The following is a 52,782-nucleotide window of genomic DNA, read 5'->3' as shown; positions in this document are numbered from 1 at the left end:
GCGTGCTGGGCGGCACGGTCCAGCGGTTCCCGGTGGGCAGGCTGCCTGCCCTGCCCTTCGACCACGCGCAGATCATCGCCGGCGTGGTGGCGCGCGTGCGCAACAAGGCGGCTTACTCGTCGCTGCCGGCGTTCCTCTGCGGCGATCAATTCACCGTGCCCGAACTTCATGCGGTGTACGAGGCGGTGCTGGCGCAGCCCTTGAACCTGCCCAACTTCCGGCGCAAGCTCGATGACTTGGGTATCCTGGAAGAAGTGCCCGGCGCGACCAGGCTCGGCGGCCGCAACCGCCCGGCCCAGCTGTACCGCCTCAAGAAACAATTCCGTTCCGCGCTGAGCGTGCGCGAGCGCGGCCTCTGACACCTACAAGCCACCACCCCATGACCCCAAGTCCCCTGCACCTGCGACTCGCCACCCGCCACAACGGCACCCGAGACGGTGAACTCATGCTAGTCAGCCCGTCCGGCCAACAATGGGTGCCCGCCGGCCGCGACCTGCCCACGCTGCAGGCCCTGCTGGACGTCTGGGATGCCCAGGCCCCGGGCCTGGAGCAGCGCCGCCTCGCCCTGCAAGCCCAGGGCTGGCGCGGTGCCGAGCGCATCGACCCGGCCCATTGCATGGCGCCATTGCCCCGGGCCTACCAGTGGGCCGACGCCTCCGTCTACCGCAACCACGCGCGCCTGATCTACCAATGGCGCAAGGAGCCCATCCCGCCGCGCTACGAACTCGAGCCCCTGGTGTACCAGGGCGGTTCGGACGTGATGCTCGGCCCCGTGGAGCCCATCGTGGCCACCGACGTGGCCCACCTGGTGGACCTGGAGGCCGAGGTCGCGGTGATCACGAAGGATGTGCCCATGGGCACCACCGCCGAACAGGCCGCCGATCGCATCGCGCTGGTGGTGCTGCTCAACGACGTGTCGCTGCGCGGCCTGATCCCGGGCGAACTCGCGAAGGGCTTCGGCTTCTACCAGAGCAAGCCGGCCACCAGCTTCGCCCCCATCGCGGTCACTCCTGCCGCGCTGGGCGAGGCCTGGAAGGACCACATGTTCGACGGGCGCGTGCGCATCGAGCTCAATGGCGAACGCTTCGGCGAACCCCACGCCAACAGCGAGGTGGTGTTCAACTTCGCGCAGATCATCGCCCACCTGGCGCGCACCCGCAGCCTGGTGGCAGGCAGCATCGTGGGCGCAGGCACGGTCAGCAACGCCGACCCCGCTTCGGGCAGCGCCTGCATTACCGAAGCCCGCGTGCGCGCGCAGCTGCAAGGGGAGCCCGAGGACCGGCTGCCGCCCTACCTTCAGCACGGGGACCGCGTGCGCATCCTGGCCGGCGGCCCGGATGGCGAAGCCGTGTTCGGGGCGATTGACCAACGGGTGGAGATCCGTTCGGCCTGAAGGCCCGGCCCTTTCGCGCTCAGGTGGACCCAGGCTTGTTCGCCCTCGCGCCCGCCTTGCCGGGCGCTGCGGGACGAATGCCATGCGCCAGCAGCCCGATGAAGATGTCGGCGACCTCATCGCCTCGCAAGCGGCCTTCGGCGTGGAACCATTGGGAAATCCCGCCGACGGCCCCCATGAACCAGAACACCGCCAGCTTGGCATCGCACGGCGCGATGGAGCCGTCCCGGACACCTTCCTCGAACACCTGGCGCAACTCCAGGTCGAACTTTCGGCGCCTCGCGGTGATCTTCCTCTGGTCCGCCGCCGTCATCGCCGAGAAGTCGTGGAGGATGGCGGGCGCCCCCATCTCGTCGGTCAGCAGTGAGATGTAGTTCTTGATGAAGGTCGTGATGCGGTCATACCCGGTGGTTTCCGAGGCAATGGCATCTTTCAGCACCTGATCGCCGAGCCTCATCGACAGCTCGTGGCACTCGTAGATCAGCTCCTGCTTGTTCTTGAAGTAGTAGTAGAGCGCGGGTTTCGTGACATTGAGCGAAGCGGCAATCTCGTCCAGAGACACATTCTTGTAGCCGTGGCGACCGAAGGTGCGAGAAGCCTCAGCAATGACCGCCTGCTTCTTGAGCTGGTACTGCTCGTCCGCGCCGCCGACCGCGTTGTTCCACTTCACACCCTTGCTGGGGCGTTTGGCGGGGCCACGGGGTCTCGGCTTGGGCTTGGCGTCGATTTGCGTGCTCATTCTTGCAGTGTCCTCCGCGCGTTGGCCCAGATACAGGCTGGGTTTCGATGATATCGGACAGGCCCACCGCAGCGCCAGGCGGCGTCCGACCTGTGTCAACCCGCCAGGATCTGGCGCGCGATGATCAGTCTTTGAATGTGGCTGGTGCCCTCGTAGATCTTCGTCACCCGCACATCGCGGTAGTAACGCTCGACGGGGAAATCGTTCACGTAGCCATAGCCACCATGCACCTGCAGCGCGGCCGAACAGACCTTCTCCGCCATTTCGCTGGCAAACAGCTTGGCCATCGCGGCCTCCTTGATGGACGGCAGCTTCGCATCCGTCAAACGCGCGGCGTACAACATGAACTGGCGGGCCACGTCCACCTGTGTGGCCATCTCCGCCAGGTCAAAGCTCACGGCCTGCAATTCGGCAATCGGTTTTCCGTAGGCCTCCCGCTCCTTCGCGTAGCGGATCGCGGCCTCCAGCGCCGCGCGGGCAATGCCGATGGACAGCGCGGCGATCGCGATGCGGCCGTCCGACAGCAGGGAGAGTGCCTTGCCATAACCCCGCCCTTCCTCGCCGATCATGTTCTTCGCCGGCACGCGCAGGTTGTCCAGCTGGATCTGGGCGGTGTGCGCCGTGTGCTGGCCCAGCTTGTTTTCGATGCGAAGGCATTGGTAGCCCGGCTCCTTCGGGTCCGCGATGAACAGACTGAAGCGGTCGCGCGAGCCCGGCGCGCCCGTGGCGGCAACCACCAGGGCAAAGCCGGCTTCGCTGCCGTTGGAGATCCACTGCTTGCTGCCGTTGAGCACATAGCTGTCGCCCTCGCGCCGGGCCGTGGTGCGGATGGCGGCGGTGTCGGAGCCGGCATGGGGCTCGGACAGCAGGAAGGCCCCGATGCGCTGCGCACTGGCCAGCTCGGGCAGGAAGGAGCGCATCTGCTCCTCGGTGCCGAACGACCGCAGCACGTGCGCAGACGAGTTGTGCACGTGCATCAGGGTGGCAAAGCCCCCATCGGCGGCGGCGAACTCCTCGATCGCCAGGCAGTACTCCACGAACGACAACGCGGATCCACCGTAGGCCTGGGGCGCCAGCATCCCCATGAAACCCAGCTCGGCCACCGCGCGGATTTCATCGTGGGGCCAGGCGCTGCTGCGATCGCGCTCGGCCGCGGTGCTGGCCACCACTTCACTGGCCACGCGACGGGCCGACTCGCGGATCATCACTTCCTGCTCGCTCAAAAATGCATTGGAAACGCTGCTCATTGCTCGTCCTTGAATGTTGTCGATACCGCTGTTGGGCACAGGCCCATCAGCCCAACCACCGCTTGCGGCGGCGGTAATGTTTCATGTCCCTGAAGCTCTTGCGCTCGCCTTCCACCGTCAGGCCCAGGTAGAACTCGCGCACGTCCTCGTTGCTCCTGAGGCTGGCAGAGGGGCCTTCGAGCACGACCCGACCGCCTTCCATCACGTAGCCGTAGTCGGCCAGCTCCAGCGCGACGCGCGTGTTCTGCTCGACGATCAGCAGCGTCAGGCCACTGGCCTTGAGATCGGCGAGCAAACCGTAGACCTCTTCCACCATGAGCGGTGCCAGGCCCAGCGAGGGCTCATCGATCATGACCAGCTTGGGTCTGGCCATGAGGGCCCGCCCGATCACCAGCAACTGCTGCTCCCCCCCGGACAGGTAGCCCGCCGTGCGGTGGCGCAAGGCGGCAAGCCGCTGGATGCGGCCATACACCTCGTCCAGCAGTTCACGGGCGTCTCGCCCAGGGCCCATGTGCCCGCCGACCACCAGGTTCTGCTCCACCGTCATGTGCCGCAGCACCTTGCGGCCTTCCATGACATGCACCAGCCCCCTGCGCACCTGCTCGGCCGGGTTGCCCCCCGTGATGTCGGCCCCATCGAAGCGGATGGTGCCTGCCGTCACGCGGCCATCTTCGGTCTTGATCAGGTTCGAGATGGCCTTCAGGGTGGTGCTCTTGCCCGCCCCATTGGCGCCCAGCAAGGTCACGCACTGCCCGGTGGGCACCTGGGCGGAAATGCCTTTGACAGCGAGGATGACATCGCTGTACAGGACCTCGACGTTGTTCAGTTCAAGCACGGGTGACTCCGTTGGAGTGGGCGTGGACCGCGATCGATCCGGATCCACGCCGGGGTTCATTTACCACTTGTTCAACACGGGCATGGGAACGTTCTGTTCCAGCAGCTTGTACTTGCCCTTTTCCACCGTGCCGATGTTGACGGCCAGGCCTTCGGTGGGAAATGGCGCGTCCTTGCCGTACTGCAGGTTGGGCAGCACGCCAAAGCTGCGCTCGCTCGGCATCGGTGTGGACAGCAGCGCCGCGCGGACGTCCTCCCCCTTGACGCCCTTGACCCCCTTGGTCTTGATCGCCTGCTCGACGGCACGGGCCACGATGAGGCCCTGGCTCATGCCCATGATGCAGGCCGAGGTGTAGCTGACCTGTGCCTTGTACTTGCTGCGCAGCTGGTCGAAGAAGGCCCGCGCCGTGGTCGGATCGTCCGTGGGCATGGCCATGCCGTAGACCTCGTAGTTGCCCTCCATCTGCTCCAGTCCACCCAGGGCCTTGCCCGATGAAATCAAGCCGTTGTGGGCCGACATGACGATGGGGATGTTGGTCTTGCCCAGGCTTTGCAGGGCACGGCGCGTCGCCACCACGGAGGCCGTGTTGTTGAAGACCTGGAGCACCGTCGCGCCTTTGCGAATCAGGCGGTTCACTTGCTGCGTCAGGTCGGTGGGCTGGGCTTCGGTGTAGACCGTCTCCACGACTTCCAGGATCTTGGGGTTGTCTTTCGCGAACTTCTCGGTTCCCTTGTGGATGTCCACGTAAGCCGGGGACACTTCGGAGGAAATCACACCGACCTTGATGGGCGCGGCGGAACCGGATTTCTTCTGCAACCAGGTGTAGAAGGCCGCCACCTCGTGCGGGTAGGTGGCTCGGGCGTTGAACACCCAGCTGTCGCTCTTCCAGGCAAAGCCATAGCCGGCCGTGGCCAGGACCTGGGGCACCTTGTCGTTGGGCAGGCGCTGCTGCAGGGCCGCCGCGTCCGACCCGCCGATGCCCAGAATGGCCACGGGGTCCAGCTCCGACCGGATGCCGGGCCACAGGCTGGCGACCTGCGCGACGTCGTAGCGCGTGTCGTACTCCTTGACGCGAAGCGCCACACCCTGGGGCTTGCCCACCTCCTCACTCCACCAGTCGAGCACGCCCTTGCGGCAACCGGTCATGTCCTTCATGACGTCGGCATAAGGCCCGGTGAAGTCGGCCAGTCCAGCGATGTTGTAGGTGGTCTGTGCCTGGGCCGTGCCCGCCAGACCGAACACACCGGCGGCCAAGGCACCGCATCGCGCCACGCGGGCAAAGGCCGACAGACATCCATTGTTTGTATTCACGCAAGTCTCCTGGTTTTGATCACGCTGTCCAACACGAATCAACCGTCCTCCAGCGCAGCGGACGGCCGCGAAAGTCCGGTATCAGTAGGGGTAGGGCCACATCCGGTAGGACCGCTTGAGAATGTTCCAGCGGTGCATCAGTCCACGCGGCTCGAAGATCAGGAAGCCGGCGATGATGCCGCCCAGAAAGATGTTCATCGCGGCGAAGACCACGTCGCCGCTCAGGAACGAGAAGCTCTCGACCAGGGAAGGGCCCATGCTGGTGAAGGACTCCTGCGCAAGGCGGATGACGAACACACCAATCAGTGCGCCTGTCACCGAGCCCATGCCACCCACGATGATCATGGCGATGAACCAGATGGAGTGGATCAGGGTGAACTGATCGATCGAGACGAAGCGCACGTAGTACGCCCACAGCCCGCCTCCGATGCCCGCATAGAAGGCGCCCAGCAGGAAGGCCAGTGCCTTGGTGCGCACCACGTTGATGCCCATCATGCCGGAGGCGACGTCGTCATCGCGCACGGCGGCGAAGATCCGGCCATGCCGGCTGCGGGCCACGCCATAGGCGCCCGCGATCATGATGCAGGCCACCACCAGACACAGGTAGTAGACGCCGGCATCGGTGTCGAGCACCACGCCGAACAGCCGTGCCGCATCGACCGTGATGCCGTTGGACCCACCCAGCCAGGCAGCGGGCAGGTTCAGCACCATGAAATGGAACAGGATCTGCGCCGCGATCGTGGTGAGGGCCAGGTAAAAGCCCTTGATGCGGACAGCGGCCAGGCCAAACACCAGGCCGAACAGGGCCGCGCACACGCCACCGACCGGCAACGCGATCCAGAACGGCAGGCCGCCCTTGGTCGCGAGCAGCGCGGTGGCGTAGGCGCCCACGCCCATGAAGGCTGCCTGCCCCATGTTGATCTGCCCGGCCAAGCCGGTGTTGATCTGCAAACCGATCACCACCACGGCGGTGATCAGCATCGAGGTCATCACCGCCACCGAGCGGGCGTCGGCGATCAAGGGCAGCGCAAACATGGCCAAGACGAACAAGGCCAGCGTCACGGCCTGGCTGCGCGTGCGCACCAGCGCCTGGTCCTGGGCAAACGAGGTCGCGAAAACACCTGCGGGATCCATGCTCATACCCTCTCAATGGTTTTCCAGCCGAACATGCCGGTGGGACGGATCAACAACATCAACAACATGATGATGAAAGGGAAGACCGAGCCGAGCGCCCCGCCCACCAGGGGATCGAGGTAGGCCGACGCCAGCCCCTGGATGACCCCGACCAGAATGCCGGCCAGCAGCAGCCCGGCCAGCGACTCCAGGCCCGCGAGCAGCGCCACGGGCAGCGCGGCCAGGCCGATGTCGGAACTCATCATGTTGATGGACCGGCCACTCAGGTGGACCATCGCGCCCAGCGTCGAAAGCACGGCACCCAGCATCCAGGCAAACGCGATCGAGCGTTGCACCGAGATGCCCATCGACATCGCGACCTGGTGGTCTTCGGCCACGGCCGTCATCGTCAGACCCATGCGGGTCCGATTGAAGAACCAAGAAAGGCCAAAGCCGATGGCCACGGTCAGGATGCCGCCGTAGAGGAGCGAGCGGGAGATCACCACATCACCCAGGATGATGGGTTCGATCGGAAAGATGATCGGGAAGGCGCGCACCTGGGGACCAAAGAACACCAGCACAATCCCGCGGATCAGGATCAGCAGTCCGATCGTCACCATCACCATCGAGAACACGGATTCGCCCACGAGGCGCGCGAAAAAGATGCGCTCGATCATCAGGCCGAAGATCGCCGCGCTGGCGAAGGCCACGGGCAAGCCCAGCCACACCGGCATGCCCATCTGGATGATGGTCCACCACACCATGTAGCCGCCGAAGACGACCAGCTCCCCCTGTGCAAAGTTGAACACTTTGGACGCGCGGTAGATCACCACGAAGCCCATCGCCATGAGGGCGTAGAGCAGACCGGTCAATGCCCCGTTGACGAGGTAGTTCAGAAAATCGCTCATGCGGGCCTCCTTCGCTGGGGTTCGGTCAAGGTGTTCGAACCGGATCCGTCGGCATCGTGAACGAACACCTTCGCGTTGAAGTTGCTTCGGCGTCCGTCCTGGTAGGTCACGGGGATGTCGATCCGCACCTCACGGGAGCCGTCGTAGAGGCCCTGAATCAGGGCGCTGTAGCGCTCCTCCAGGAACTCGCGCCGCAGCTTGCGCGAACGCGTCAGCTCCCCCTCATCGGGATCGAGTTCCTTGGGAAAGTTGGCGAACCGCTTTACCCGCGCATGCACCGGCAGAAACTGGTTGACGCGCGCGATTTCCTGGCCGATCAGGACCGCGATCTCGGGGCGCTGCGAAAGATCGGTGAAGGTCGAGAAACCGATGCGCTTGTCTTCGGCCCAGCGCGACAGCACCGCCATGTCGATGTTGATGAGAGCGGCCACGAAGTCACGTCCTTCATCGCCCACGGTCATGATGTCCTTGATGAACGGGCTGAACCGCAAACGCGTCTCGACGAACTGGGGCGGAAAGGTGTCGCCGCTGCGCAGCCGTTTCAAGTCGGACAGCCGCTCCAGAAAGACCAGCTCTCCGCGGTCGGTCCGGGTCACGGCATCGCCGGTGTGGAACCAGCCGTCCTTGACCTTGGACTCGACCGACCCCTCCCGCCGGTAGTAGCCCAGGAAAGGACTGCCACCCCGGATCTGAAGTTCGCCGTCCGGGCTCACCCGCCATTCGAGGGGAGGGCCGGCCTCCGGGTGTGCCCGCATCCAGTGGCCCACGGTTTCCAGGTCGAAGCGGTCACTCTGGTGGCAGGTGAGCAGGCCGGTTTCGGTGGAGCCGTAGATGTTGCGCAGGGGTACGCCCATGGCATGGAACATGCGGAACACGTCGGGCGCCATGGTGGCCCCGCCACAGCTGGCAATGCGCAACCGGGTCAGCCCGAGCTGGTCCCGCAAAGGCCGCAGGACCAAGGCTTCGGCCAGAGGGAACTGCAGGCGGTCCAGCAAGCCGATCGGTTGACCATCCAGGCGGCCCACGTTGAAGGCGCGCCCCACCTTCAAGCCCCACTCGTAGACGGCGCGCCGCACGGGCCCGGCGTCCAGCATGTGGGCCTGCACCGAGGAGGCCATGCTCTCCCATTGGCGCGGGGCAAAGGTCATGGCCTCGACGGCCAGCTCGCGGATGTTGGCCAGCACCTGCTCGGGGTTTTCCGGGAAGTTGACCACCATGGGCAGCCCCAGGCCCACCGAGATGCCGTTGATCTGCTCGGTCGCCCAGGCCGGCGCGATGTAGCTCAGGTACTCCATGCCCGGCTGGGCGTCGGTGGCCTGGATCAGGCGCTGCGCGTTGTCGATCAGGAAACGGTGCGTGAGCACCACCCCCTTGGGTTTGCCGGTGGTCCCCGAGGTGTAGGACAACACGGCCACGTCGTCGGGCGAGCCTTTTGCCAGCAGCGAACGGTACAGCCCGGGGTCCTGCGCCTCCAGCGCCCGCCCCTGCTGCTGCACCGAGCTGAAGGTGCCGAGGATCGGGTCGTTGTAGGACCACATGCCGGTGTCGTCCCAGTACACGATGTGGCGAAGCAGCCTCAGCTTGTCCTTGACCTCCAGGCCCTTGTCCACCTGCTCCTGGTCCTGGGCGAAAAGGCAGACCGTCTCGCTGTCCTCCAGCAGGTACTGGACTTCGTCCGCCGTCAGATCCGGGTACAGCGAGACCACTTTGCAGCCCAGCGCGTGCGCTGCAAATTCGGCCCAGTAGTGCTGCGGCTCGTTCTCCCCCATGATGGCCACCGTGGCACCGCGCTGCACGCCCATGTGGTGCAGCCCCAGGGCCAGCTCCAGCACCTGGCGTTCCACCGCCGCAAAGCTGTATTCGCGCCAGATGCCACGTTGCTTGTGGCGCTGGGACAACCGCTCGGGTGTGGCCTGCGCATGGCGCTGCAACAGCTGTGGCAGGGTTTCGATCTTGAGCATCATGGCCCGCCCTCCCCGAGATAGGCTTTCATGACAGCGGGATCGGCCTGAATTTCGCGAGGGGTGCCCTCGGCGATCTTGCGACCGAAGTCGAGCACCGCGATGCGGTCTGCGAGATCCATCACCACGCCCATGTCGTGCTCCACCAGCACGACCGGAATCCGCTTGGCCTCGCGCACGTCCAGGATGAAGCGCGCCAGGTCTTCCTTCTCTTCGGCGTTCATGCCGGCCATGGGCTCGTCCATCAACAGGATGCGAGGGTCCTGGGCCAGCGCCCGCCCCAGGTCCACGCGCTTGCGAAGGCCGTAGCCCAGGCTGCCCACCGGGGCGTGGCGAATCGCCTCGATCTCCAGGAACTCGATGATTTCCTCCACCACCTCCCGGTGGATCACCTCTTCGCGCCGGGCCGCGCCAAAGTAGAGGAACGACTGCGCCAGGTTCGTGCGCATGTGCATGTGGCGCCCCACCATCAGGTTCTCGACCACCGTCATGCCCGAGAAGATGTGCGTGCCCTGAAAGGTCCTGGCCAGGCCCTGGCCCGCGACCTCGTGCACCGCCATGTGGCGCACGCTTCGGCCCCCGAGCGTGATATCGCCCTTCCTGGGGCGGTAGAAGCCACTCAAGCAATTCATGAGCGAGGACTTCCCCGCGCCGTTCGGACCGATGATGGCCAGCAGCTCGTCCTTGCGCACATCGATGGACACATCGTTGAGCGCGACGATGCCACCGAACTGCAGCAACAGGTTCCGGGCCGAGAGCACCACATCGTGCGAATGGGCACTGGTGGTGGCCGTCATGAGGGCCGCCTCTTGCCGGGTGGGATCATGTCCATCGAGTCTCCTTGTTCAGACCATTGGGGGGTCTTGCGGTGGGGTTCTTTTCGGGCTGGCGCATCCGCCCCGGTCAGAGCCGGGCGCCACCATCGATGCTCAGCGTGGTGGCGTTCAGGTAGGCGTTCTCCACCACATGGCGGACCAGGGCAGAGAACTCCGGCGCCTGCCCCATGCGGTTCGGGAACAGGATGACTTTCTCGATGATGTTTTGCGCCACCTTGGTCGGCATGCCGGCCGACATGCCTGTCTCGAACAGCCCCGGCGCGAGCGCGACGACCCGCACTCCGTGCTGCGCCAGGTCTCGCGCCACGGGCAGGGTCAGGCCCATGACGGCCGCCTTGCTGGCGCTGTAGGCGGCCTGCCCCATCTGCCCTTGCCAGGCCGCCCCCGACGATGTGTTGACGATCACGCCGCGCTCGCCGTCCACATTGGGTTCGTTTTGAGCCATGGCCCGGGCAGCGTGCCGGATGACGTTGAAGGTGCCGGTGAGGTTGACACCGATCACGCGGTTCCAGAGATCCAGCGGAAACAGCTCGCCCTTGGACAAGGTCTTGCACGGGCCCAGAATGCCCGCGCAGTTCACGGCCACCTGCAAGGACCCGAACGTGCGGACCGCGAACGCCACGGCAGCCTCCACACTGGCGTCGTCGGCCACATCCACTTTCAGTGCGCGCACGTTGTCGCCCAAAGGCGCCATCTCGCGCACCAGGCGGTCTTCGTCCAGGTCGACCGCCACCACCTTGGCCCCCGCATCGACCAGGGCCTTGCAGGTCGCCAGACCCAGGCCCGAACCCGCGCCAGTCACCAGCGCCACCGTGTTCTTGATGTCCATGTTGCTTGCTTCTTTCGGTAGGGCGCTCAGCGCGCCAGGATGGTGATGCAGGCCACGGCTTCCTCGATGCCTTCGAGACCACCGCCGTTTTCGGCCAATGCGATGCGCGCGCCTTCCACTTGCCGCGCGCCGGCTTCGGCGCGCAGCTGGGTCACCAGCTCATGCACCTGCGCCAGGCCTGTCGCACCCACCGGGTGCCCCTTCGACTCCAGCCCACCCGATGGGTTGATGGGAATGCGCCCACCGATGCGGGTGTCGCCCCGTTCGGCGATCACGCCACCCTGGCCGAACTCGCAGAAGCCCAGGTTTTCGGACTGGATGATTTCGCCCATGGCGGTGGCGTCGTGGACTTCGGCCACGGAGATGTCGTCAGGCCCCACACCGGCCAGCTCGTAGGCCCGGCGCGCGGCCAGCGCCGTGCAATGGTTGGCGTGGTCGTCCTCGCTGCGGGGCGAGCCGCTTTGCACGAGGGTGGCCAGCACCCGGATCGCCCGGCGCGCGTCGAGGCCCAGCCGCTGGAGCGCGGACCGGTTGCACACGATGACCGCAGCCGCACCGTCCGACACCGGCGAACACATCGGCAAGGTCAGTGGGTAGGTGATGGGCGGCGCGGCCAGCACGTCGTCGATGCTGTAAGCCACCTGGTACTGCGACAGCGGGTTGTGCACCGAGTGCACGTGGTTCTTGGCAGAGACGGCCGCCAGCTGCCGCTGCGTGGTGCCGAACGTGCGCATGTGGGAACGCGCGAACGCCGCGTACACGTCCATGAACACGCTGTAGGGCCGGGGTGAAGTGGACCCCTCGGGCACCACCACATCGCGCCCGAGCTTCATCAGGTCGTCGCGAATCTCGGCCGCCCGCGAGAGATCCCAGGCGCTGTCAAAGACCGAGAACATCTTCTGCTTGTCCGTGGTGAACATCTTCTCCGCGCCAATGGCCAGCGCCACATCACTTGCACCTGACCGGACGTGGTTGCACGCCAGCACAAACGCGGAAGATCCGCTGGCGCAGGCGTTCTCGATGTTCACCACCGGGATGCGCCCGATTCCCATGGCGCGCAAGGCGATCTGCCCGCGGATCATGTGCTGGCCTTCCATATGACCTTGGGAGGTGTTGCTAAAGAAGGCGGCTTGCAGGTCCTCCTGCCGCATCCCCGCATCCACCAGTGCCGCCTCGGTCGCCTCGCGCGTCAGCTGCTTGATGTCTTTGTCCAGATGTCGGCCAAACGGGGTCATCCCCACACCAACGACATAGATGTCTTCCAACACATTTCTCCTTTAAGCGGGTCGAATGGAGGCGCCGCTTCGACGCCGATCTACTGTTTATAAAGTTGTTTTACTGTAAAGTAGAATTTTGACGAAAGGACTAGGGAAATCCCGATGCCTGATCAGGCGGCGGTGGCCCGATCCGTCAGCGCCAGAAAGCGCAATCCCCTCACGGTCTCGACATCGCCTTCCGGCGTGACGCGGTACAGGCCACGCGCCACGTTGTGAGGGTGTTTGGCCGCCTCGGTCATGTTCAGCACCGGTGCGTAGCAGGCGTCCGTCCCCTCCAGAAGCTGTGTCCAGTGGGCACTGGGCAGCGATGCGAACAGCGCCGTCATCCGCGCCTTCAGCGCCGGCCACGCCGATCGGTTCATCTGATCGGACAACACCACATCAGTCAGCCCGAGCCGCTGCAGCAGCAGTGCGTAGAACGGTGGCTCGATGGCCCCCACGGTGATGTAGCGGCCATCCGAGCAGAGGTACCGGTCGTAAAAGGGCGAGTCGTGGAACACACTGGGCACCCCCGGATCAAAACCACCTGCGGCGCTGATGATCTGCACCAGCGGAGACAGCATGGCCAACACATCCACGATGGCGCCATCCACCACACAGCCCTGCCCGCTCGACCTGGCCGCCAGCAAGCCGGAGACCATGCCCAACGCGAAACCCAGCGCGCCCGCCGCATCGCCCAGCACCGTGGGGGGCAGCATGGGCGGGTGACCAGGGCGCTGCGTCAACGCCATGAGGCCGGTGAGCGCCACATAGTTCATGTCGTGGCCGGCGGCCTGCGCCAGTGGCCCGTCCTGGCCCCAACCGGTCATGCGCCCGTACACCAGGCGCGGGTTCAGCGGCGCACAGGCGTCCGGCCCAAGACCCAGGCGCTCCATGACGCCGGGCCGGTTGCCCTCGATCAGCCCGTCACTCGCCGCAACGATCTCCAGCGCGTGGGCGCGGCCGTGGTCCTCTTTCAGGTTCAAGACCACGCGGCGCTTGCCGCGAGACAACAAACCATCCTCACGCGGCGTCATGTCCTTGGGCAATGCGCCCGGTCCCGGGCGCGCCACCAGCGTGACCTCCGCCCCGAGTTGCATGAGCAGCAAGCCGGCCAGAGGCCCCGGTCCGATGCCCTCGAACTCCACTACTTTAATCCCCTTCAACGGAGACCCCTGCAATGCCGCCTGCTGGTTCATTCTGCTCTTTCGGTTGTGTGATTTTTACTGTAAAGTAAAATTAACAACCCTGCAGTAATGGAAATCACCAAGGGCCGGAATGCCGGTTGAATCGCAGAATCCGATCATGAAAAAACAAGCCATGGAGAGAGAAACAATGCCACCACCCGCCGTTGTCGTGGAAGTCCGCCAAGGGGCGATGTGGATCCGCCTGAATCGGCCGGAGGCCATGAACGCCCTCACACCGGAACTGCTCAGCGGCATTGATCAGGCCTTGAACGAGGCCGAGAAAACCCCCGAGGTGCGGGCGGTCGTTCTCACCGGCGCGGGCCGGGCCTTCTGCGCCGGGGCCGATCTCAAGTACGTTCGCGCACAATCGGACCCGGACGGCCCGCGTCGGTTTCTCGACTGTGTCCTGACCACGATGAATCGGCTGGACCGCTTTCCCAAGCCGGTGATCGCCGCGCTCAATGGGCTGGCCTTGGCGGGCGGCCTGGAGCTGGTCCTGTGCTGTGACCTGGTGCTGGCCGCTCGCGGCGCCAAGATCGGCGACGCCCACGCCAACTACGGTTTGCTGCCGGGCGGCGGAGGCTCGGTCCGCCTGCCTCGGGTCATCGGGCCCACGCGCGCCAAGTACCTGCTTTTCACCGGTGACTTTCTCACGGCCGAAGAGCTGGTGGAGGCCGGTCTGGTGAACCAGGTGGTGGAAGCCGGCGACCTGGAGGCTGCGACCCAGGTCCTGGTGGACAAGATCGCGACCAAGAGCCCGCTGGGCTTGAGGCGCATGAAGGCGCTGGTCGATGATGGCCTTCAACAGCCCATCGAGACGGCCTTGCGCCTGGAGCTGCTCACCTCGGAAGTGCACTCGCACAGCGCCGATCAGCGCGAAGGGCTGCTGGCATTCGAAGAGAAGCGCCCTCCCCGATTCACCGGCCAGTAGGCACAGGCCAGCCATGGAACACCCCATGCCACGGGATCGGCTCGCTGCACTGCGCGCGGCGCAGCAGCACGCCCACGACCGCGCACCCGCCATCCGCGACATCTACGAGCGTGCGCGCATGACGCCCCAGGACATCCGCAGCGCGGCCGACCTGGCGCGCCTGCCCGTCACGAGCAAGGATGCGCTGCTGGAGCGTCAACGCAAGGCGCCGCCCTTTGGCGGCTTCCTGGCCGCCGACGAAGCAGCGATCCGGCGCATCTTCGTGTCACCAGGCCCCATCTACGAACCGCAGCTGAACGACGACCAGGACGGTCACGGGTTTGCCCATTGTTTCCGGCAGGCAGGCATCGGTCCCCAGGACCGGGTACTGAACACCTGGTCGTACCACCTGGTGCCTGCGGGCATCCTGCTCGACCAGGGCATCGCGGCCACAGGCGCCACCGTGATCCCCTGTGGCCCGGGCGGCGCCGAGCAACAGGCCCAACTGATCCTGGAACTGGGCATCACCTGCATCTGCGCCTCCACCGCCTTCTTCGTCACACTGGTCCACACACTGGAGCAGCTGGGCCACGCGCTGCCGGCGGCCTGGAAACTCAAGTCGGCACTGCTCGGTGGGGAAATGGGTGACTGGATGGGCAAGCGGCGCGCGCTCGAGAGCCGCTACGGCATCAAGACCTTCTCGGCGTACGCCACCGGCGACTTCGGCCTCATCGGCCACGAAGAAGCCGGGCTGGAAGGCTACACCGTGCAACCGCACAGGCTGGTCCAGATCTGCGACCCGCAAACGGGCGTCCCATTGCCCTTGGGCGAGACCGGTGAGATCGTGGTCACCACCCTGGACCGCGGTTGGCCCCTTGTGCGCTTTGGCACGGGCGATGTGGCGAGTGGCTTGAGCACCACCGCCGATGGCTTCGTGGGCCGCATCGGCCTTCTCCAAGGCCGGGTCGGGCAGGCGGTGAAGATGCGGGAGATCTTCGTCTATCCGCGCAACGTGGACGAGGTGCTGATGCAGGTGCCACAGATCCAGCGTGCACAGTTGGTGGTCACGGCGCAAGCGCACCGCGAAACGATCACCCTGCGCGGCGTGCTGCACCCGGGCGTTGCGGCGCCTGCGGTCGAAATGCAGTTGCGGGAGGTCTTCAAGCAGCGCACGCGCCTCCGGCTGGACACCGTCGAATGGCTGGGCGTCGACGATCTGGCCACCGATGCCCCGGTGCTGGTCGATCGGAAGCACGCCTGAGCAAGGCCCGGCGGCGGCATCGGGCCGACGCAGGGTGTTCGCTCAAAGCGCTTCCAGGCGCTTCGCGGTGTCCCGCATGTGGACCAGGTACCGGTCCTTCATCTCCCGCACCGTCGTGAAACGCGGATTGACCGTGACGCTCAGGGCCAGCGGCTGGTGGAAGCCGGGTACGCTCACCGGAATGGCGATTCCCACCAGGTCCAGCTCGACCTCCTGGTTGACGGCGGCGAAACCGTCCTTGCGCACGGCCTTGAGGATCTCGCGCAGCTTCCTTTCGTCGGTCACGGTGTACGAGGTCAGCGGGCGGCGTTTGGTGGATCGGAAGTAGGCGTCCAGATCGGCAGCGGGCAGGCCGGCCAGCAGCACACGGCCCAGCGACGTGCAATAGGCGGGCAGCCGGCTGCCCATGCCAAGCGAGCGCTGCGTCAGGCGCCGGCTTTGCGAGCGCACGAGGTACACGACGTCGTGGTTGTTCAGGATCGCCAGGGCCGCGTTGGTGTGCACTGTGTCGCTCAAGGCATCCATCAGGGGCTGCGCCCGGTGGACCAGGTCGCTGGACGAGAAGAAGGCGTGCCCCAGGCTCAGCACGTCGGCGTCCAGCACGTAGCGCCGGCTCTCCCCCCGGACCATGCCCATCTGCTCCAGGGTGAAGATGCAGCGCCGCACCACCGCGCGGTCCAGCGCGGTCTTGGCCGCGATGTCCGACACGGACAATGGCGCATGTCGCTCGGAGAACGCCAGAAGCACCTGCATGCCACGCGCCAGCGAGAGCATGAAATCGGGGTCGCCCTTGCACAGCTCGGCGGCCTGCTGCACGCGGCCGAGGGCTGTGGTTCCGGGGTCGCTGGGGCGGGTGGGCATGGCGGGCGATATTCGCACAAAAGCTGAACCAGCGGTCGGCCACGCGCCCGGGACGCGCAGAAGAATCGGGCCTCCACAACAAAGGAACGAGACATGAACGAGACATTGACCTCCTCCGGCGGCCCTCGGCGGCGCGTGCTTCAGGCCGCAGTGGCCACCTGCGCCGCAGGCGCGCTGGCCTGGCCGCTGGGCGCCCTGGCGCAAGGCGCCGATGCGGCCGCCACGGCCTGGCCCGAGCGGCCGGTCACCTTCGTGCTGGGTTATGCCGCGGGCGGCATCAACGACGTGATCGCCCGCAAGCTCGCGGCCGAGCTCTCGCCGGTGCTGGGCGTGCCGGTGGTCGTCGAGAACCGCGCCGGCGCCAACGGCTCGATCGCCGCCGGCCAGGTGGCGCGGTCACGCGCCGATGGCTACACGGTGATGTTCGGGGCCATCGGCCAGGTCAGCGTCAACCCCTTCCTGTTGAAGAAAATGCCCTACGCGCCGGGTGACCTGATTCCCGTGGCCAAAGTGGCCGATGGCGCCAACGTGCTGGTGATCAACGCGGAGAAGGTCAAGGCCTATCCCAACGTGGCGCGCCTGGTGGAAGAGGCCAAGCTGCGCCCCGGCCGGCTCAACTACGGGTCTTTCGGCCCGGGCTCGTCCTCGCACCTGTCGGCCGAGCTGTTCGCCAAGGCGGCCGGCATCAAGGTGACGCACGTGCCTTACAAAGGCAGCGCGCCGGCCATGATCGATCTGCTGGCCGGCAACCTGGACTTCATGTTCGACAGCATCAACACCGCCCTGCCGCACATCAAGGCCGGCAAGATCATTCCGCTGGCGGTGACCAAAGCCGAGCGCTCCATCGCGCTGCCCAAGGTCCCGACCCTGGTGGAGAGCGGCCTGCCCGACGTCACCGTGGCCTCGTGGTTCGGCGTGCACGTGCCCAAGGGCACGCCGCCGGAGATCGTGAACAAGCTGAACGCCGCCATCCGCACGGTGCAGGCCAAGCCGGACTTCATCGAGCACTTCAGGCAGCAGAACATCGACATCACGCCGAGCACGCCCAAGGAGTACGGCGACTTCGTCGCCGCCGAGGACCGCCGCTGGGGCGGCCTGATCAAGGAACTGGGCATCCAGATCGACTGAGCGCCATGTTCCATACCGTAGACAGAATCCTGGTGGCGGTCCGCTCGCTCGACGAGGCCGAACAGAACTACACCGATGTGCTCGGCGCCTGCGTGGCCGGGGCGTTCGAGAGCGACTTCCTCAACGCGCGGGTCCGCCGCATGGCGATCGGCGGCTCCGAGGTGGAGCTGTGCGAACCCCGGGGCGATGGGCCCGTGCGGACGCACCTCGACCGTTTCGGCGAGGGCCTGCTGCGGGGCGGGGTGACGGCCGTCGACCTCGCCGCCTGCGAACAGCATCTGAAGGCGAACGCGGTGCGCTTCACGCGCGCCGACGACCGCCTGTACCTCGACAGCGCCGACCTGCACGGACTGCCGCTGACGGTGTCCGCCCACGCCCAGCCCGCCCGGCCGCGCGCGCCCGGGCCGATCGAGTTCCTGTACGAACTCACCATGGTGCTGCGCTCGCCGTGGCAGGCCGTGGCGGCGCGCTACACCGCCGCGCTGGGGCTGCAGGCCGATCGCATGGTGGGCATCAGCTTTCCGCGCTTCGGCTACGACGGCACGCTGATGCTGTTCGATCCCGACCGGCTGGATCGCATCGAACTCTCCGAGGCGCACGACCCCGCTTTCGCCATGGGCCGGTTCTCGGCCAAGCGCGGAGACGACCTGTACATGTGCTACGTGCAGACCGACGACCTTCAGGCCGTGATCGACCGCCTGGATCGGCGCGGCTGCCGCTGGACGCGGCGCACCCAGACGCCGCAGGAACGCGATGGCCTGTGGATCCACCCCAGCGCGCTCAACGGCGTGCTGATGGGCGTGTCCCGGCACTCGCTGGCCTGGCAGTGGTCGGGCCGACCCGAGCGGGTGCAGCCGCTGGCGGAGGTGTCGGCATGACGACGCACGTCTACGACCGCCAGTACATCGACGGCGCCTGGAGCGCGAGCCAGGGCACGGACTTCATCGACGTGCATGCACCGAACTCGGGGCAGCTGGCCGCGCGCGTGAACGGCGGCCACGAAGGTGACGTGGAGCGCGCCGTCCAGGCGGCCCGGCGCGCCTTCGACGGCTGGAGCGAACGGCCGCTGGCGCAGCGGGTGCAGGGGCTGCAGCGCTGGCAGGCCGCGCTGACCGAGCGCCAAAGCGCGCTGGCCCAGGCCATCGCGCAGGAGGTGGGCACGCCGCTCAAGATCTCGCAGATCGTGCAGGTGGACGCGCCGATCCGCAACATCACGAACTTCATCGACTGCGCCCTGGCCTTGCGCTGGTCCTCGCCGCTGGCGCACTCCGAACTGGTGCGCGAACCGTACGGCGTGGTGGCCTGCATCACGCCGTGGAACTTCCCGCTGCACCAGATCGTGCTCAAGCTCGTGCCCGCCCTGCTCGCGGGCAACACGGTGGTGCTCAAGCCCAGCGAACTCACGCCCCAGACCACGCAGCTGGTCTGCGAGGCCCTGCACGACGCCGGCCTGCCCGACGGCGTGGTCAACGTGGTGAACGGCCTGGGCACGGTGGTGGGCGCGCCCCTGGCCGCCAGTGCGTTCGTGGACATGGTCAGCTTCACCGGCTCCACCGCGGCCGGCCGCGCGGTCACCGCACTGGCGGCCCAGACCATCAAGAAGGTGGCGACCGAGCTGGGCGGGAAATCGCCCACGGTGGTGCTGCCCGGCGCCGACCTGCCGCGTGCCATCAAGGCCTCGGTGGCCTCGTGCATGTTGAACAACGGCCAGACCTGCAGCGCCCTGACCCGCTTGCTGGTGCCCCAGGCCCAGCGCGACGAGGTGCAGGCGCTGATCCAGCAGGAGCTCGCCAGGCTGACCGTGGGCGCGAGCATGGACGCGGCTTCGCGCATCGGACCGCTGATTTCGCGGCGGCAGATGCAGGGCGTGAACGCGCTGGTGGACGAGGGGGTGGCCCAGGGCGCACAGGCCATCCACACGCCCGCGACCCTGCCGTCGGACGGCTTTTTCGTGGCACCGCAGGCCTACTGGGTCACGCCGGCCAACCCGCTGTTCCGCCAGGAGGTGTTCGGCCCGGTGCTCAGCGTGAGCACCTACGGGGACGAAGCCGAGGCCGTGCGGCTGGCCAACGACACGGTGTACGGCCTGGCCGCCGCCGTCTGGGGCGAGCCGGCTGCGGCCCGCGAAGTGGCCGGCCGCATCCGCGCCGGACAGGTCGACATCAACGGCGCGCGCTTCAACCCGCTCGCGCCCTTCGGTGGCTACAAACAAAGCGGCGTGGGCCGCGAGGCGGGCCTGTTCGGCCTGGAGGAATTCATGCAGATCAAGTCCATTCAGATGAACCCGCCCGTGGCGCAGGGGGCGGCATGAGCGCCACACAGGCCGAAGGCACGCCAGTGAACGCGCAAGCCCTGGGCAACGTGCGCGTGCTCGACCTCACCCGCATCCTCGCCGGGCCCTGGTGCACGCAGACCCTGGCGGACATGGGGGCCGACGTCATCAAGATCGAGCACCCCACGCGCGGCGACGACACGCGCCAATGGGGCCCGCCCTACTTCCGCACCACCGACGGCCGCGAGGCGCACGACGCCACCTACTTCGCCTCGACCAACCGCAACAAGCGCTCGGTGGGCATCGACATCGCGTCGCCCGAGGGCGCCGAGCTCGTGCGCTCGATGGCGGCGCGGTGCGACGTGTTCATCGAGAACTTCAAGGTGGGTGACCTGGCCCGGTACGGCCTGGACTACGAGAGCATCCGCCGCGTCAACCCCGGCATCGTCTACTGCTCCATCACGGGCTACGGCCAGACCGGCCCCTACGCCGACCGCCCTGGCTACGACTTCGTCTTCCAGGCCGAAGGCGGGCTGATGAGCATCACCGGCGAGCGCGACGACCTGCCCGGCGGCGGGCCGCAGAAGGTGGGCATCGCGATGGCCGACCTCACCACCGGGCTGTACGCGTCCATCGCGGTGCTGGCCGCGCTCAACCACCGCCACGCGACCGGCGAAGGGCAGTACATCGACCTCGCCCTGCTGGACTGCGTGACCGCGCTGGCCTCCAACCAGGGTGCGTTCCACCTGGTCAACGACCTGGACCCGCGCCGCTGGGGCAACGCGCACCCGGCGCTGGTGCCCTACCAGGTGTTCGACACGGCCGACGGCCAGATCGTCGTGGCGGTGGGCAACGACGCCCAATGGGGCCGGTTCTGCCAGGCCGTGGACAGCACCACCCTGGCGGCCGACCCGAGGTTCGCCCGCATGTCCGGCCGCATCCGGCACCGCGAGACCCTGCTGCCCGAGCTGCAGGCGCTGATCGGACGGCAACCGTGCGCGCACTGGCTGGAGGCGTTCGCGCGCTGCGACATTCCGCATGGGCGCATCAACAGCTACCGCGAGACCTTCCAGCATCCCCAGATCGTCCACCGCCAGATGGCCGTGGAGGTGGGCAGCGACGACGGCGAAGGTTTCGTGCGCGGCATCGCCAACCCCATCAAGTTCAGCGCCACGCCCATCCGGTACCCGCGCGCCCCGAGCGCGCTGGGTCGCCACACGGCCGAGGTGCTCACGGACGTCATGGGCCTGGACGCGGCAGCGATCGACGGCCTGCGGCAGCGTGGCATCGTCACCTGCCACGAAGCCGACCCGGTGGGGGCGCCATGATCCGCTCGCACAACCACCAGGGCGTGCTGGAGATCTGCCTGGACCGGCCGGACAAGCGCAACGCCCTCAGCCACGCGATGTACGACCGGCTGGGTGAGCTGATCGAGCAGGCCAGTGCCGATGGCGCGTGCGCGGTCGTCATCCTGCACGGCGCGGGCGGCATGTTCACGGCGGGCGCGGACATCCAGGACTTCCAGACCCGGCGCGGCCACGAAGACTCGCCCGCCGTGCGCTTTCTGCGCAAGCTCGCCCGCACCGACGTGCCGGTGATCGCCGCCGTCGAAGGTTTCGCCATCGGCATCGGGGCCACCTTGCTGCAGCACGTGGACTTTGTCTACGCCACGCCGCAGACGCGCTTTCGCATGCCGTTCGTGGCCCTGGGCCTGTGCCCGGAAGCCGGCTCCAGCCTTCTGCTCGAACGGCTCGTGGGCGCGCGGCGGGCGCGCGAATGGCTGTTGCAGTGCAAGCCCTTCACCGGGCAGGAAGCGCATGCCGCAGGCTTCGTCACCGCGCTGGCCGAACCCGGCCAGGTGCTGGCCACCGCCCGGGCCACCGCAGCGGACCTGGCCCAGCTGCCCAGGGCCTCGCTGCGCACCGGCAAGGCGCTGCTGCGCCGAAGCCACGAGGCCGAATTGATGGGCGCGCTCGATGCCGAGGTCCGCGCGTTCGCCGACCTGCTCAACACGGAAGACACGCAGCGCATCTTCAAGGCTTTTCTCGAGAAGACCCGATGACGCCACCCGACGCGCTGATCGACGTGCGCTCCGTGGGCCGGGTCCGGGTCATCACCTTGAATCGGTCCCACAAGCGCAACGCGATGAACGCGGCCATGGTGGACCAGCTGCACGCCGCGTGGAAGGCCTTCTCGGCCTCGCGTGACCGCGTCGCGGTGCTGCGCGCCGAGGGGCCGGTGTTCACCGCCGGCCTCGACACCTCGGACGCCCCGGCGGACTTCTGGCGCGCGATCCCCGACCTGCCCTTTCCACTGGGCAAACCCGTGATCGCCGCGGTCCAGGGACCGGTGATCGCGGCGGGCGTGTCGATGGTGGCGTTCTGCGACCTGTGCGTGGCGTCCAGCGAGGCCAGCTTCATCTACCCCGAAGCGCAACTGGGCACGGCGGCGGGCCTGATCACCTCGCTGCTGCCGCGCCTGCCGCACAAGGTGGCGATGGAGCTGATGCTGCTGGGCCGACCCGTGGGCGCGCTGCGCGCGCACGAGGTCGGCCTGGTCAACCGCCTGTGCGCCCCCGGCGAAGAGACCATGGTGGCAATGGAGATGGCGCACCACCTGGCCGATGCCTCGCCGAGCGTGTTGCGCTTTCTCAAGCAGACCGCGCGCGAGGCGCTGGCCAAGGCACCAGTGGAAGCGATGGTCATGACCCAGTACCAGGCCCGTCTGGTGGCCGACAGCGCGGACGCGGCGGAAGGGGTGGCCGCGCGGCGCGCGCGGCGCGCGCCGCGCTTCACCGGGGCGTGAGAGGCCCCGCGCCCGATCCGGCCGCGTTGTCGAGCATGCGGCTGAGGAAGGACTGGAGCTGCTGCCACTCTTCCCTGGAGAAACCTGCCAAGCGCGCATTGAGCACCTCGCACAGGACGAACGGGATCCCGGCCGCCGCGGCGCGGCCTTGTGGCGTGAGCGCCAGATCGACCACCCGCCGGTCCTGGGCGGAGCGGGTGCGGCGCACCAGCCCTTTGCGTTCGAGCCGGTCCAGCGTGCGGGTCATGGCGCCCGCATCCATCAGGCACGCGGCCGCCAGTTCGGCCACGGTGCGACCCTGGCCCAGGTGCAGCTTGTAGATCGGCATCCACTGCGCGTGCGTCAGGCCCTGGGACGCCAGCAAGGCATCGATGTCGTGACCGAGGCCGTTGACGATGCGCTTCATCAGATAGCCCACGTTCTGGTCCGCGGGAAGCGCATCGGGCCGGTAGAAAGCGGCGGGTGGGGGCATGGGTGCGGCCTAGCGGTTCATGACAAGGGGCATGTGCACCTCGACGAAATCGCCCCGGAAGATGCCCAGCGATTCGTAGACCAGCACACCATCGATGTCGGTCGCGGACCGGGCCACCGTCAGCACCGGCGCCCCCGGCTCCAGCACCAGGCACTCCGCGGTCCGCAGGTCCGCGACCGCCGCGCGCACGGTCTGCTGCGCCGAGGCGATCCCGCCGGCCAGGTGCTCGTTCAGCACGACCATGGGCAGGGGTTTGGCGAACCGCAGGTGCCCGATGGATTCATAGGCTCGGGCTTCGATGTAGGTCGTTCCGATGCCGTATGGCACCTTGTGCCGCAGCATGCGGCGGCGCAGGAAGCGGTAGGCGGGTGCCACGGCGCCGATGGGGTGGGCCGGTGAAGGGGGGCGGTCGGCCATGCCGTCCTCGAGCACGTCGAATTCGATGTCGGGCACGGTGGACAGCAGCTCGTCCCAGGTAGGCGGCACCCGGTAGAACACCTTGGAGGCTGGCTTCTCCACCACGAAGGTGCCCCGGCCCTGCTGCCGCTGGATGAGGCCCTCGGCCTCCAGCAGGCCCAGCGCGTGCCGCAGGGTCACGCGCGCCACGTGGAACTCCGCCATGAGTTCCTCGAGCGCGGGAATGCGCTCGTGCACGGTCCACTCGCCGCTTTCGATGCGTTGGCGGAACAGCGCGTACAGCTGCGCGTACATCGGCGGGCCGCCGGTGCGGGGCGCGAAGGACCGCAGATCGAGCATCAGCGCGCCAGGGCGATCACGTCCAGCGCGAACAGCGCGCCGCCGCCGGGCGAGGCATTCGGGTCGGCCACGCCCACGGCGGTGCGCGCCGGGGGGTCGGCCGGGAAGGCCTCCACCCAGGCCTGGTGGAAGGCGTCGCGGTGGCGCAGGTCGCCCAGGTAAAGCGTGACCTTCACCACGTCGGCCAGCGTGCCGCCCGAGGCCTTGAGCACCTCCGACAGGTTTTTCAGCGCCAGGCGCGCCTGCTCCAGAGGATCGGCGGGAAACCGGCCCGTGCCGGGTTCCCGGCCACGGACCACCGACAGGAACAGGAAACCGCCGGCGCGCACGCCGGGCACCATGCCCGCCATGCGCTCGGGCGCGGCATCGGATTGGGGCATGGTGGTCCTATCCATGCAGAAAGTCCCTGATGAGCCGGGCCGAGGCATCGGGCGCGTCGGTCTGCACCTGGTGGCCGGCGCCCTCCACCCATTCGATGCGCGCGGCGGGCAGCAGGTCCGCCAGGGCCTGGCCCGTCTCGGGCAGCGCGAAGGTGTCGGCCTTGCCCCAGAGGATCAGGGTCGGGATGCGCTCGGTGAGGATGGGCAGGGCGCGCTGCCATTGGGTCTGCAGCGACAGCACCGGGTCGTTGCGCACGTGCTCGATGCCCGCGGCCATGCGACGGAAGGCGTCCAGCGCGCCCGGCCGGGTGGCGGCGGCCTGGCGGTCATCGATCAGCTTGTCCGTGATGCGCGACGTGTCGATGATGAGCGCCTCCAGCAGCGCCTTCATGCCTTCGCGCGTGCCGTCGTAGCCCATGAGGGCTTTCATCGCGGCGTTGGGCGCCTGCTTGATGCCCATGGACCCGGCGATGGTGAGTGAGGAGACGATGACCAGTTTCTTCACGCGGTCGGGGTGCAGCATCGCGTAATAGACCCCGGCCCAGGCCCCCTGCGAATTGCCGATGAGGCTGCAGCGGTCGATCGCCAGCGCGTCGATGAAGTCGGCGGTGTGCCGGGCCCGGCTGATCAGGCCATAGGGCGTGGGCGCGTGCACGTCGGTCAGGCCGAAGCCGCCGATCGAGTCGGGCGCCAGCACATGGAAATCGTTGCCAAGCAGGGGCAGCACCGGGCCCATGCCGGAGGCGCCGGAAGAGCCGGCTCCGCCGCCGTGCAGGGCGAGCACCTTGTGCTCGCCGTCGCCGGCTTCGGCGTAATGGGTTCGCACGCCCTGGGCGACGACCCAACGGGAACGCACTGGGTTGGAGTTCATGAAGGGATTCCTTTCTATGGGTTTACGGTTTCAGCCCACGCCTGGCGTACTCGGCCACGTAGCGCACGCCCACGGTGCCAGCGAAGTTGCGGACCAGCAGTGGGTGGACGCCCCACTGGTAGAGGGTGGCGACGTCCTTGGCGAAGATCGCGGCCTTTTCTTCCGCCGTGAGTTCGTAGCCCTGGAACGTGGCTTCGGGGTTGTCGCGCAGCGCGCTCTGCAGCGCGGCGCTCTTGTCGAAATCGAACAGGAAGCGTTCGAGCGCGTGCCGGTTCATGCCTGCATCTCCAGCACGCCGATGCCCGTGCTCCAGGCCCGGACCGGTTCGTAGGCCAAGGACCTTGCCGCGCGCGCGCCGAAGGCCCCGGCCGCGACCAGCCAGTTGCGGATCTCCGCCGCGCCGTTGCCGGCCGTGCGGATGACCTCGTCCGAGTCCCAGCGCGCGATGGCCTCGAAACGCCCCTGCGTGAAGTCGTCGAGGAACTGCCGGTCGAAGGCCTCGTTGATCGTGCCGGTCTGCGGCGTGCCCACCCAGTGGCTGATGCCGCCCGTGCCCACGATCGCGACGCGCTCCACCACGCGCTGCGCGCGCAGGGCCTGGCCAAGCGCCTTGCCCAGTTCAAGGCATCGCTGGTGGGTGGGCAGCGGTGACACGGTGCAGTTCACGTAGAGGGGGAGCACCGGCATCGAAAGGCGCTTGAACATCAGCTGCAGGGGGCAGGCGAAGGCGTGGTCCAGCGGCATGCCCCGGGCGCTGGCCACATCGAAGCCGCCCTGCACCAGCGAGGCGTGAACGGCCTCGCCCAGCCCGTCGATGCCATCGAAGTCCCGCTGCGGCACACCGAACTCCCCGTGGCCGCGGAACTTCGTGCCGGTGCCGAGGGAGAACACCGGCAGGTTGGCGTAGTCGAAGGTGAGGAAGTGGTCGGTCGCGACCGTCACCAGCACCTGGGCGCCGGAGCGGTGCAGCGACTCGGCCAGTTCGTCGAAGGCCGCGAACACGCGTCCGACGCGCTCGCCCTCGCCATCGCCCGCCTTGGGCGCGCGCATCATCGCCCCGGTGTGCGAGCAGACGCCGCCCCACACGATGGAGGCGGTCATTTCGGTGCCTCCAGATGTCCCCGGAAGAAGGCGACCATGCGCCCGTAGGTCAGCTTCGCCGCTTCGGGTGAGTAACGGTCCAGCGTGTCGTCCATGTAGGCGTGGCGCGCGCCCGGGTACAGGTGGAAGTCAACAGGCACCGGGGCCTGGGCTTCCAGCGCGGCCTTCAAGGCCTGCGCCTGGTCCAGCGGGATCGCCTCGTCCGCCTCGCCGAAGTGCAGCTGCATGGGCGCGGCGATCTTGGGTGCCAGCCCGATGCGCGAACGGGCCTGGCCATCCGGCGTGTACGCGGCCGGGATGACCGGCAGCGCGTAGAGCACGACCGAACAGGCCAGGTCCCGGGTCTGGGCCGCCCAGGCGAGCACCGTGCCCCCGCCCAGGCAGTAGCCGACGGCACCGATCGCCTTCGGGTCCACCCGGGGCTGGGTTCGCAGCCACGCGAGCGCGGCCTGGCAATCGGGCACCACCGTCTCGTCCCTGGCCGCGATGAAGGCCTTGCTGCGGCGCTCTTCCGCTGTGGTGTGGTCCTGCGGCGGGCGGCCGCCGATGCGGCTGTACGGGTCCACCGTCAGCACGATGAAGCCCTCGGCGGCCAGGCGCCGCGTCTCGGCCTGCCGGTGCTCGGTCACGCCCAGGTTTTCGGGCGCGCAGACGATGGCCCCCACGACCTCGGTGCCCGGGGGCTCGGCGAGGTAGGCGCGGACCTGGTCCGCGCCGCTCGGGAACGTGATCCAGCGCGCGTTCATGCGGCCACCTCGATGTCGAACAGGCAGGCTTCCCCTTTGCGGCGCACTTCCACGTCGAGCAGTTGCGCGCAATGCGGGCAGGCGTGCTCCACCACTTCGAGGTCCTGGTGCACCTTCACGCGCGGGCCCAGGTCGGCGGGCTGCGCCACGTGCTGGCGCGCGTAGTCCTTCCAGTTCTCGCCCGCCGGCGCGACCGCCGTGTCGCAGGCTTCGCAGACGAAGTAGGCACCGTCGGCCCCGCGCTGCAAACGGGCCACGTCGCCGACGATGGCTTTGACGCCGTCGCGCTTGTCGAAGCGGAGTTTGCCGGGCAGCGCGCGCGCCGCCGTCCACTGCAGACGCGACGCGCGGATGTGGCGACGTCGCTCTTCGGTCGCCGCCGCGTCGAGGCGCCCGTCCGTCACCACCACGCCGAAGATGGTCTTGGCCACCGCCTCGGAGAACACGCCCTGGGCCACATCGTCGGCCACCCGCGCCGGCTCGCGGCGCAGCGGGTCGCCCCAGCCTCCACCAGCGGTGGGGTTGCACTCGTAGACGTCGTTGCGCTCGAAAGGGAACTCCGGTGGCTTGGCGGTGAACACGGTCTCGTCGCCCTCGATGCCGTCCAGGCGGTCCGGGAAGATGCCGTCCTGCATCAGCGCGCGGATGTTCGAATGCCGCAGCAGCCGGCGGTGGTTGCAGCCGCTGGGATAACCACCGAAGAGGCCGCGCGAGGTGGGCGACTCGTAGCCATGGCAGGCCACCAGCGACTCGACCTCGTCGACCCCGTGCAGCACGAAGGCCGCGCCGGCCGCCTGGCCGCCGACCGAGGCGCCCGCGCCGGAACTGTCGGTGATGATGCGGCGGTACAGGTAGAGCACCGGCAGCTTCAGCTCGGTGGCCTCCACGTTGGGGGCCTTGCCGGCCGTGATGTTGCGTTGCCCCGAGACGCTGATGCCGTCGCGGTGCGCATAGGCGCCGCCGCCGGAGAGCATCACTTCGAGGATGGGCGCCGTCGCGGGCTCGCCGTACTGGTTCTGCCCGTGGATGTGGAACAGGTCCGGGCCGCTGGCCGGTGCGGCCTGGGCTTCGCGAAGGTAATCCGGGTGGCTGGCCATCAGCTTGGACATCACTTCAGTGGTCGTGACCTCGATCAGCCACATCGCGCCCAGCGGGCCCTGGCTGCAGGGCGCCGGGAACTTGCAGGAGACGATGGAGCCCTCGGTGGACAGCACCTCCAGCGGGCGCAGCAGGCCGTCGTTCCAGGGCAGGTCGTAGGCGATGATGGGCAGGATGCCCGCGTAGATGCCGGCCAGCAGGCCGGTGCGCGTGGCGTTCACGAAACCGGGCGCCTGGGCGTCCGAGCCGGTGTAGTCGAAGACGATCTTCTCGCCCTGCTTGCGCAGTTCGACGTGGATCTTGTAGATCTTGTTCTCGAAGCCGTCGTGGTCCAGGAAGGCCTGCGCGCGGAAGACCCCATCGGGCAACTCGAGCAGGCGCTTGCGCATCTTCGATTCGGAGAGGTCCATCATGCCGTCCATCACGGTAAGCACGGTTTCCACGCCGTACTTGCGCACGGTGTCGAGCAGGCTCTTGATGCCGATGTGGTTGGCTGCCATCAGGCCTTTGAGGTCCAGGCTGATGTTGGTCGGCAGGCGCGACATGCCGGTGATGAAGTTCAGCACATCGCTGCGCAGCTCGCCCCGGTCCACCAGTTTCACCGGCGGGATCAGCATGCCTTCCTGGCGAATGTCCTTGGCCATGGAGGCGAAGCTGCCGGGCACCATGCCGCCCACGTCCAGCTGGTGGGCGCAAGCCCCGGTCCAGCCGATGCGGCGGCCCTCCACGAAGATCGGGGCCAGGATCCCGATGTCCGGGCAGTGCAGCGCGCCCTTGTGCGGGTGGTTCACGATGAACATGTCGCCCTCGTGGATGCCCACGGTCTGTTCGCAGTCTTCGATGACGTGCTTGACCATCAGCGAGAGCGAGGCGGCGTGGAAGGTCACCGTCTTGCCCATGGTGACGACCTCGCCAAACGCGCGGTAGAGGCCGGTGTTGAAGTCGGTTGCCTCGTTCACGAGGGCTGAGCCCGACACGGAGGCCAGCGTGCTCGCCTGTTCGTCGGTGATCGACAGGAGTCGGTGGCGGATCACCTCGAAGGTGACGGCGTCGACGTCTTTCTTTTGGTACTCGAATACGTTGCTCATGGTGCCTCTCGCTTCAGTGGCTGGGTTGAATGCGGATCAGGAAATTGCCGTAGGGCTCCATCTCGGCGACCTGGCCCGGGCCGACGACGATGGTGGTGTCCGGCCGCTCGACGATGGCGGGGCCAGCGATCGCGTGGCCGGGGCCCACGTCCTCGCTGCGGTAGATGTCGGCGTCCACGAAGTCGGTGCCGAAGAAGTACACCTGGCGCCGGCCACAGGGCTTGTTGGAGCGGCCCGTCCCGTCCACGTGGCGCGGCGTCGGGCGGATGACCGGCGAGGTGGCTTCGACGCGCACCACGGTGAATTCCACGCCCGAGATGCGCAGCGCGGTGTTCTTGCCGTAGATGCGCTCGTACTCGGCCTCGAAGGTGTCGACCAGCGCGTCGACGTCCTTGGCCTGCAGCACGCCGGCCGGGGCCGGGATGCCGATCTCGTGCACCTGCTGGCGAAAGCGCATGCCGATGTAGCGGTGGATGGACACACCTTCGCCGAGCGCGTCTCTCGCGCGGGTTTCGATCTGGTCGAAGCCCCGGTTGAGCACGGCAGGGTCCACGTGGTCTGAGGCCTTCTTGAAGCGCGCCGGCGCGTGTTGCCCGATGGCCAGGGAGAAGGAGCGGTGGCGGTCGCCCGTGACAGTGCCGAAGGCGGAGTGCGCCGGGCCCGTGCTCGGAACCACCACCGTGCCGATACCGGCGACCTCGGCGTACTGGTGCGCGTGCGTGGCGCCCGCGCCGCCATAGGCCATGAGCACGAAATCGCGCGGGTCGTAGCCGGCGCGCAGGGTCACGCGGCGCAGCAGGTCGGCCATCTGGTTGTTGGCCACTTCGCGGATGCCGGCCGCGGCCTGCGCCACCGTCAGCCCCAGCGGCTCGGCGACGTGCTTGCGCACCGCCTCATGCGCGGCAGCCACGTCCAGCTTCATGCGGCCACCCAGGAAGTACTTCGCGTCGATGATGCCCAGCACCACGTCCGCGTCGGTGATGGTGGGCTCCACGCCGCCGCGGCCGTAGCAGGCCGGCCCCGGGGTCGAGCCCGCGCTCTCGGGGCCGACATGCAGGTGGCCGTCGACCACCCGCGCGATCGAGCCGCCGCCAGCGCCGATGGCCGTGACCTTGATCGAAGGCAGCGCCACGTGGAAGCGCCCGACCTCGCGCACGGTTTCCAGCAGCGGCTGCCCGTTCACGATCAGGCCCACGTCGAAGCTGGTGCCGCCCATGTCGGCCGTCAGCACGTTGGGGTAGCCCAGCAGTTCGCCGAGCTTCTGCGACGCGAGCACGCCACCGGCCGGGCCCGAGGTCATGAGGTTGGCGGCTTGGAACGCGGCCTCCGAGGCGGGCAGCACGCCGCCGCCGGACTCCATGATGGAGATCGGGCCGTTGAAGCCGAACTTGCGGATCGAGGCTTCGAGGCCGTTGATGTAGCGGTGGATCACCGGGCCCAGGTAGGCGTTGATCGCCGTCGTCGAGGTGCGCTCGTACTCGCCGATGATGGGCACCAGGCTGGAGGACGCGGTGACGAACATGCCCGGGGCCTCTTCTTCCACCAGGGCCACCAGGCGCTGCTCGTGCGCGGGATTGCGGAAGGACCAGAGCAAGCTGATCGCGATCGCCTCCACGCCCTTGGCGATCAGCGCGCGGATCGACTGGCGGGCCGCCGCCTCGTCGAGCGCCACGATCACGCCGCCCTTGTAGTCGACGCGCTCCACGATGCCCTCGATGAGGTCGCTCGGGATGATGGGCGTGGGGACGTGGCGCTTGGAGAAGTGGGAGATCTCGTGCGAAGGCAGGCCGATCCAGCCGCCCATCGCGCGCTGGATGCGCAGGGTGTCCTCGAAGCCCCGGGTGGCCAGCAGGCCGGTGCGCGCGCCCTTGCGCTCGATGAAGGCGTTGGTCGCGGCCGTCGTCCCATGGGCGAAGTAGCCGAGCTGCTCGATCAGCTGGTCCAGGCTGATGCCGTCGGCCTCGGCCGCGAGCCGCATGGCGTCGATGACGCCTTGCGTGCGGTCGTCCGGGGTGGTCAGCGCCTTGAAGATGCGCACGTCGCCTTCGTCAGAAAGGTAGACAAGGTCGGTGAAGGTGCCGCCGATGTCGGTCCCGATGTAGTTCACGGAATGGTTTCTCCAGATGGGCCGCGGGGTGGCGCGGCAGGGGTCAGTGAATGAATTCGCGATGCGTATTTGAACAGATCAAAAGGATAGACAATAGAACGTTTAGATGTTTATCTGTCAGGGTTTTCCCGAGGCCTTGGGCGTGGGCGAAAAAAAGGGGGCCTGACGGCCCCCTCGATGCGCGCCCCTCTGGGATCAGGCGGCTGCCGCCTGCCCTTGTTTCAGCAGGTCCAGCGCCACGTCGACGATCATGTCTTCCTGCCCCCCGACCATGCGGCGACGGCCGAGCTCGACCAGGATGTCCACCGTCTTCAGGCCGTACTTCGCGGCCGCCGTTTCCGAGTGCCGCAGGAAGCTGCTGTACACGCCGGCGTAGCCCAGCGCGAGCGTTTCGCGGTCCACCCGCACCGGGCGGTCCTGCAGCGGGCGCACGATGTCGTCGGCCGCGTCCATCAGCTTGTACAGGTCGGTGCCGTGGTGCCAGCCCAGGCGCTCTGCGGCGGCGACGAACACCTCCAGCGGCGCGTTGCCCGCGCCCGCCCCCATGCCGGCCAGGCTGGCATCGACACGGTCGCAGCCCTCCTCCACCGCCACGATGCTGTTGGCCACGCCCAGGCTCAGGTTGTGGTGCGCGTGCATGCCGGTCTGGGTTTCGGGCTTCAAGGTGTCCTTGAACGCGCGGAAGCGGTCGCGCACGTCGTTCATGCCCAAGGCGCCACCGGAGTCCACCACGTAGCAGCAGGTCGCGCCGTAGCTCTCCATCAGCCTGGCCTGCTGCGCCAAGCCCTGCGGCGTCTGCATGTGGCTCATCATCAGAAAGCCGACCGCTTCCATACCGAGGTGGCGGGCATATTCGATGTGCTGCCTGCTGACGTCGGCCTCGGTGCAGTGCGTGGCCACTCGCACGATGCGCGCGCCCGCGTCGTAGGCCGCCTTCAGGTCGTGCACGGTGCCGATGCCGGGCAGCAGCAAGGTGGCGATCTTCGCGTGCTTGACCACACTGGCCACGGCCTCGATCCACTCCAGGTCGGTGTGCGCGCCGAAGCCGTAGTTGAAGCTGCCGCCCTGCAGGCCGTCGCCGTGCGCGACTTCGATCGAATCCACTTGGGCCTCGTCCAGCGCCTGGGCGATTTGCCGGGCCTGCGCCACGCTGTATTGGTGGCGGATGGCGTGGCTGCCGTCGCGCAGCGTCACGTCGGAGATGTAGATCTTTTGGCTGGGGTTCATGCGAGCACCTTGCGGGCCAGGGTTTCGGCGGTGCGCAGCGCGGCGCTGGTCATGATGTCGAGGTTGCCGGCGTAGGCCGGCAGGTAGTGCGCGGCGCCCTCCACCTCCAGGAAGATGGAGGTCTTCAGGCCTTCGAGCCCCTCGCCCACGCCGGGAATGCGCAGGCCCTTCACGCGGTCGAACTGCACCTTCTGCTTCAGGCGGTAGCCCGGCACGTAGGCCTGCACGGCCGCGGCCATGCGCTCGACGGACTCGGTGATGGCCGCCTCGTCGGCCTGTTCGCTGAGCGTGTAGACCGTGTCGCGCATGATCAGCGGTGGCTCGGCCGGGTTGAGCACGATGATGGCCTTGCCCTTGGCCGCGCCACCGACCACCTCGATCGCCTTGGAGGTGGTCTCGGTGAACTCGTCGATGTTGGCGCGCGTGCCGGGGCCGGCGCTCTTGCTGGAGATGCTGGCAACGATCTCGGCGTAGTGCACCCGGGCCACGCGCGCGACGGCCGCCACCATCGGAATGGTGGCCTGGCCGCCACAGGTGACCATGTTGACATTGAGCGCATCGAGGTGGGCGTCACCGTTGACGACCGGAATGCAATACGGGCCGATGGCCGCAGGCGTAAGGTCGATCACGCGAATGCCCGGCTTGATCCCGCGCAGGAAGGCATCGTTCTTCACATGGGCCGAGGCGCTGGTGGCGTCGAAGACGACGTCGATGTCGGCGAACTCGGGCATGCGGGTCAGGCCTTCGACGCCGTCGTGCGTGGTCGCCACGCCCATGCGGGCGGCACGCGACAGACCGTCGGAGGCAGGATCGATGCCGACCATGGCGCCCATCTCGATCGCCTCGCCGTGGCGCAGGATCTTGATCATCAGGTCGGTGCCGATGTTGCCGCTGCCGATGATGGCCGCCTTCATCTTGCGCGTCATCGCCGGGCCTCCGCTGCAAACTGGCAGGACACCGACCCCAGGGCGCCCAGGTCCGCATGCACCAGATCGCCCGAGCCGACCGGCACCATGGGACCCAAGGCGCCGGACAGGATGATGGAACCTTCGGCCAGCGTCTCGCCCCGTTCGGCCATGGTGCAGGCGAGCCAGTAGGCCGCGCGCAGCGGATGCCCCAGGCAGGCCGCGCCCGTGCCGATGGACGCGACCTGGCCGTTCTTCGACAGTTGCATGCCGATGTCGCGCAGGGAGATGCCACCCAAGGCCACGGGTTGGTCCCCGAGCACGAACACCCCGCACGAGGCGTTGTCCGCCACCGTGTCCACCAGGGAAATCTTCCAGTCGGCGATCGCGCTGTCGACGACCTCCAGCGCCGGCAGCGCGTAGGCCAGGGACGCCAGGAATTCGCCCCAGGAAGGGCGCTCGCCGCGCAGCTCCCGCCCCACCACGAAGGCCACTTCGGCCTCCACCTTGGGCTGCATTAACCGGCCCGCCGGCAGGGTGTCGCCGTTCAGGTAGGCCATGTCGTCCAGCAGCACGCCGAAGTCCGGCTGGCTCACGCCCAGTTGCTGCTGCACAGCCTTCGAAGTGAGGCCAACCTTCAGGCCGACCACGCGCGCGCCCGCCGCCAGGCAGCGCTGCGTGTTCAGTGACGCGACGGCATAAGCGTCTTCGGCACTGACCACGCCGAACGTCGTCGAGATCGGGGCGATGGGCGCGCGCTCGGTGCGTGCCCGGTGCAGCGCTTCGGCTGCGGCAAGGATGTTCTGTGTTGTCATGGTGTTGCTTTCAAGCCTGTTCGTTGAGGCCGCATTCACGCAGCCAGAGTTGCCATGGCCGCTCGACGGTGCCGGCATTCGCCTCGTCCGCCAGCGCGGCCTCGGCTTCGGTGAGGTAGGTGACGTCCCCGCCCAGCGAGATCGCGTCACGCTGCAGGCGTGCGTTCCATTCCGTGTAGACCGCGCGGTACACGGCGGCCTGCACGGTACCGCCCACCACCACGAAGCCGTGGCCCCGCATCAGCGCGGCGGCGTGGCTGCCGAGCGAACGCGCCAACTCTGCGCCCTGCTCGGCATCGCGCACCAGCATGTCGGTGCAGCCGAAGCGGTGCCCAATGTCGAACACCGGCGCGCCGCCACCGAGGAAGCCGCCCATGTGACATACCGGGCGCAGCCGCACGCTGGAGACCGAGAAGGGAATCACCGAGGGCGAGTGGCTGTGCACGATCGCCTGCACATCGGGCCGGGCGCGGTAGATCGCGCCGTGGATGAAGCGCTCCAGGTAGGGCTTGCGCACATCGCCCCCCACCGGCTCACCCTCCAGATCGAGCTCCATCAGGTCGGCCTCCGTCACCAGCGCGGGCGCCAGCGAGCGGGAGATCAGGAAGCGGTCCGCCCGGTCCGGCAGGCGCGCACTGACGTGGCCGTAGGCATCGAGGATGCCCAGGTGCGCCAGGATGCGGTTCGCCTGCGCGAGCTCGTCCCGTGCAAGCGCCGTCATTCGATGGAGATGCCGAGCCGCTTGACCACCTCGGCGTAGGTGGCGTTGTCACTGGCCGTGCGCGCGCGCATGGCCGCCGGCGAAGACGACTCGGGCTCGATGCCGAGCCGCGCGAACTGCTCCACCACCTCGGGGTCGCGCAGCACCTCGGCCACGTCGTCGGCCATCTTCTGGATGGCGTGCTGCGGAGAACCGCTGCGCGCCACCAGGCCGACCCAGGTGTTCACGTCGTAGCCCATGGGCCCGCCGGCTTCGCCGACCGTGGGCACATCGGGTTGCCGCGCCAGCCGTTTCGGAGCCGCGATGGCGATCAGCTTGAGCTTGCCCGCCTGCACCAGCGGCAGCGTCGAGCCGATCGTCGCCAGCGAGAGGTCCACATCGCCCCCGGCGATGGCCGTGTAGATCTGCTGGCCGTCGCGGAAAGGAATCACGGTCATCTTGATGCCCGTGGCTTTCTCCAGCATGGACACGGCCAGGTGCGGCGGGCTGCCGAGGTAGGGCACGCCCACGTTCAGCTTGCCCGGTGCCGCCTGCGCCGCCGCGATCAGGCTCTTCATGGACTGCAGGGGCCCGGTGGCGGAGGTGACGATGAAGAACGGCGTGTGGAAGACGAAGGAGATGGGAGCGAAGTCCTTCTCCACCGAGTAGTTCACATTGCGCAGCAGATGCGGATTGACCGCCAGGTGCGAGCTGCTGGCCAGCAGCAGGTCGTGGCCGGTGGGCGGCGACGACTTGAGGGCCGCGATCGCGATGACGCCATTGCCGCCCGGCCGGGGCTCGACGATGACCTGCTGGCCCCACTTGGGCGACAGCTTCGAGGCCAGGATGCGCGCCACCACATCGGGGGTGCTGCCACTGGCGAAGGGAACGATGATGCGCACCGGGCGCTCGGGAAAGGCCTGCGCGCGAGCCAGGGGGACCATGGCGGTGGCGCATGCCGCGCCCATGGCGCCAAGCGCCGTTCTGCGATCCATCTGTCTGTCTCCTGTTGTGGGTTTTTGATCGTGTGCCGCATCTTAATGGGTGAATTCATAAACGTCTAGTAGTTTATCCCTATGTACGTTTGATGAGGCAAACGCAGACACTCTCGTTGCCCGCCACCCGGCCGGCTTCACAACATATGGTCCGGAACATCCGTGGCCCCCATTGGAGACTTGAATGCACAGAAAAAATCTTTGGCGCGAACTGCCGCGGCTCGCCGCTGGCGCCGCCCTCGTCGCAGGTGTTTCCGGCGCCTGGGCGCAGGACGGCGTGCAGATCTACGGCCGCGGCAACGTGGGCCTGGACCGCTACGACGCCACCGGCGCCACCGCGGGCCCGGCGATCCACCGCACCCGCCTGTACGACGCGATCTCGCGCCTGGGCTTTCGCGGCACGGAAGACCTGGGCGGCGGCTACAAGGCCGTGTTCCAGATGGAGGCCGGCGTGAACTTCGACACCGGGACCGACCGCGCGCAGGACGGCACGGCCAACACCAACGTGGGTGCTTTCCTGCGCGACACTTTCGTGGGCCTGGACACGCCCGCGGGCCGCGTCACGGCCGGCCGGCAGTCGGTCTACTGGCAGAACGGCGCCATCATTCCCGCGAGCAACTTCTACATCAATGCAGATGTGCCGTTCTTCACTGGCGTGAGCACCGGCCGCCTGCCGCTGCTGATCTCGCGCGTGAACAACTCGATCATGTACACCACGCCCACGCTGGGCGGCGCGAACGCGAGCTTCTCGGTGTCGCCCACCACCAGCCCCGGCCCCGGTTTCGTCGACAGCGAGACCGTCGCGCCCGGCGCGGCGCACGACGCGCGGCTGCATGGCCTGACCGTGCGCTGGCAGGGCGCGCCCTACGCGGCGCAGCTGGACGTCGCGCACAAGCGCACCTCGTCCGACGCGGTGGCCGGCCTGCGCCCGAGTGGCACAGGCCTGAAGGTGATGGCGGGCTGGCGCTACATGCCGGGTGCACAGATCTCGGTCATCGGCGTGCGCGTCGCGCTCAAGGATCTCGCGGTGCCGATGGCGGGTTTCGCGGCGCGGGGCGACGACCTCAGCCAGTTTGGCTGGGGCTTCGCGTGGGAGCACATGATCACGCCCAAGATCCAGCTGCTGGCGTCGGCGGGCGTGCTGCGCGACGCGAAGGGATGCACCTCGGTGGTGGCGGGCGCGGCGGGCCGCGGCTGCAAGGACACGGGGGCCACCTCGTACATGGTCGCGGCCCGGTACCTGTTCTCCAAGCGCACCGCCGTGTACGCCTCACTGAACCAGGTGAAGAACCGCGCGAACGGCACGCTGGACTACACGGGGATGGCGCTCAACGCGGTGCCCAACCTCAGTCCGGGCGCGGACCCGCGCATCATCGCGCTGGGGATCATTCACAACTTCTGATCGTTCATCCGACCAGACCATTCTGCCGTTACCATCCGGGATCCCCTGGCAGGAGCAGCCCTGCAGAACCGCGAAGGACCCTGATGAAGCCACTGAACGACTCACCCCAGGTGAGTTCAAGACCCTTGACGAGCGCCCTGGACATCGGCACGGCCACCTACGTGAAGCTGCTCATGCGCTTTCGCCGAAGGATCGAGTCCGGGGAATGGCCGGTCGACGGGCAGATCCCTTCGCTGGAAGCCTTGGTTGAGGAGACCGGGGTGGCCCGCGCCACGGTGCGGCACGCGCTGAGCTTCCTGGAGAGCGAAGGTCTGATCGGCCGCTACCGGGGCCGCGGCACCTTCGTGCTGCGGCGCCCGGTCAGCGAGGTGTTCTACGACATCCCCACCGACTGGCACACCCTGGTCGACCAGACACCGCAGATCGACATCGAATGGCTCGCCACCGCGACGGTGAACGACGCCATCCCGGTGTCCCACCCGGGTGGCACGCTGGCCCCGGGTGGTTACCAGTACTTCCGGCGGCTGCAGCGTCACAACCAGATCCCCTACTTCCTCGGCATCTCCTACCTGGAGCAGGGCCTCTTCAAGAAGACCGGCAAGAAGCCCTTCAACACGCCGGCGCCGATGCGCGTGCTCCAGAAGCACGCCGGTGACCGGCTCGGACGGGCGGAGCAGACGATCACGGCGACCACCGCCGACCCGGAGATCTCCACGCTGCTGCAGCTGGCCATCCACGCGCCCGTGATGGTGGTCTCGCGCACGGTGTTCGACGTGGACCAGGTGGTGATCTACGAGTCCACGGGCATCTTCAGGGCCGACTTCGTGCGCGTGCGCAACGTGCTTCGGGAGGGGCCGGGCTGAGTCTTCCCGACCCTCAACCGGCCGCATAAGGGGTTTCGGGCACCGGGGTGTGAAAGCTGGCGTTGAGCATGTTCCACGCCCGGATGGCGCCGACGGCGAACGTCAGCTCCGCCACCGCGCCGTCGCTGAAGTGCCGCCGCAGGTCTTCGAAGTCGGCATCGCTCGGTGCCCGTTGTGGCAAGGCATTCACCGCCTCGGCCCACTGGAGCGCGGCGCGCTCGGCGTCGCTGAAGAAGCGCGGCGCCTCGCGCCAACCCGCCACGGCGTTGATGTGCCGTGGGTCCATGCCCTGCTTCACCAGGTCGGCCCAGTGCATGTCGATGCAGAACGCACAGCCATTGATCTGGCTGATGCGAAGGTTCACCAGCTCCTTCAGCCGTTTGTCCAGCGTGGCGCCGGCCACGTGTGAAAGCTGGGCGAGCGCCTTGGCGGCCTTGGGTGCCAGCGTGAAGTAGTCAAGTCGGGGAGAGGACATCGTGAGCTCCTGGGTTGAAAAGGGGATCCTTGTCTTGCTAGACGGGCTTCGGCACCGCTTTGTGACAGACGGTCCAGGCCATGGCCAGTGCCGCGGCCAGCACCCAGACCGCGGCGGCCGGCCAGCCGTGGCGGTCCACCGCGCTGCCGACCAGCACCGGCCCGAGCGCCTGGCCCAGGTTGCTGCCCTGCATCAGCAGCCCCACCGCGAGGGCCGCCTGCGCGGGCGTGGAGGTGACCCGAGGTACCGCGGACAGCAGGCTGGCCGGGATCAGGCCGCCCACGGCCGAGAACACCAGGCACAGGGCAAACGCCATCCCCGGACCCAGCACCGGCAGAAAGATGCCCAGGCCACAGAGGCCCATCGTGATCGCCGCGCAGATGCCCAGCGCCTCACGGCGCACCTTGCGAAGCAGGACGACCGCGCACAGGTTGCCCACGATGTTGGCCGCGCAGGCCACCGCAGCGAGCAGCCCGACGGCACCGGCGCCCACCTGCAGGCGCTGGTACAGCAGCACGGGCAGAAAGCTGAAGAGCGCGAAGAACATCAGGCTGTAGAGCAGGAACGTGGCGGCCATCGCCAGGGGTTCGGAGCGCCAGACCTCGGCGAGTCGGGCCGGGTCGCCCGCGCGGGCAGGCCGTGGACCACGCGGCACCACACCCACCACCAGGACCACGAGCAGACCGGCCGCCAGCGCGGCGGCCCCCCACAGGCTGCGCCAGTCGCCGAACCACGGCCCGGTGAGCATCGCCAGCGCCATGCCGGCTGGCATGAAGCAACTCCACAAGACCAAGGCGGTGCCCTGATCGTCCGCACGCACCCGGCGCGCCAGCACCGTGGGCCCGGCCACCGTGATCAGCAGGAATCCCAGCCCCTCCACCACGCGCGACGCCAGCAGCACACCGAAGCGGTCGGTCGGCACCGCCATCGCCGCACCCAGTGCCGTGGCCAACAGCCCGAGGACCAGCATGCGGTGGTCGCCGGCACGGGCCACCACGGAGCCCGCCACCACGCCGCCCAGTGCGCCCAGCACGGCGAAGGTGGCACCGAGGGCGCCCAGCATGCCCAGGCTGAGGCCCAGATCGGCCTGCAGCTGGGGGGCCGCGATGGCGACCTTGCCCAGGTGAAAGGCCGAGACCACCCCGGCGGCCACCACCACCCACACGGCCCGCCAGTCGGTGCGTGCCGGGTTTGAAGAGGCCCCGCTCACGCCACCGCCATCGGCTGCGACAGCGCCAGCGCCCGGGCCACCCGCGCCACATGGGCCCCCTGGTAGCGGGCCGCTTCGATTTCATTCAGGCTGGGCTGGCGGTCGCCGCCCAACCCGTCATCGGCCAACGTGGCCGCGCCATAAGGCGAGCCACCGGTGACCTCGTCCATGCGCATCTGGCCCTTGAAGCTGTAGGGCAGGCCCACCACCACCAGTCCCAGGTGCATCAGCACGATGTGCGTCGAGAGGATGGTCGACTCCTGCCCGCCGTGCTGGCTGCCCGTGGAGGTGAACACGCTGCCCACCTTGCCCACCAGCGCGTCCCGGGCCCACAGGCCACCGGCCTGATCGAGAAAGTTCTTCATCTGCGCGGCCATGTTGCCAAAGCGGGTGGGCGTGCCCAGCACGATGGCGTCGTACGCGGCGAGCTCCTCCACGGTGGCCACCGGCACGTCGTGCGCCAGCTGGTAGCCGGCCTTGCGCGCCACGGCGTCCGGTACCAGTTCGGGCACGCGCTTGATCACGGCCTGCGCGCCCGCCGTGCGCGCGCCCTCGGCCACGGCGCTGGCCATGGTCGCGATGTGGCCATAGGAAGAGTAATAGAGCACCAGCACTTGGGTCATGACGTGAACACCTCTCATGTGGAAATGGGAGAAGTATGGGTAGCCACATTGATCTGCGGAAGGCCTAAAATTCTGCGCTTCCTGATCTACGGAATCGATCAATGCTGGACGCGCTCACCCTCGATCAGATTCGCATGTTCGTGACCGTGGCCGAGGCCGGCAGCTTTCGGGCCGGTGCCACGCGCCTGCGGCGCGCGCAGTCGGCCGTGAGCCACGCGATCGCCAACCTCGAACACCAGCTCGACGTGAGCCTCTTCGATCGCGGCGGCCACCGGCCCACACTCACGCCGGCCGGCCTGGCCTTGCTGGAAGACGCGCACGCCGTGCTGCTCAAGGTGGACTTCATGCGGGCACGCGCGCGCGGCCTGGGCGAGGGCGTGGAGATCGAGCTGTCGCTGATGGTGGACACGCTCTACCCGCTGCCCGTGGTGGCCGCCGCGCTCAAGGAGGTGCGCGAGACCTGGCCGTCGGTTCGGCTGCGCCTGGCGGTCGCGCCACTGGGTGGTCCGCTGCAAGCGCTGCGCGAGCGGCAGTGCGACCTGGCCATCATGGCCGGCGAAGACTTTCTCGATCCGCGCATCGAGACCGAGGCGCTGCAGCGGGTGCCCATCGTGGCGGTGGCCGCCGCCAGCCATGCGCTGGCCCGGCGCCGCAAGGTGCTCACCAGCGTCGAGCTGGCCGACCACGTGCAGATCGTGCTGGAGGATCCCACACCGCTGTCCGAGGGACGCGACTTCGGTGTGCTGTCGCCCCAGACGCTGCGCGTGGGCACGCAGGACGCCAAGCGGGCCCTGATCCTGGGCGGGGTGGGTTGGGGCCGCCTGCCGAGGTGGGTGATCGAGCGCGAACTGGCCGAGAAGCAACTGGTGCCCCTGGCCGCCACGGCCCTCGGTCCGCAGGGCGTGGCGCACACGCAAACCTACCTGGCCCGCCGCACCGACCGCGCCCTCGGTGTGGCCGCGACGGCCCTGCGCCTCGCCTTGCACCAGCACGCGTCGCTGCCGCAGGCGCGCCAGCGGCGCGTGCGCAATGCCCCGGCTTCAGACCCGACGACGCCCTGATTCAGTGATGAACCGGCGCCGGCTGGGCGGCGGCCCGTTGGCCCTGCGGCCGGGGACCGTGGCGCAGGGTGAGCAAGGTGCCCAGCACGATGGCGACCAGCGCGAAGGCCGGCGCACCGAGCGCGCCCACGTGATCGACCAGCAGCCCGCCGCCGACCGCGCCGCTGGCAATGGCGATCTGGAACGCCGCCACCATCAGGCCGCCCGCGCCTTCGGCGTGGTCGGGCGCGGCCCGCACCACCCAGGTCTGGAAACCGACCGGGAAAGCGCCGAACGCAAAACCCCAGAGCGCCACCGCCACGGCGGTCACCAGCCCTGACGAACCCGCCAGCAACAGGCTGCCCGCCATGAGGACGACCAGCGTGCCCCCCGCCACGATGGCGCGGCGCTCACTGCGCTCGGCCAGGTAGCCACCCGCCAGGTTGCCGAAGAAGCCCCCGATGCCGTAGCCCAGCAGCACCACCGTGATCGCCTGGACGGACAGGTGGGTGACGTTTTCCATCAGCGGCCGGATATAGGTGAAGCCCGCGAAATGGCCCGAGATCACCAGCAGCACCGCCAGCAGGGCCATGCGCACCTGCGGCCGCAGCAGCAACTGGCCCAGCACGCGCAGATTGGCGTGGTCGCGCGGCGGCAGCGCGGGCAACGTGATGGCCTGCGCGACCAGCGTCACCACGCTGACCACACCTGCGGCAACGAAGGCGCTGCGCCACCCCCACAGATCGCCCATCCACGCGCCGATGGGGGCGGCGCACACCGTGGCCACCGACACCCCCGTGAGGATCAGGGACATGGCGCGGGCGAATCGGTCCGCGGGCACCAGCCGCAGGGCCAGCGCGCCCGCCAGGGCCCAGAAGCCGCCCAGCGCCAAGCCCAGCAGCACGCGGGCCACCAGCAGCACGGGCAGCGAGGTGGCCGTCGCGGCCATCAGGTTGGAGACGACCAGCAGCAGGCTCAGCGCCAGCATCACCCACTTGCGGTCCAGCCGCCGCGTCAGCAGCGGAAAGGCGGGAGCGGCGACCGCGCCCACCAGCGCCGTCGCCGTGACCGTCTGGCCCGCGGCGCCGTTGCTGATGCCCAGGTCCGCGGCCATGGCCGTCAACAGGCTGGCCGGCAGGAATTCGGCGGTCACCAGGCCGAAAACGCCCAGCGCCAGCGAACCGACGGCGGCCCAGTGGGGCGAATCCGCGTTCGCCGGCGGCGGCGGTGCGGCCACGGCTTGGGAGGGATCGATGCAGGTGGAGCAGGAGGAGGACATGAATTGAACGGGGGGAAGCCAGCAAGACCGCCAGCTTAGGGATAAGATGCCGGCGTTTCCATGTGGGAAAAGCCGAAATGCTTGACTATTCCTCCGAATCTGTCGCCCTGCCAGAGGGCAGCGCCGCCCGTGGCGCGGTGGACGCGCCGCCCCGCCCCGCCGACCTGCTGAGCCGCATCCTGCTGGGCTTGCGGCTGGACGGCGTCGAATACGGCCGTTGCGTGATGCAGCCGCCCTGGGCCGTGGCCTACCCCGCGCGCCCGGAGGCCCGTTTCCATTTCGTGGCGCGCGGCGGCTGCTGGCTCTGGCTGCCCGGTCACGACTGGGTGCGGCTGGACGCTGGCGATGCGGTGCTGCTGCCGCGGGGCAGCTTTCACATCCTGGCCAGCGCGCCCGACGTGCCGTGCGTCGACATCGAATCGCTCTCGCGCACCCCGGTGGCGGACAACATCTACCTCATCGGTGGCGCGCCGCAGCCCGCTTCCCCGGCCTCATCGGCCTCATCGCCCCCAACGCCGGACGAAGGGCCTGCGGGCGCGCCGAACGACATCGTCTTCTGCGGCGCCATGCGCTTCAACCTCGATCCCCTGCACCCCCTGCTGGCGATGATGCCGGAGGCGATGCGCGCCAACGAACTGGCCACGCGAGACCCCTCCGTGCCCGCGTTGCTCGAAGCGATGGAGCGCGAGGTCGCGCTGGACCGCATCGGTGCCTGCGGCATGCTCGCGCGCCTGGCCGATGTGCTGGCCGCCTGCATCATCCGCGCCTGGGTCGAGTGCGCCTGCAGCGACGCCAGTGGCTGGATCGCGGCGGTGCAATGCCCCCGCATCGGCAAGGTGATCGCCGCGATCCACACCGAGCCCGAACGCGATTGGACGGTGCCGGCGCTGGCGGACCTGATGGGTGCCTCGCGCTCCAGCTTCGCCGAGCTGTTCACGCGCACCTTGGGCGAGAGCCCGGCCCGGTACGTGACCCGCGTGCGGATGTTCCAGGCGCGCCGCTGGATCGAGCGCGAAGGCATGCGCGTGGCCGTGGCCGCCAGCCGCCTGGGCTACGACTCGGAGGCCTCGTTCAGCCGCGCGTTCAAAAGGGTCATCGGGCATCCGCCCGGGGCCTTGCGGCACAAGCGGACCGGCGGGAGGTGATCTGACCGGGAGCCGCTGCGTCGATTGGAACTTCAGTCGGCCTTCAGTTTCGCGGCTTGCACCACCTGCTTCCACTTCACCTGTTCGGCCTGCACGAAACCGCGCATTTCCTCCAGGCTCATCGTGTCGACTTCGGCGCCATGCTCTTCCAGGCGTTTGACGGTGGCGGGGTCGGCGAGCACCTGATTCAGCGCCTTGTTCAGCTGCTCCAGCACGGGCTTGGGCGTCTTGGCGGGCGCGAAGATGGCGTACCACTGCGACACGTCCACATTGTTGATGCCCTGCTCCTTGAGCGTGGGCACATCGGGCATCAACGGCGACCGCTTGGAGCCGGCCAGGCCCAGTGCCTTGAGCTTGCCGTTCTTCACGTTCGGCATCGCGGTAAAGAGGCTGGGGAACATCACCTGCGTCTGGCCGGCGATCGTGTCGGTCACGGCGGGGGCAGAGCCCTTGTAGGGGACATGCGTCATGGCGGTGCCGGTGGACAGCTTGAACATCTCCGCCGCGAAGTGCGGGGCCGTGCCGTTGCCGGCCGACGCGTAGTTGATCTTGTCCGGGTTGGCCTTCATGAAGGTCACCAACTCCTTTGCGTTGTTGGCCGCTACCTGGGTGTTGGCCACCATGAGCGTGGCGGAATAGCCCACCATGCCCACCGGCTCGAAGTCCTTGACGGGGTCGTAGCGCAGCTTCTGCAGCGAGGGGTTCATCGCATGGGTGGCGATGTAGCCCAGCATCAGCGTGTAACCGTCGGGCGCCGCGCGCGCCACGAACTCGCTGGCGATCGCGCCATTGCCGCCGGCCTTGTTGTCCACGATGACGGACTGCTTGAGAAGCAGCGTCAGGGCCTGGCCGATGGTCCGGGCCATGGCATCGTTGGCACCGCCCGCCGACGTCGGAACGACGATGCTGATGGTCCTCTCGGGGTAAGCCGCCTGAGCGCTACCGAACGCCCAGGTGGCGGCGATCGCAACGGCAACAGCGCTCAGCACTTGTCTCTTTTGAATCTGCATTTGTCTCTCCGATGGGTGGGGGTGGTCTTGAATCTCGGAACGTATCGTCGCCGCTGTCTTATGCCAAGTAAATTGCATGTTTGCGAATCATTGATGCACAATTTGGATCAACCAGAAAACCCACCGCTGCCATGGCCATCAACTTCAACCTCAACGACCTGCAGGCATTCCGCACCGTGGCCGAACTCAGCAGTTTTCGCAAGGCGGCCAACGCGCTGCACGTGTCTCAACCCGCGTTCAGCCGCCGCATCGAAAAACTGGAAGAAGCCCTGGGGGTCAAGTTGCTGGAGCGCACGACGCGCAAGGTCGAACTCACAGCCGTCGGCCGCGACTTCGACCGAAAAGTGCAGCAATTGCTGGACGAGCTGGACAACACCCTGCTCGGCATCCGGGGGGTGGGCAGCACCCGCATGGGCGAGGTCACCATCGCCTGCGTGCCGTCCACGGTGTATTACTTCATCTCGCACGTGATCTCGCGCTACCGGGAACAGTACCCCAAGATCCGGGTGAAGATCTTCGATGCCAGCGCGAACGAGGTGCTGTCGGCCGTGTCGCGCGGCGAGGCGGATTTCGGGCTCAATTTCATGGGCAGCCAGGAGCCCGACATCGAGTTCAAGCCGCTTCTGGAGGAGCGCTTCGTCGCGGCCTGTCGCCGCGATCACGCCATTGCCCGAAAACGCCGCGTGTCCTGGGCCGATCTGGCCAGGTACGACTACATCTCCGTGAGCAAGGCCTCGGGCAACCGGCTGCTGATCGACCAGGCGCTGTCGGGCCAGCCCGGTCTGCCGCAGAACATCTACGAAGCGCAGCATGTGACGACCATGCTGGGCCTGGTCGAAGCAGGTCTGGGCGTGGCAGCGGTGCCTTCGATGGCCATGCCCGCTCCCGGTCACCCGCTGCTGGTGAGCGTGCCGCTGGTGGATCCGATCATCACCCGCAAGGTCGGGTTGATTCGGCGCAAGGGTCGCTCGCTCTCGCCGGCGGCGCTGCAGTTGTATGAGTTCTTTGCGGAGATGAAAGCAAAACGCGGCAAGGCCGCCGAAGGCGTCAGCGCCGCGCCGCGAGCACGCGATCGACCATGACGCCGGCCTGGCCCAGGTGGTTCGCCGGCTCGCACATGGCTTCGAGCTGGGCACGGGTCACATGGGGCGTGATTTCCGGGTGCACGGCCAGGATTTCGATCAGCGGCCGGTCTTCCTTCAATGCCTGACGGCACAGGTCGTAGACCAGGTCGTGTGCGTACTCGCGGCCGATGTAGGGACCCAGGCCCATCATCACCGCTTCCGACATCACCAGCCCGTTGGTGATGTCGATGTTGGCGCGCATGCGGGAAGCGTCCACTTCGAGGCCCTTGAGCACGAACTTGGTCTGTTTCAGCGCCCCAGACATCAGGCAGAAGATCTCGGGCAGCGACACCCATTCGATTTCCCAGGGACCGGTGGAGCGCTCGTGGTCGGCGACCATGGCGTCCATCAGGGCCGCGGCATGCTGGCGGGCCACCGAGATGTTGGCGTGGATGTAGAGGCAGGAAATCGGGTTGCGCTTCTGCGGCATGGTGGAGGAGGAGCCGCGCCCCGGCGCATAGGGCTCGAACACCTCGGCCACTTCCGTCTGCATCATGAGCTTGACGTCCATGGCGATCTTGCCGAGCGAGCCGCCGACAAGCCCCAGGAACGCGCCGACCTCGGCGATGGTGTCGCGCACGGTGTGCCACGAGATCAGTGGCTGGGCGAGGCCCAGCTCCTTCATCAATCCAGCCTGCGTCTCCATGGCGCCGCTCTCCAGCGACGACAGGGTGCCCGAGGCGCCACCGAATTCGCCCATCAGCACGCGCGGTTTGAGCTGCTGCAGCCGCTCGCGGTGCCGGTCGATGCCGGCCAGGATGCTGGCCATCTTGTAGCCGAAGGTGATGGGCGTGGCCTGCTGCAGGTTGGAGCGGCCGATCACGGGCGTGTCCCGGTACTTGCGGGCCAGCGCGGCCAGCGCTTCGCCGATCTCGTTCAGGTCCTGCTCCACCAGCGCCAGGCCCTCTCGCATCTGAAGGACGGCGGCGGTGTCGGTGATGTCCTGCGTGGTGGCACCCCAGTGGCAGTACTCACCGAGCTTGTCGCGGCAGTTGGCATTGATCTGATTGACGACCGCGATGATCGGGTAGCCGATCTGTTCGGTCTTGGCCTTGAGCTTGGCCCAGTCGATCTGCGACAGCTCGCAGTTCCTGACGATTTCGTCGGCCGCTTCCTGAGGAATGATGCCGAGCTGTCCCTGAACCTTGGCCAGCGCGCGCTCGATGTCGAGGTACTTGGCCGTGCGGTTCTCGTCGGACCAGACCTCGCGCATGCGCGCATCGCTGAACATGTCGCCGAAGATGCGCGAATCGATGATGGTGGATGCCATGTTGCTTCTTTCTCTGTGGTAATCGGTGGGGATGAGGCCCGGGTTCAATGCCCCGCGGCCCGCAGCGTTCGGCGCGCCTGGCGCACCACGGGCGCATCGACCATGCGGCCGTCGAGCCGGGCCGCGCCGGGCGACGCCGCATCGGCCGCCAGCACGCGCCGGGCCCAGGCGAGTTCGGCCTCGGCGGGCTGCAGCGCGCGGTGGATCGGCAGGACCTGGTTCGGGTGAATGCACAGCTTGGCGCCGAAGCCGTGGCAACGCGCCCAGGCCAGGTCGGCCATGAGCCGTGCCTCGTCGTCCAGTTGCGGGGTGACGCCGGCCACGGGCGCGGGGAGGTCGGCCAGGCGCGAGGCCAGTGCGATGCGCGCCGCCGCGTGGCTCAGACCGACAGCGTCGCGGCGGATGTCCAGGTCCAGGTCCAGGGCGAAGTCCAGGGTGCCGAACACGAGCCTGGCCACACCGATGGCGCCCGCAATCTCGTCCACCTGGGCCACGCCCCTGGCGCTTTCGATGAGGGCCAGCACCTGAACGCCCGGCAAGGCCTCCACGACGAAGCGGACTTGCTGCGCCTGTTCGGTCTTGGGCAGCATGATCTGCGCCACGCCGGTGCCCAGCAGGGCGGTCAGGTCGTCCGCAAACCAGTCCGAAGTCGAATCGTTGATGCGCACCACGCAGCGGGAGCGGTCGGCTGGCCCGGCGGTCTGCAGCCAACCGACCACGTGGGCGCGCGCGGCGGTCTTGTGCTCGGGCGCCACGGCGTCCTCGAGGTCCAGCACCACCGCATCCGCGCCACTGACCAAGGCCTTGCCGAAGCGATCGGGCCGAGTGCCGGGCACGAAGAGGTAGGTGCGCGCGCAGGCGAGGGGCGTCGACATGGCCACGACCTCAGATGGCCTTGGCCGCACGCAGCGCGGCAATGCCGTCCGCGCCGTAACCCAGTTCGGCCAGGATCGCATCGGTGTGCTCGCCCAGTGCGGGCACCGGGTCCATGCGCGGGCCTTCGTTCCAGGTGCCCGGTGGCAGCAGGGCCGGCAGCGGCCCCTGGGGCGAGCCCACCTCGGTCCAGCGCTGGCGCGCCTGGAGTTGCGGGTGTGCCCAGACGTCGGCCATGGTGTTCACCCGGGCGTTGGCGATCTGCGCCACCTCCAGCCGGGCCTCCACCTCGGCCACCGTCAGGGGCCGGAAGGTGTCCACGATGATCTGGCGCAAGGCGGTGCGCTCGGCGACGCGCTTGAAGTTGGCGGTGAAGCGCGGGTCGGTGGCCAGGGCCGGCTGGTGCAGCACCTTCTCACAGAAGCTGACCCATTCGCGCTCGTTCTGCAGGCCCAGCATCACGTGGGCGCCTTGCTCCGCCGGCCCGACCGGAAACGGGCCATACGGATAGATCGTGGCGTGGCTGGCGCCGGTGCGCGGGGGCGGTGCGGCGCCTTCGAAGGCGTAGTAGAGCGGGTAGCTGGTCCACTCGGCGAGCGACTCCAGCATGGAGATGTCGATGCGCTGGCCCCGGCCGGTCTGGCTGCGCTGCATCAGCGCCGCGAGGATGTTGCTGTAGGCGTACATGCCTGCGGCGATGTCCGCGATCGACGGGCCTGCCTTGCAGGGCTCGTCCGCCGTGCCGGTCACCGAGACGAACCCCGCTTCGCTCTGGATCAGCAGGTCGTAGGCCTTCTTGTCGCGGTAGGGGCCCGGGTTCTCCCGGTCATCGCCGTATCCCGAGATGTCGCAGACGATCAGGCCGGGCTTGACCGCCGACAGCGCTTCGTGGCCCAAGCCAAGCCGGGCCGCCGCACCGGGCGCGAGGTTCTGCACCACCACGTCGGCCTTCTCCAGCACGAGCCGCTCCAGGATGCGGGCGGCCTCGGGGTGTTTGACGTCGAGCGTGAGGCTCTCCTTGGAGCGGTTGGTCCAGACGAAGTGCGATGCCAGGCCACGCACCCGCTGGTCGTAGCCGCGCGCGAAATCGCCCGTGCCGGGGCGCTCGATCTTGATGACGCGCGCACCCAGGTCGGCCAGCTGGCGCGTGGCGAAGGGCGCGGCGATGGCGTGCTCCAGGGTGACGACGGTGATGCCTGCAAGTGGCTGCATGAGGGTCTCGGGTGATCGTGGTCAAAGAAATCAGCGCAGCACCACGGTGGCGTCCATCGTGAGCCACCCTTCGTGGTCGCTCGCCCACAGGCGCACGGTCTTGCCGTCGGCCGCGGGCTCACCTTGCACATGAAAGGCGTGCAGGTCGAAGGTGGGGCGCACCGCCTTGAAGCGGAAGCTGGCCACGTCGGCCGTGGGCATCTCCCGGCGCAACAGGTCCAGCAGCAGCGTGGCAATCAGCGGGCCATGGACGATGAGGCCCGGGTAGCCTTCGACCTGGGTCACGTACCGCCGGTCGTAGTGGATTCGGTGGCCGTTGAACGTGAGCGCCGAGTAGCGGAACAGCAGCACGTCGTCCGGCACGATCTGGCGGCGCCAGGCCGCCTGCGCGGGAGCCGCTTGCGGGGGAGGTGCCACATCGCCAGGCTGCTGGGCGTCGCGGTAGACGATGTCGTGGAACTCCACCAGGGCCGGTGCGGCTTCGCCGTTGCACCGCACCTCGTGGCGCACTTTCACGAACACGAGCTTGCCGGTCCGGCCTTCCTTGCTGCTCACGTCGTCGATGGTGGATGTGCGGGCGACCTGATCGCCCACGCGGATCGGGGAGATGAATTCGAACTGGCTGCCGGCCCACATGCGGCGCGGCAGCGGCACCGGGGGAAGGAAGCCGCCGCGCCGGGCGTGGCCGTCTGCGCCGATGTCGGATTGCCGGTGCAGGGGCAGGAAGTACAACCAGTGCCAGAGCGGTGGCAGCAGCGTGCCGGGCGCGGTGTCGGCAGCGGGGTGGTCGAGCGTGGCGGTCAGGGCAGCCACGGGCGTGGGGCTGACGGTGTCGTGCACCGTCTCGCTGCGGCCGATCCATGCTCGCAGGTCGTCGGTGGTCTGGGTCATGCGGATGTCCTTCGATCTCGGGGCTGGAGGGGCGGGGCGATGGGCGCAGTTTCCGTTCATCCGGTGGCGAAGTAAATTGCAATGTTGAGAACAAGTGATGCTTTTGGTGCATCAATGAGCGGCCCGCCGTTTATTGCAAACCATGGATCAATGCTTCTCAACTATGCAATTCACAGAAGCACAGCGGCTCTTGAGAATGCGGCCCATGAACAAAGTCATTCCCTGTGTCCTCATGCGCGCCGGCACCTCGCGCGGCCCCTTCTTTCTGCGCGAATGGCTGCCTGAAGGTGACGAAGCCCGCGACCAGGCCCTGATCGGTGCGATCGGGGCCTCCGACCCGTTGCAGCTCGACGGCGTGGGCGGTGGCAGCACTTTGAACAGCAAGGTGGCCATCGTCTCGAGATCCACCCAGCCCGACTGCGATCTCGACTACCTGTTCGCGCAGGTCGGCGTTGGCCACCGTTCCGTCGACACCCGGCCCAACTGCGGCAACATGCTCTCGGGCGTGGCGCCGTTCGGCATCGAGCAGGGCCTCGTGACGGCGCAGGATGGCGTGACCAAGGTTCGTGTGTTCAATGTCAACACCCGTTCGCGCATCGATGTGACCGTGCGCACACCGAACGGCCGCGTGACGTACGAGGGCGACGCGCGCATCGACGGCGTCGCCGGCACGGCGGCCCCCGTCCTGCTGGACTTCCTGGACGCGTGGGGCGCGGTGACGGGCCACGTGTTTCCCACCGGCCAGCGCATCGACCACATCGACGGCATCGCCGTGACCTGCATCGATGCGGCGATGCCACTCATGATCGTTCGCGCGGCCGATCTGGGCGTCACTGGCCGCGAAAAGCCGGTGGCGCTGGATGCCAACACCGCGCTCCTGGCGCGCATCGAATCGCTGCGCCTGCAGGCCGGCCGCATGATGGGGCTGGGCGATGTCGCCCAAAGTGTCATACCGAAACCCGTGCTGGTCAGCGAGGGCGACTCACCCAACAGCGTCACCTCAAGGTACTTCACGCCACACCGTTGCCACGCGTCGCACGCCGTCACAGGAGCCATTGGTGTGGCCTGCGCCTTCGCGCTGCCCGGCACGGTTGCCAGCGGCATGGCGCGCGAAGCGGGCCGCCACAAGCTGGTGGTGCTGCATCCCGCGGGACAGATCGATGTCGAGGTGGAACTCATCGGCCAGGGGGACGCGGCCGAGGTCAAGGGGGCCGCGCTGGTCCGCACGGCCCGCAAGATCATGCAGGGCGAGATGCACCTGCCGGACTATGTGTTCCCGCGTCCCGAGGAAGCCGCAGCCCCGGCACGCAAACCGATCACCATCATCGTCCCGACCGCCGCCGGCGGCGGGAACGACACCATGGCCCGAATCATCGCCAGCAAGATGGGGCGGCTGCTCGGGCAGGAGGTCCTGGTGGACAACCGGGCGGGCGCGAACGGCGCCATTGCCAGCGAATTTGTCGCCCGAGCGGAGCCCGATGGTCACACGTTGATGTTGGGCTACGTGGGCACGCACGCGATGAACCCCGCGCTGCAGAAACTGGGCTACGACCCCGTCAAGGACTTCGAACCGATCGGCCTGGTGGGCTCATCGCCGACCTTGATGGTGGTCCACCCGAGTGTCTCCGCGTCCCGCGTTCAGGACCTGGTGTCGCAACTGAAGACGAATCCCGGCAGTCTGATCTACGCCTCGGCGGGTGACGGCACGCCGCCCCATTTTGCGGCGGCGCTGTTCCTGCTGGGCAGCGGCGCGGGCATGGCCAGTGTGAAGTTCGACGGCGCGGCGCCGGCCATTGCCGACGTGGTGAGCGGACGCACGCAGGTCATGTTCCCCAGCCTGTTCACCGCCCATCCGTTCGTTCACAGCGGCCAGCTGCGCGCCATGGGGGTGGCTGGCACCAGTCGCTTGCCCAGCCTGCCCGCGTTGCCCACGCTGGCAGAAGGCGGGATCGACGGCGTGGACGTCACGCAGTGGTATGGCCTGTTCGCGCCGGCTCACACGCCGTCTGCAACGCTCGCCAAGTTGAACCAGGCACTGAACGACGCTTTGACCGACGCGGCAGTGGTCGCTCAATTCGAGAACCATGGCGCCAGGGTGGAGCCTGGCACGCCCGATGCGTTGCGCACCAAGGTCGACAACGACCTCTGCCGGTGGAGAACGCTTGTGGCCCAGGGTGCGTTGGGCCTGACGGATGCCCGACCTCTGTCTTTCCTTGACTAGCGTTCTTTGTACTCACAGTGCGCACATTCGT

The 52,782-nt window shown here is 68.0% G+C and carries 51 protein-coding genes; 16 read left to right on the top strand and 35 right to left on the bottom strand.

The genetic code is table 11. The annotated features are described in order from the left end of the window. Both ACODTB_RS21745 and ACODTB_RS21740 read left to right on the top strand, forming a co-directional pair. The coding region (locus ACODTB_RS21745) for an NrtR DNA-binding winged helix domain-containing protein (RefSeq protein WP_488929720.1) at nucleotides 1-359 on the top strand (359 nt) is incomplete at its 5' end. Nucleotides 360-379: 20 nt separating this feature from the next. Further along, nucleotides 380-1,393 (top strand): fumarylacetoacetate hydrolase family protein, encoded by a 1,014-nt coding sequence (locus ACODTB_RS21740; protein WP_291114706.1) that lies wholly within the window; start codon nucleotides 380-382, stop codon nucleotides 1,391-1,393. A 19-nt stretch (nucleotides 1,394-1,412) separates the two neighbouring features. Here ACODTB_RS21740 and ACODTB_RS21735 read toward each other — a convergent pair whose 3' ends face one another. From ACODTB_RS21735 to ACODTB_RS21685, 11 genes are all read right to left on the bottom strand, one after another. Next, nucleotides 1,413-2,132 carry a TetR/AcrR family transcriptional regulator gene (locus ACODTB_RS21735; protein WP_291114704.1) on the bottom strand — a complete coding sequence of 240 codons (720 nt, stop codon included), beginning with the start codon at nucleotides 2,130-2,132 and terminating at the stop codon, nucleotides 1,413-1,415. Between the two features lie 95 nt (nucleotides 2,133-2,227). Continuing rightward, nucleotides 2,228-3,379, bottom strand: coding sequence for an acyl-CoA dehydrogenase family protein (locus ACODTB_RS21730; RefSeq protein ID WP_291114702.1), 1,152 nt, complete (start codon nucleotides 3,377-3,379; stop codon nucleotides 2,228-2,230). A gap of 46 nt (nucleotides 3,380-3,425) precedes the next feature. Beyond that, nucleotides 3,426-4,214: an ABC transporter ATP-binding protein gene (locus ACODTB_RS21725; RefSeq protein WP_291114700.1), complete on the bottom strand. Its 789-nt coding sequence runs from the start codon at nucleotides 4,212-4,214 to the stop codon at nucleotides 3,426-3,428. A 60-nt stretch (nucleotides 4,215-4,274) separates the two neighbouring features. Next, complete coding sequence (locus tag ACODTB_RS21720; RefSeq protein WP_291114698.1) at nucleotides 4,275-5,525, bottom strand: ABC transporter substrate-binding protein; 1,251 nt, start codon at nucleotides 5,523-5,525, stop codon at nucleotides 4,275-4,277. Nucleotides 5,526-5,606: 81 nt separating this feature from the next. Next, on the bottom strand, nucleotides 5,607-6,665 hold the full coding sequence (locus ACODTB_RS21715; protein ID WP_291114696.1) for a branched-chain amino acid ABC transporter permease: 1,059 nt from the start codon (nucleotides 6,663-6,665) through the stop codon (nucleotides 5,607-5,609). Then, entirely contained in the window at nucleotides 6,662-7,546 is an 885-nt protein-coding gene (locus ACODTB_RS21710) for a branched-chain amino acid ABC transporter permease (protein WP_291114694.1), read from the bottom strand. Before ACODTB_RS21710 ends, ACODTB_RS21715 begins: the two co-directional genes overlap by 4 nt. Further along, nucleotides 7,543-9,510, bottom strand: coding sequence for an AMP-dependent synthetase/ligase (locus ACODTB_RS21705; RefSeq protein ID WP_291114692.1), 1,968 nt, complete (start codon nucleotides 9,508-9,510; stop codon nucleotides 7,543-7,545). Before ACODTB_RS21705 ends, ACODTB_RS21710 begins: the two co-directional genes overlap by 4 nt. After that, nucleotides 9,507-10,304: an ABC transporter ATP-binding protein gene (locus ACODTB_RS21700; RefSeq protein ID WP_291114690.1), complete on the bottom strand. Its 798-nt coding sequence runs from the start codon at nucleotides 10,302-10,304 to the stop codon at nucleotides 9,507-9,509. Before ACODTB_RS21700 ends, ACODTB_RS21705 begins: the two co-directional genes overlap by 4 nt. A gap of 106 nt (nucleotides 10,305-10,410) precedes the next feature. Then, complete coding sequence (locus ACODTB_RS21695; RefSeq protein WP_291114688.1) at nucleotides 10,411-11,172, bottom strand: SDR family NAD(P)-dependent oxidoreductase; 762 nt, start codon at nucleotides 11,170-11,172, stop codon at nucleotides 10,411-10,413. A 26-nt stretch (nucleotides 11,173-11,198) separates the two neighbouring features. After that, nucleotides 11,199-12,437 carry a thiolase family protein gene (locus ACODTB_RS21690; RefSeq protein WP_291114686.1) on the bottom strand — a complete coding sequence of 413 codons (1,239 nt, stop codon included), beginning with the start codon at nucleotides 12,435-12,437 and terminating at the stop codon, nucleotides 11,199-11,201. A gap of 122 nt (nucleotides 12,438-12,559) precedes the next feature. Then, nucleotides 12,560-13,627 carry a CaiB/BaiF CoA transferase family protein gene (locus ACODTB_RS21685; protein ID WP_291114684.1) on the bottom strand — a complete coding sequence of 356 codons (1,068 nt, stop codon included), beginning with the start codon at nucleotides 13,625-13,627 and terminating at the stop codon, nucleotides 12,560-12,562. 136 nt (nucleotides 13,628-13,763) lie between these two features. Between ACODTB_RS21685 and ACODTB_RS21680 the strand changes: the two genes are divergently transcribed. Next, a complete protein-coding gene (locus tag ACODTB_RS21680) occupies nucleotides 13,764-14,546 on the top strand; it encodes an enoyl-CoA hydratase/isomerase family protein (RefSeq protein WP_291114682.1) in 783 nt (260 codons plus the stop codon). A 25-nt stretch (nucleotides 14,547-14,571) separates the two neighbouring features. After that, entirely contained in the window at nucleotides 14,572-15,786 is a 1,215-nt protein-coding gene (locus ACODTB_RS21675) for a phenylacetate--CoA ligase family protein (protein WP_291114680.1), read from the top strand. Nucleotides 15,787-15,828: 42 nt separating this feature from the next. On the opposite strand, the gene ACODTB_RS21670 is transcribed toward ACODTB_RS21675, so the two are convergent. Then, on the bottom strand, nucleotides 15,829-16,647 hold the full coding sequence (locus tag ACODTB_RS21670; RefSeq protein ID WP_291114678.1) for an IclR family transcriptional regulator domain-containing protein: 819 nt from the start codon (nucleotides 16,645-16,647) through the stop codon (nucleotides 15,829-15,831). 93 nt (nucleotides 16,648-16,740) lie between these two features. Between ACODTB_RS21670 and ACODTB_RS21665 the strand changes: the two genes are divergently transcribed. The 6 genes from ACODTB_RS21665 to ACODTB_RS21640 are packed head-to-tail and all read left to right on the top strand — an operon-like array spanning nucleotide 16,741 to nucleotide 22,852. Beyond that, a complete protein-coding gene (locus ACODTB_RS21665) occupies nucleotides 16,741-17,775 on the top strand; it encodes a Bug family tripartite tricarboxylate transporter substrate binding protein (RefSeq protein ID WP_291114676.1) in 1,035 nt (344 codons plus the stop codon). Nucleotides 17,776-17,780: 5 nt separating this feature from the next. Then, the gene (locus tag ACODTB_RS21660) at nucleotides 17,781-18,653 is read left to right on the top strand and encodes a VOC family protein (RefSeq protein ID WP_291114674.1); all 873 of its coding nucleotides are present in this window, start codon (nucleotides 17,781-17,783) and stop codon (nucleotides 18,651-18,653) included. Then, a complete protein-coding gene (locus ACODTB_RS21655; RefSeq protein ID WP_291114672.1) occupies nucleotides 18,650-20,086 on the top strand; it encodes an aldehyde dehydrogenase family protein in 1,437 nt (478 codons plus the stop codon). Before ACODTB_RS21660 ends, ACODTB_RS21655 begins: the two co-directional genes overlap by 4 nt. Next, nucleotides 20,083-21,375, top strand: coding sequence for a CaiB/BaiF CoA transferase family protein (locus tag ACODTB_RS21650; RefSeq protein ID WP_291114670.1), 1,293 nt, complete (start codon nucleotides 20,083-20,085; stop codon nucleotides 21,373-21,375). Before ACODTB_RS21655 ends, ACODTB_RS21650 begins: the two co-directional genes overlap by 4 nt. Beyond that, entirely contained in the window at nucleotides 21,372-22,109 is a 738-nt protein-coding gene (locus ACODTB_RS21645) for an enoyl-CoA hydratase/isomerase family protein (protein WP_291114668.1), read from the top strand. Before ACODTB_RS21650 ends, ACODTB_RS21645 begins: the two co-directional genes overlap by 4 nt. Beyond that, nucleotides 22,106-22,852 (top strand): enoyl-CoA hydratase/isomerase family protein, encoded by a 747-nt coding sequence (locus ACODTB_RS21640; protein ID WP_291114666.1) that lies wholly within the window; start codon nucleotides 22,106-22,108, stop codon nucleotides 22,850-22,852. Before ACODTB_RS21645 ends, ACODTB_RS21640 begins: the two co-directional genes overlap by 4 nt. Here ACODTB_RS21640 and ACODTB_RS21635 read toward each other — a convergent pair. The 14 genes from ACODTB_RS21635 to ACODTB_RS21570 all read right to left on the bottom strand — a co-directional run bounded on the left by ACODTB_RS21635 (nucleotide 22,839) and on the right by ACODTB_RS21570 (nucleotide 36,113). Further along, complete coding sequence (locus ACODTB_RS21635; RefSeq protein WP_291114664.1) at nucleotides 22,839-23,324, bottom strand: MarR family winged helix-turn-helix transcriptional regulator; 486 nt, start codon at nucleotides 23,322-23,324, stop codon at nucleotides 22,839-22,841. The genes ACODTB_RS21640 and ACODTB_RS21635 overlap by 14 nt on opposite strands. A 9-nt stretch (nucleotides 23,325-23,333) precedes the next feature. Continuing rightward, nucleotides 23,334-24,080 (bottom strand): GntR family transcriptional regulator, encoded by a 747-nt coding sequence (locus ACODTB_RS21630; RefSeq protein WP_291114662.1) that lies wholly within the window; start codon nucleotides 24,078-24,080, stop codon nucleotides 23,334-23,336. Beyond that, nucleotides 24,080-24,460 carry a RidA family protein gene (locus ACODTB_RS21625; RefSeq protein WP_291114659.1) on the bottom strand — a complete coding sequence of 127 codons (381 nt, stop codon included), beginning with the start codon at nucleotides 24,458-24,460 and terminating at the stop codon, nucleotides 24,080-24,082. Before ACODTB_RS21625 ends, ACODTB_RS21630 begins: the two co-directional genes overlap by 1 nt. A 7-nt stretch (nucleotides 24,461-24,467) precedes the next feature. Next, nucleotides 24,468-25,331: an alpha/beta fold hydrolase gene (locus tag ACODTB_RS21620; RefSeq protein ID WP_291114657.1), complete on the bottom strand. Its 864-nt coding sequence runs from the start codon at nucleotides 25,329-25,331 to the stop codon at nucleotides 24,468-24,470. Nucleotides 25,332-25,353: 22 nt separating this feature from the next. Continuing rightward, on the bottom strand, nucleotides 25,354-25,608 hold the full coding sequence (locus ACODTB_RS21615; RefSeq protein ID WP_291114655.1) for a hypothetical protein: 255 nt from the start codon (nucleotides 25,606-25,608) through the stop codon (nucleotides 25,354-25,356). Then, complete coding sequence (locus ACODTB_RS21610; protein WP_291114653.1) at nucleotides 25,605-26,432, bottom strand: DODA-type extradiol aromatic ring-opening family dioxygenase; 828 nt, start codon at nucleotides 26,430-26,432, stop codon at nucleotides 25,605-25,607. Before ACODTB_RS21610 ends, ACODTB_RS21615 begins: the two co-directional genes overlap by 4 nt. Beyond that, the gene (locus tag ACODTB_RS21605) at nucleotides 26,429-27,178 is read right to left on the bottom strand and encodes a dienelactone hydrolase family protein (RefSeq protein ID WP_291114651.1); all 750 of its coding nucleotides are present in this window, start codon (nucleotides 27,176-27,178) and stop codon (nucleotides 26,429-26,431) included. The genes ACODTB_RS21610 and ACODTB_RS21605 overlap by 4 nt, the downstream gene beginning before the upstream one ends. After that, the gene (locus tag ACODTB_RS21600) at nucleotides 27,175-29,364 is read right to left on the bottom strand and encodes a hydantoinase B/oxoprolinase family protein (protein ID WP_291114649.1); all 2,190 of its coding nucleotides are present in this window, start codon (nucleotides 29,362-29,364) and stop codon (nucleotides 27,175-27,177) included. Before ACODTB_RS21600 ends, ACODTB_RS21605 begins: the two co-directional genes overlap by 4 nt. Before the next feature lie 13 nt (nucleotides 29,365-29,377). Continuing rightward, nucleotides 29,378-31,471, bottom strand: coding sequence for a hydantoinase/oxoprolinase family protein (locus ACODTB_RS21595; protein ID WP_291114647.1), 2,094 nt, complete (start codon nucleotides 31,469-31,471; stop codon nucleotides 29,378-29,380). A gap of 195 nt (nucleotides 31,472-31,666) precedes the next feature. Then, a complete protein-coding gene (dmpG, locus tag ACODTB_RS21590) occupies nucleotides 31,667-32,698 on the bottom strand; it encodes a 4-hydroxy-2-oxovalerate aldolase (RefSeq protein ID WP_291114645.1) in 1,032 nt (343 codons plus the stop codon). After that, complete coding sequence (locus ACODTB_RS21585) at nucleotides 32,695-33,624, bottom strand: acetaldehyde dehydrogenase (acetylating) (RefSeq protein ID WP_291114643.1); 930 nt, start codon at nucleotides 33,622-33,624, stop codon at nucleotides 32,695-32,697. The genes dmpG and ACODTB_RS21585 overlap by 4 nt, the downstream gene beginning before the upstream one ends. Then, complete coding sequence (locus ACODTB_RS21580) at nucleotides 33,621-34,418, bottom strand: 2-keto-4-pentenoate hydratase (RefSeq protein ID WP_291114641.1); 798 nt, start codon at nucleotides 34,416-34,418, stop codon at nucleotides 33,621-33,623. The genes ACODTB_RS21585 and ACODTB_RS21580 overlap by 4 nt, the downstream gene beginning before the upstream one ends. Nucleotides 34,419-34,428: 10 nt before the next feature. Continuing rightward, nucleotides 34,429-35,139, bottom strand: a complete 711-nt coding sequence (locus ACODTB_RS21575; protein ID WP_291114639.1) for a class II aldolase/adducin family protein — start codon at nucleotides 35,137-35,139, stop codon at nucleotides 34,429-34,431. Further along, nucleotides 35,136-36,113, bottom strand: coding sequence for a Bug family tripartite tricarboxylate transporter substrate binding protein (locus ACODTB_RS21570; protein ID WP_291114637.1), 978 nt, complete (start codon nucleotides 36,111-36,113; stop codon nucleotides 35,136-35,138). Before ACODTB_RS21570 ends, ACODTB_RS21575 begins: the two co-directional genes overlap by 4 nt. A gap of 184 nt (nucleotides 36,114-36,297) precedes the next feature. Between ACODTB_RS21570 and ACODTB_RS21565 the strand changes: the two genes are divergently transcribed. Next, nucleotides 36,298-37,515, top strand: coding sequence for a porin (locus tag ACODTB_RS21565; RefSeq protein ID WP_291114635.1), 1,218 nt, complete (start codon nucleotides 36,298-36,300; stop codon nucleotides 37,513-37,515). Nucleotides 37,516-37,598: 83 nt separating this feature from the next. Next, on the top strand, nucleotides 37,599-38,378 hold the full coding sequence (locus tag ACODTB_RS21560) for a GntR family transcriptional regulator (RefSeq protein WP_291114633.1): 780 nt from the start codon (nucleotides 37,599-37,601) through the stop codon (nucleotides 38,376-38,378). 13 nt (nucleotides 38,379-38,391) lie between these two features. On the opposite strand, the gene ACODTB_RS21555 is transcribed toward ACODTB_RS21560, so the two are convergent. The 3 genes from ACODTB_RS21555 to wrbA are packed head-to-tail and all read right to left on the bottom strand — an operon-like array spanning nucleotide 38,392 to nucleotide 40,686. Further along, nucleotides 38,392-38,853, bottom strand: coding sequence for a carboxymuconolactone decarboxylase family protein (locus tag ACODTB_RS21555; protein ID WP_291114631.1), 462 nt, complete (start codon nucleotides 38,851-38,853; stop codon nucleotides 38,392-38,394). Nucleotides 38,854-38,890: 37 nt separating this feature from the next. After that, on the bottom strand, nucleotides 38,891-40,063 hold the full coding sequence (locus tag ACODTB_RS21550; RefSeq protein ID WP_291114629.1) for an MFS transporter: 1,173 nt from the start codon (nucleotides 40,061-40,063) through the stop codon (nucleotides 38,891-38,893). Then, a complete protein-coding gene (gene wrbA / locus ACODTB_RS21545; protein ID WP_291114627.1) occupies nucleotides 40,060-40,686 on the bottom strand; it encodes an NAD(P)H:quinone oxidoreductase in 627 nt (208 codons plus the stop codon). Before wrbA ends, ACODTB_RS21550 begins: the two co-directional genes overlap by 4 nt. A 101-nt stretch (nucleotides 40,687-40,787) precedes the next feature. On the opposite strand from wrbA, the gene ACODTB_RS21540 reads away from it, so the two are divergent. After that, entirely contained in the window at nucleotides 40,788-41,747 is a 960-nt protein-coding gene (locus ACODTB_RS21540) for a LysR family transcriptional regulator (RefSeq protein ID WP_291114624.1), read from the top strand. 1 nt (nucleotide 41,748) lies between these two features. Here the strand turns inward: ACODTB_RS21540 and ACODTB_RS21535 are convergent, their stop codons facing one another. Then, nucleotides 41,749-43,005, bottom strand: a complete 1,257-nt coding sequence (locus ACODTB_RS21535; RefSeq protein WP_291114622.1) for an MFS transporter — start codon at nucleotides 43,003-43,005, stop codon at nucleotides 41,749-41,751. A gap of 77 nt (nucleotides 43,006-43,082) precedes the next feature. Here ACODTB_RS21535 and ACODTB_RS21530 point away from each other — a divergent pair, with 77 nt between their 5' ends. Then, nucleotides 43,083-44,150: an AraC family transcriptional regulator gene (locus ACODTB_RS21530; RefSeq protein ID WP_291114620.1), complete on the top strand. Its 1,068-nt coding sequence runs from the start codon at nucleotides 43,083-43,085 to the stop codon at nucleotides 44,148-44,150. Nucleotides 44,151-44,182: 32 nt separating this feature from the next. Here the strand turns inward: ACODTB_RS21530 and ACODTB_RS21525 are convergent, their stop codons facing one another. After that, nucleotides 44,183-45,160, bottom strand: coding sequence for a Bug family tripartite tricarboxylate transporter substrate binding protein (locus ACODTB_RS21525; protein WP_291114618.1), 978 nt, complete (start codon nucleotides 45,158-45,160; stop codon nucleotides 44,183-44,185). Nucleotides 45,161-45,291: 131 nt separating this feature from the next. Here ACODTB_RS21525 and ACODTB_RS21520 point away from each other — a divergent pair, with 131 nt between their 5' ends. Continuing rightward, on the top strand, nucleotides 45,292-46,242 hold the full coding sequence (locus ACODTB_RS21520) for a LysR family transcriptional regulator (RefSeq protein WP_291114616.1): 951 nt from the start codon (nucleotides 45,292-45,294) through the stop codon (nucleotides 46,240-46,242). Here the strand turns inward: ACODTB_RS21520 and pcaB are convergent. The 4 genes from pcaB to ACODTB_RS21500 are packed head-to-tail and all read right to left on the bottom strand — an operon-like array spanning nucleotide 46,208 to nucleotide 50,530. Continuing rightward, nucleotides 46,208-47,554: a 3-carboxy-cis,cis-muconate cycloisomerase gene (gene pcaB / locus ACODTB_RS21515; protein WP_291114614.1), complete on the bottom strand. Its 1,347-nt coding sequence runs from the start codon at nucleotides 47,552-47,554 to the stop codon at nucleotides 46,208-46,210. The two genes, ACODTB_RS21520 and pcaB, sit on opposite strands and share 35 nt — an antisense overlap. 44 nt (nucleotides 47,555-47,598) lie before the next feature. After that, nucleotides 47,599-48,429, bottom strand: coding sequence for an HpcH/HpaI aldolase/citrate lyase family protein (locus ACODTB_RS21510; RefSeq protein ID WP_291114612.1), 831 nt, complete (start codon nucleotides 48,427-48,429; stop codon nucleotides 47,599-47,601). A 10-nt stretch (nucleotides 48,430-48,439) separates the two neighbouring features. Further along, nucleotides 48,440-49,639 (bottom strand): CaiB/BaiF CoA transferase family protein, encoded by a 1,200-nt coding sequence (locus ACODTB_RS21505; RefSeq protein WP_291114610.1) that lies wholly within the window; start codon nucleotides 49,637-49,639, stop codon nucleotides 48,440-48,442. Between the two features lie 30 nt (nucleotides 49,640-49,669). Continuing rightward, on the bottom strand, nucleotides 49,670-50,530 hold the full coding sequence (locus ACODTB_RS21500) for an HTD2 family dehydratase (RefSeq protein ID WP_291114608.1): 861 nt from the start codon (nucleotides 50,528-50,530) through the stop codon (nucleotides 49,670-49,672). A 163-nt stretch (nucleotides 50,531-50,693) separates the two neighbouring features. On the opposite strand from ACODTB_RS21500, the gene ACODTB_RS21495 reads away from it, so the two are divergent. Continuing rightward, entirely contained in the window at nucleotides 50,694-52,751 is a 2,058-nt protein-coding gene (locus ACODTB_RS21495; RefSeq protein WP_366833199.1) for a 4-oxalomesaconate tautomerase, read from the top strand. Nucleotides 52,752-52,782: the final 31 nt, after the last annotated feature.

The sequence above is a fragment of the Hydrogenophaga sp. FG152 genome, assembly GCF_057809615.1.
Note: the sequence above shows the minus strand (reverse complement) of the source record. Positions and strands in the feature narration are given on the sequence as shown.

What these genes read in the sequence shown, in the direction of transcription:
- ACODTB_RS21740 (WP_291114706.1), top strand. Translation starts at nt 380, where the DNA reads ATGACCCCAAGTCCCCTGCACCTGCGACTCGCCACCCGCCACAACGGC.
- ACODTB_RS21735 (WP_291114704.1), bottom strand. Translation starts at nt 2,132, where the DNA reads ATGAGCACGCAAATCGACGCCAAGCCCAAGCCGAGACCCCGTGGCCCC.
- ACODTB_RS21730 (WP_291114702.1), bottom strand. Translation starts at nt 3,379, where the DNA reads ATGAGCAGCGTTTCCAATGCATTTTTGAGCGAGCAGGAAGTGATGATC.
- ACODTB_RS21715 (WP_291114696.1), bottom strand. Translation starts at nt 6,665, where the DNA reads ATGAGCATGGATCCCGCAGGTGTTTTCGCGACCTCGTTTGCCCAGGAC.
- ACODTB_RS21710 (WP_291114694.1), bottom strand. Translation starts at nt 7,546, where the DNA reads ATGAGCGATTTTCTGAACTACCTCGTCAACGGGGCATTGACCGGTCTG.
- ACODTB_RS21705 (WP_291114692.1), bottom strand. Translation starts at nt 9,510, where the DNA reads ATGATGCTCAAGATCGAAACCCTGCCACAGCTGTTGCAGCGCCATGCG.
- ACODTB_RS21700 (WP_291114690.1), bottom strand. Translation starts at nt 10,304, where the DNA reads ATGACGGCCACCACCAGTGCCCATTCGCACGATGTGGTGCTCTCGGCC.
- ACODTB_RS21695 (WP_291114688.1), bottom strand. Translation starts at nt 11,172, where the DNA reads ATGGACATCAAGAACACGGTGGCGCTGGTGACTGGCGCGGGTTCGGGC.
- ACODTB_RS21685 (WP_291114684.1), bottom strand. Translation starts at nt 13,627, where the DNA reads ATGAACCAGCAGGCGGCATTGCAGGGGTCTCCGTTGAAGGGGATTAAA.
- ACODTB_RS21680 (WP_291114682.1), top strand. Translation starts at nt 13,764, where the DNA reads ATGCCACCACCCGCCGTTGTCGTGGAAGTCCGCCAAGGGGCGATGTGG.
- ACODTB_RS21675 (WP_291114680.1), top strand. Translation starts at nt 14,572, where the DNA reads ATGCCACGGGATCGGCTCGCTGCACTGCGCGCGGCGCAGCAGCACGCC.
- ACODTB_RS21670 (WP_291114678.1), bottom strand. Translation starts at nt 16,647, where the DNA reads ATGCCCACCCGCCCCAGCGACCCCGGAACCACAGCCCTCGGCCGCGTG.
- ACODTB_RS21665 (WP_291114676.1), top strand. Translation starts at nt 16,741, where the DNA reads ATGAACGAGACATTGACCTCCTCCGGCGGCCCTCGGCGGCGCGTGCTT.
- ACODTB_RS21660 (WP_291114674.1), top strand. Translation starts at nt 17,781, where the DNA reads ATGTTCCATACCGTAGACAGAATCCTGGTGGCGGTCCGCTCGCTCGAC.
- ACODTB_RS21655 (WP_291114672.1), top strand. Translation starts at nt 18,650, where the DNA reads ATGACGACGCACGTCTACGACCGCCAGTACATCGACGGCGCCTGGAGC.
- ACODTB_RS21650 (WP_291114670.1), top strand. Translation starts at nt 20,083, where the DNA reads ATGAGCGCCACACAGGCCGAAGGCACGCCAGTGAACGCGCAAGCCCTG.
- ACODTB_RS21645 (WP_291114668.1), top strand. Translation starts at nt 21,372, where the DNA reads ATGATCCGCTCGCACAACCACCAGGGCGTGCTGGAGATCTGCCTGGAC.
- ACODTB_RS21640 (WP_291114666.1), top strand. Translation starts at nt 22,106, where the DNA reads ATGACGCCACCCGACGCGCTGATCGACGTGCGCTCCGTGGGCCGGGTC.
- ACODTB_RS21635 (WP_291114664.1), bottom strand. Translation starts at nt 23,324, where the DNA reads ATGCCCCCACCCGCCGCTTTCTACCGGCCCGATGCGCTTCCCGCGGAC.
- ACODTB_RS21630 (WP_291114662.1), bottom strand. Translation starts at nt 24,080, where the DNA reads ATGCTCGATCTGCGGTCCTTCGCGCCCCGCACCGGCGGCCCGCCGATG.
- ACODTB_RS21625 (WP_291114659.1), bottom strand. Translation starts at nt 24,460, where the DNA reads ATGCCCCAATCCGATGCCGCGCCCGAGCGCATGGCGGGCATGGTGCCC.
- ACODTB_RS21620 (WP_291114657.1), bottom strand. Translation starts at nt 25,331, where the DNA reads ATGAACTCCAACCCAGTGCGTTCCCGTTGGGTCGTCGCCCAGGGCGTG.
- ACODTB_RS21615 (WP_291114655.1), bottom strand. Translation starts at nt 25,608, where the DNA reads ATGAACCGGCACGCGCTCGAACGCTTCCTGTTCGATTTCGACAAGAGC.
- ACODTB_RS21610 (WP_291114653.1), bottom strand. Translation starts at nt 26,432, where the DNA reads ATGACCGCCTCCATCGTGTGGGGCGGCGTCTGCTCGCACACCGGGGCG.
- ACODTB_RS21605 (WP_291114651.1), bottom strand. Translation starts at nt 27,178, where the DNA reads ATGAACGCGCGCTGGATCACGTTCCCGAGCGGCGCGGACCAGGTCCGC.
- ACODTB_RS21600 (WP_291114649.1), bottom strand. Translation starts at nt 29,364, where the DNA reads ATGAGCAACGTATTCGAGTACCAAAAGAAAGACGTCGACGCCGTCACC.
- dmpG (WP_291114645.1), bottom strand. Translation starts at nt 32,698, where the DNA reads ATGAACCCCAGCCAAAAGATCTACATCTCCGACGTGACGCTGCGCGAC.
- ACODTB_RS21585 (WP_291114643.1), bottom strand. Translation starts at nt 33,624, where the DNA reads ATGACGCGCAAGATGAAGGCGGCCATCATCGGCAGCGGCAACATCGGC.
- ACODTB_RS21580 (WP_291114641.1), bottom strand. Translation starts at nt 34,418, where the DNA reads ATGACAACACAGAACATCCTTGCCGCAGCCGAAGCGCTGCACCGGGCA.
- ACODTB_RS21575 (WP_291114639.1), bottom strand. Translation starts at nt 35,139, where the DNA reads ATGACGGCGCTTGCACGGGACGAGCTCGCGCAGGCGAACCGCATCCTG.
- ACODTB_RS21570 (WP_291114637.1), bottom strand. Translation starts at nt 36,113, where the DNA reads ATGGATCGCAGAACGGCGCTTGGCGCCATGGGCGCGGCATGCGCCACC.
- ACODTB_RS21565 (WP_291114635.1), top strand. Translation starts at nt 36,298, where the DNA reads ATGCACAGAAAAAATCTTTGGCGCGAACTGCCGCGGCTCGCCGCTGGC.
- ACODTB_RS21560 (WP_291114633.1), top strand. Translation starts at nt 37,599, where the DNA reads ATGAAGCCACTGAACGACTCACCCCAGGTGAGTTCAAGACCCTTGACG.
- ACODTB_RS21555 (WP_291114631.1), bottom strand. Translation starts at nt 38,853, where the DNA reads ATGTCCTCTCCCCGACTTGACTACTTCACGCTGGCACCCAAGGCCGCC.
- wrbA (WP_291114627.1), bottom strand. Translation starts at nt 40,686, where the DNA reads ATGACCCAAGTGCTGGTGCTCTATTACTCTTCCTATGGCCACATCGCG.
- ACODTB_RS21540 (WP_291114624.1), top strand. Translation starts at nt 40,788, where the DNA reads ATGCTGGACGCGCTCACCCTCGATCAGATTCGCATGTTCGTGACCGTG.
- ACODTB_RS21535 (WP_291114622.1), bottom strand. Translation starts at nt 43,005, where the DNA reads ATGTCCTCCTCCTGCTCCACCTGCATCGATCCCTCCCAAGCCGTGGCC.
- ACODTB_RS21530 (WP_291114620.1), top strand. Translation starts at nt 43,083, where the DNA reads ATGCTTGACTATTCCTCCGAATCTGTCGCCCTGCCAGAGGGCAGCGCC.
- ACODTB_RS21525 (WP_291114618.1), bottom strand. Translation starts at nt 45,160, where the DNA reads ATGCAGATTCAAAAGAGACAAGTGCTGAGCGCTGTTGCCGTTGCGATC.
- ACODTB_RS21520 (WP_291114616.1), top strand. Translation starts at nt 45,292, where the DNA reads ATGGCCATCAACTTCAACCTCAACGACCTGCAGGCATTCCGCACCGTG.
- pcaB (WP_291114614.1), bottom strand. Translation starts at nt 47,554, where the DNA reads ATGGCATCCACCATCATCGATTCGCGCATCTTCGGCGACATGTTCAGC.
- ACODTB_RS21510 (WP_291114612.1), bottom strand. Translation starts at nt 48,429, where the DNA reads ATGTCGACGCCCCTCGCCTGCGCGCGCACCTACCTCTTCGTGCCCGGC.
- ACODTB_RS21505 (WP_291114610.1), bottom strand. Translation starts at nt 49,639, where the DNA reads ATGCAGCCACTTGCAGGCATCACCGTCGTCACCCTGGAGCACGCCATC.
- ACODTB_RS21500 (WP_291114608.1), bottom strand. Translation starts at nt 50,530, where the DNA reads ATGACCCAGACCACCGACGACCTGCGAGCATGGATCGGCCGCAGCGAG.
- ACODTB_RS21495 (WP_366833199.1), top strand. Translation starts at nt 50,694, where the DNA reads ATGCAATTCACAGAAGCACAGCGGCTCTTGAGAATGCGGCCCATGAAC.